Genomic DNA, 57000 nt, shown 5'->3' with positions numbered 1-57000 from the left:
CCCCGAGACCTCGTTCTGGCCCTACATCTGGGAACGGTGGGGTGCCTCGACAGGCGCGATCGAAGACCTCGAGCGCGAAGACCGGGAGCACCCGTTCTACGACGACTTCTGGGCGTCGAAGGCGGCCGACCTCGAGGCCATCACCGTGCCGGCGTTCGTCGTCGCCTCGTGGACTGACCAGGGCCTCCACACCCGCGGCACGCTCGAGGGCTTCCGTCGCATCTCGTCACCGCAGAAGTGGCTGTACGTGCACGGCGCGAAGAAGTGGGCCGAGTACTACCGTCCCGAGATGGTCGAGATGCAGGCGCAGTTCTTCGACCACTTCCTGCTCGCACAGCCCTCGGGCCTCGAGTCGTGGCCGCGCGTTCGCCTCGAGCTGCGCGAGCGCTACGGCGTCGGGTCGTTCGTCGACAGCGCCGACTGGCCTCTTCCCGAGGTCGAGTACCGTGCCCTGCACCTCGATGCCGCGACAGGCGCGATGAGTCACGACCCCGTGTCCGCGGAGGCGACCGCGTCGTACCACGGGCTCGGCGACCCGTTCCAGCCCGAGCGGGTCGTGTTCGAGCACCGCTTCGCCGACGCGGTCGACGTCGTGGGCCACGCCCGGGCGATCCTGCACGTGGAGGCACCCGAAGCATCCGACATGGACATCTTCGTCGGACTCTTCAAGCGAGACGTGCACGGTGAGATCGTGCCGTTCGCGTACTACGCCCAGTTCGAAGACGGACCCGCAGCGCTCGGCTGGTTGCGCGCCTCGCACCGGGAGGTCGACCCCGAACGCTCGACCGATTACCTGCCCGTGCTCGCGCACCGCCGAGCCCTCCCTCTCGAGGAGGCGCATCCCACGCGGGTGGAGATCGAGATCCTTCCGTCGGGCACCCGGTTCGCCGCGGGGGAGAGCCTCGTCTTCGTCGTGCAGGGGCACGACATCAAGCACTATCCGAAGCCGCTCGTCTACGCCCGGCACGAGACCGACATCAACCGCGGACCCCAGATCCTCCACACCGGCGGCCGGTACGACGCGCAGCTCGTGATCCCGATCAGAGGAGCCTGAGTCAGCGCCGCGGGCAGTCACCCAGCATCCGGATGCTGCGCCCGCCCGCGCGCCCCGGCTACGCTTCCTGCGTGCACCGGATCTTCACGACGAGCTTCGCCTCGGTCTACCCGCTCTACGTGGCGAAGGCCGAGCGCAAAGGACGCACGAAGGGCGAGGTCGACCAGCTCATCCTGTGGCTCACCGGCTTCGACGAGGGCGACCTCGAACGGCACCTCGCCGACGGCACGACCTTCGAGCAGTTCTTCGCCGAAGCCCCGCTCAATCCGAATGCGTCGCTCATCACGGGCGTCGTCTGCGGAGTGAAGGTGCAGGAGGTCGAAGACCCGCTGATGCAGAAGATCCGTTACCTCGACAAGATCATCGACGAACTGGCCAAGGGCAAGGCGATGGAGAAGATCCAACGCACCCCGTGAGCGCGACGGACGTGCGCGCTAGGTTCGGGGCATGACTCACCGCAGTCCGACCGAAGAGCCCGGCGGGGCCGACGAGATCGCCGCGGCGCACGACGTGCTCGCCGATGAAGAGCACGGCGGAGACGCCCGTCATCGTTCGATCGAGACGCACGGCCGGCCGCCGACGTCGGACGACGCGTCGTCGATCGACTGACCGTTTGCGTCAGAGCCTGTCGGCCTTCGCCTCGAGTACCGATCGCTGGGCCGCGTTGCGCACCAGCGACGCCGCGGTGCGCAGCTCGGCGCGCGCCTCGTCGAGGCGACCTGCTCGCGCCAGTAGCTCGCCGCGCACGCTCGGCAGCAGGTACGACCCGCGGAACGCCGCGTCGTCGATCGCATCGATGAGCGCGAGAGCTTCAGCCGGCCCGGTCGCCATCGACACGGCCACGGCGCGGTTGAGATCGACCACCGGATTAGGGGCGATGCGGCCCAGCGTCTCGTAGAGCAGCACGATCCGTGCCCAGTCCGTCGCCTCCACGCTGGGCGCGATCGCGTGGCACTCGGCGATCGCGGCCTGCAACGCGTAGGGTCCGCGACCCGTGCGTCGGGCGGCCGCCGCCGCATCCGCTCTCTGCAGCACGCTGACCGCTCGGGCGATCTGCCCGTGGTCCCACCTCCGGCGATCCTGATCGGCGAGCAGAATGGGTGTGCCGTCGGGTGTCTCCCGTGCGGCGAACCGCGACCGCTGGAACTCCATCAGCGCGACCAACGCGAGCGGTTCGGGCTCGCGGGGGAGAAGGCCCGCCACGACGCGGCCGAGCCGGATCGCCTCGTCGGCGAGATCGGGGCGCACCCACCGCTCGCCGCCGGTCGCGGCATACCCCTCGGTGAACACGAGATAGACCACTCCGAGCACCGTCGTCAGGCGCGAAGCCCACTCACCGGGCTCGGGTGTCTCGAAAGGCACCCGGGCGGCGGCGAGCGTCTTCTTCGCCCGAGTGATCCGAGCCTGCACCGTCGGCACGGTCGTTAGCAGCATCCGCGCGATCTCCTCGGTCGACAGTCCCGCGACGACCCGCAGCGTCAGCGCCACCTGCGACTCGTGGGAGAGGGCCGGATGGCAGGCCGTGAAGACGAGGCGCACGATGTCGTCGTCGATCGGCTGCCATTCGTCCTCGATCGCCTCGTCGAGGGTCCGCGCGATCGCGGCGTACCGATCATCGCGCCGCTCGCTGCGCCGCCACGCATCGATCGCCCGACGCTTCGCGACCGCCGTGAGCCATGCTCCGGGGTTCGCCGGTATCTCGCGGTCCCACGACGCCAGTGCCTCGACGACCGCTTCCTGCGCGACGTCTTCGGCGAGGCCGAGATCACCGGTCGTCTTGGCGACCGAGGCCACGATCCGCGCGCCCTCGATGCGCCAGACGGCCTCGATCGTGCGCCGCGCATCGGTCACGGATCACGCCGTACCGGAGGCAGGACGCCACTCCTTCTCCTTCTGGATGTACTCGTTGTCGGCGTAGTCGGCGAAGTCGCTCTCGTCGGTGACGCGGCGCACTTCGAGCTTGTTCCCGGCGGTGAGCGGGGCGCGCTTGGCCCACTCGAGCGCCTCCTCGGTCGTGGCGGTCTGAATGATCCAGAAGCCGTTGAAGAGCTCGTGGATCTCTCCGTAGGGGCCGTCGCTGACCACGGGCGACTCGCCGGCGAAGTCGACCACGTAGCCCGGCTCGGGAGCGAGGCCATCGCCTGACACCATGACCCCCGCCGTGATCATGGCTTCGTTGTAGGCGCCCATCGCGTTGATGACGGCCTCGAAATCCATCTCGGCGTAGGCGTCGGCCGCCTGCTGGGTGGCCCGCATGATCAGCATGTGCTTCATCGTTCTCTCCTCGCTCAGTGGGGATCCAGCATCCCTTTCACTATCGCGTCGAACGAGCATGAAGGGAATCGACATCGTTCCGGAATCTTTTCCGCACGGCCCCCTCCCGACCCTGAGCAACGTCTGAGGATCCGACCCGAAGGGTGCTGAGCGATATATCGTTGAGTATCGCTGAGTCCTCTCCGGGCCCGGCCCACACAGGAGGTTCATCATGAGCAATCCCTTTACCAGCGACGCCTTCGGCGGAGCCGGCCGCGGTCGCGGCGCCGGCCAGGGTTGGCCGTTGAACGGCATCTGGGAAGCGATGGAGCAGTTCGGCAAGCAGTTCGAGCAGAAGGTCGGCGGTGGCAGCACCCGCGTGGGTCGCGGCGATGTCCGCGCCGCCGTTCTTGCGCTCCTCGCCGAGAAGCCCATGCACGGCTACCAGATCATCCGCGAGATCGAAGACCGCAGCGGCGGCAGCTGGAAGCCGAGCCCCGGCTCGGTGTACCCCACGCTGCAGCTCCTCGCCGACGAGGGCCTGATCCTCGCCACCGAGTCGGACGGTCGGAAGACCTACTCGCTCACCGAAGAGGGCCGCGAGGTCGCCGGTGCCGAGACCGATCGCACCGCCCCCTGGGAAGCATCCGGACCGCGTGAGAACCTGCGCACCGGCGCCCTCCCGAAGGCCGGCGTCGACCTCGCGCAGGCAGTCGCTCAGGTCGGTCGTTCGGGAAGCCCCGAGCAGGTGAAGGAAGCGGTCGACGTGCTCGACGAAGCACGCCGTAAGATCTTCTCCATTCTCGCCCAGGGCTGACGCAGCATTCGATCGACCGGGTGCCTGGGGCACGCCGGCGTCAAGGAGATTCCATGGCCGACGCCGGCGACATGCGTGCCCGCTACCGGAGGATCACGCGGTTCGCTGCGCGCTACCTGGTGCAGGCGTGGTGGTTCGAACTGTTCCTGCCCCGACTCGGGCTCGCGCGGATCTCGGCTCGCAACCGCACCAAGCGCCTGCAGAACATCGCACGGCGCTTCCACGGGCTCGCGGTCGACCTGGGTGGCCTGATGATCAAGGTCGGGCAGTTCATGTCGTCGCGTCTCGACGTGCTGCCGCCCGAGATCACGAAGGAGCTCGAAGGGCTGCAGGACGAGGTCCCGGCTGTGCCCTTCGCCGAGATCCGCGCGCTGGCCGAGGCCGAGCTCGGGGTGTCGCTCGACCGGGCGTTCGCGTCGGTCGATCCGACGCCCCTGGCCGCAGCATCCCTCGGTCAGGCCCACCGCGCGACCCTCGCGCCGGGCGACGCGGAGGAGACCGGACTCACCGGCGTCGTCCTCAAGATCCAGCGCCCGGGCATCGACCAGGTCGTCGACGTCGATCTGCGGGCACTGCGACAGGTCGCCCGATGGCTGAGCCGCGTGCGCCTCGTGTCCGACCGGGTCGACATGCACGCCCTCGTCGAGGAGTTCGCGCACACGAGCCTCGAGGAGATCGACTACCTGCACGAGGCGGCCAACTCCGAACGGTTCGCGAACGACTTCGCCGGTGATGGGCGCGTCACGGTGCCCGAGATCGTCTGGGAGCGCACCACCCGTCGCGTGCTCACCCTCGAAGACGTCACCGCGATCAAGATCACCGACGTCGACGCACTGCGCGCCGCCGGCATCGACCCCGCCGAGGTCGCGATCGAGTTCGCCTCGGTCATGTTCGATCAGCTGTTCGCGGACGGGTTCTTCCACGCCGATCCGCACCCCGGCAACATCTTCGTCACCCCGAACGCGCCCGACCCGACGACGGGTCGCGCCTGGCACCTCACCTTCATCGACTTCGGCATGATGGGCGAGGTTCCCGAAGGGCTCCGCCGCGGACTCCGGCGCCTGCTCATCGCCGCCGCCTCCCGCGACGGCAAGGGCCTCGTCGACGGCATCCGCGACGTCGGCGTGCTGCTGCCTTCGGCCGACACCGCCGAACTCGAGCGCGCGATGACCCAGCTCTTCGCCCGGTTCGGGGGAATGGGCTTCGCCGAGCTGCAGGAGGTCGACCCGCGGGAGTTCCGCGCGTTCGCCGTCGAGTTCGGCGACGTGGTGAGGTCGCTGCCGTTCCAGCTGCCGGAGAACTTTCTCCTCATCATCCGCGCGATGTCTCTCGTCTCGGGCAACTGCAGCGCACTCGACCCCGCCTTCAACATCTGGGACGCCGTCGAACCCTACGCGAACCGCCTGATCCGCGAAGAGGGCGGCAACGTGGTGCAGGGCTTCGCGAAAGAGGCGGTGTCTCTCGCCGGACTCGCCGCCCGTCTTCCGCGGAGGTTCGACGATCTCGCGACCCGCATCGAAGACGGCCGCATCGCGGTCCAGACCCCGAAGCTCGATCGGCGCATCGGCTCGCTCGAACGCATGGGGCGGCGCATCGTCTCTGCCGTGCTCTTCGCGGCCCTCCTCATCGCCGGTGCCGTGCTGCGGGTCGACGACGCCGCATTCGGCACGGTACTGATGTCGATCTCGCTCGTCCCGCTCCTGCATGCCCTCTTCGCCGGATTCACGAACCGACGCGGCCCGAGCTGAGCGGATCGCTCAGCGGAACGCTCCCACCTGGTCCTCGATCGCCACGGTCCCGGCCGCCGCGACGTCTCCGGTGTGCGCGGTGGTGACCGGAGGACCCGTCTCACCCGGAACGCCGAAGGGGCGCCGACATGATGTCGGCGCCCCTTCGGCGTTCAGCGGTTCTGAAAGATCAGTACCAGCCCACGGACTGCGACTGGCCCCACGCGCCGCACGGGGTGCCGTAGCGGCCCGAGATGTAGCCGAGGCCCCACGAGATCTGTGTGGCGGCGTTGGTCTGCCAGTCGGCGCCGGCGCTCGACATCTTGCTGCCGGGAAGCGCCTGGGGGATGCCGTACGCACCGCTGGAGCGGTTCATGGCCTGGTAGTTCCAGCCCGACTCCTTGTTCCAGAGCGAGACGAGGCACGAGTACTGGTCGTCGCCCCAGCCGCGCGCCTGAACCATGACGTAGGCGGTCGCCTTCGCGCCCTCGGGGCTGTTGTCGCCGCCGGTGCCGCCCGACGGGATCGGAGCGGCGGGCGCCGATGCCGACGACGAGCCGGTCGATGCCGACGACGTGGACGACGAGGACGACGTCGAGACGGGGGCGGATGCTGCGGCCTCGGCCGCTTCCGCGGCGGCGGCCTCTGCCTCGAGGCGCGCCTGCTCGGCGGCGGCCTCTTCTTCGGCCTTCTTCGCCGCGGCGCCGTCGAGGCTTCCGCGGAGCTGGTTCACGCGGGAGTCGACCGAGGCGATGAGGGCGGTGACCTCTTCGGTGATCGAGGGGACGAGGGGTGCCGGCAGCGCGTCGGCGGCGTCGAGGCGCGCGGCGGCCTCTTCGAGGGCGGCGGTGTCGACCGACGTGTCGGGCTCGCCGATGTCGAGACCCGAGGCGGCGATGTCGGCCTGCACGCTCGCGGCGGCGGAGGTGACCGATGCGGCCGCCTCGACGGCTTCGTCGGCGGCCACGGTCTCTTCGGGGACGGCGGCGGCGACGGTCGCCGTGAGCGGCGCGGAGTAGGTGGAGTACGACACGAGCGAGAAGGTCGGCGTCGATGCGCCCGCCTCCGCCTGGGCCGGAGCCGACGGGGCGGTCGAGGCGAACGCTGCGGCGGCGACGATGCCGAACGCGAGTCCCGAAGCGACGACCGCGCGGCGGTTGTGCGAGCGGCGATCGGCGGCGCGGCGGGTGCGGCGGGTGGCGGTGGACGGCGTGTTCGAGTGCATAAAACCAGTTCCGTATGGGGGCTCCGCGCGCGTCGCGCGGCGTGCAGCATCCGTTCTCGCGGACACAAATCCGAGAGTCTGGCACGCCCTTCCTGGGCGGTTCCTGGACGTCGCGCGCAAGAAAGGCCAGATCAGGGGCCGCGCGACACCCTCATCGGCGTCGGGCGTACCCTGTGGACGTGCCCGAATCGTCCCCGCCGCAGACCGCGCGGGCACAGCTCGCCGCCCTCGCCGCGCACGCCGATCGCCCGCTCGTCGAGGGCCTTCCGAAGGTCATCGATCCGCGCCCCGCGGCGGTGCTCATGCTCTTCGGAGTGCTCGACGCGCTGCCCAGCGATCACGACGCGCAGGCCCGTGCCGTTTCGCGCGATCTCGACGTGCTGCTTCTCTCACGGGCCGCCACGCTGCGCGCGCACCCCGGTCAGGTCGCGTTTCCGGGCGGCCGGGTCGACCCCGGCGACGAGAGCGTCGTCGCGGCGGCGCTGCGCGAGGCGGAGGAGGAGACGGGCCTGGATCCGGCCGGCGTCGAGGTGCTCGGCACGCTCGGTCGCGTCCCTCTCGAGTTCTCGCGACACCTCGTAACCCCCGTGCTCGCGTGGTGGCGGCATCCGTCGCCCGTCCGAGTGGTGGACGTGGCCGAATCGGCCGACGTCTTCCGCGCGCCGGTCGCCGACCTCCTCGACCCCGCCCGTCGAGGATCGACGGTGATCCGCCGCGACGGTCACGAGTGGCGAGGGCCGGCGTTCCTCGTTCCGCATGACAGCGGCGATCACCTGGTGTGGGGCTTCACCGCCATGCTTCTCGACGGGTTGTTCGACCGTCTCGGCTGGACCGAACCGTGGGATGCGGCGAAGGAACTGCCGCTCGAGCTCCCGTCCTGAGGAACATCGCGGTCGACCGGGGCGTTCTGGTACCGTAGAACGTCACTCTCGTGACTCGTTTGGCATGTCTGCGATCGGGTCACGGTGACAGAACGACAATCCGCTTTGCTTCGGCACGTACTCGCGCGCGTCGGAGCCCGACACCCAACCCTCTAGGACAACCCACTACATGACTACCGCAACGACCGCCCCGGCCACCAAGCAGGTCGCGATCAACGACATCGGATCTGCTGAAGACTTCCTGGCCGCGGTCGAACTGACCCTGAAGTTCTTCAACGACGGCGACCTCATCGAAGGAACCGTCGTGAAGATCGACCGCGACGAGGTGCTCCTCGACGTCGGTTACAAGACCGAGGGTGTCATCCCCTCGCGCGAACTTTCCATCAAGCACGACGTCGACCCGAACGAGGTCGTCAACGTCGGCGACCACGTCGAGGCCCTCGTTCTCCAGAAGGAGGACAAGGAAGGCCGTCTGATCCTGTCGAAGAAGCGCGCTCAGTACGAGCGTGCCTGGGGCGACGTGGAGAAGATCAAGGAAACCGACGGTGTCGTCACCGGTTCGGTCATCGAGGTCGTCAAGGGTGGCCTCATCGTCGACATCGGCCTCCGCGGCTTCCTCCCGGCGTCGCTCATCGAGCTGCGTCGCGTCCGCGATCTGACGCCGTACCTCGGCCAGGAGATCGAGGCGAAGATCCTCGAGCTCGACAAGAACCGCAACAACGTCGTGCTCTCGCGCCGCGCCCTGCTCGAGCAGACGCAGTCCGAGTCGCGCACCACGTTCCTCAACAACCTCCACAAGGGCCAGGTCCGCAAGGGCACGGTCTCGTCGATCGTCAACTTCGGTGCGTTCGTCGACCTGGGCGGCGTCGACGGTCTGGTTCACGTCTCCGAGCTCTCGTGGAAGCACATCGAGCACGCGTCCGAGGTCGTCGAGGTTGGCCAGGAGGTCACCGTCGAGATCCTCGAGGTCGACCTCGACCGCGAGCGCGTGTCGCTCTCGCTCAAGGCGACGCAGGAAGACCCGTGGCAGGTGTTCGCCCGTACCCACGCGATCGGTCAGATCGCGCCGGGCAAGGTCACCAAGCTCGTTCCGTTCGGTGCGTTCGTCCGCGTCGCCGACGGCATCGAGGGCCTCGTGCACATCTCGGAGCTCTCCGGCAAGCACGTCGAGCTCGCGGAGCAGGTCGTCTCGGTCGGCGAAGAGGTCTTCGTCAAGGTCATCGACATCGACCTCGAGCGTCGCCGCATCTCGCTGTCGCTCAAGCAGGCCAACGAGTCGGTCGACCCCAACGGCACCGAGTTCGACCCGGCCCTGTACGGCATGGTCACCGAGTACGACGAGCTCGGCGAGTACAAGTACCCCGAGGGCTTCGACCCGACGTCGGGTGTCTGGCTCGAGGGCTTCGACGAGCAGCGCGAGAAGTGGGAGCAGGACTACGCGGCTGCCCAGGCTCGCTGGGAGTCGCACAAGGCTGCGGTCGCCAAGGCGATCGAGGCCGAGGCCAACGCCCCCGCGTCGACCGGCACCGACTTCGGCGCCGGCACCGGCTCGTCGTTCACGTCGGAGTCGTCCTCGGCCGGCACCCTGGCCGACGACGAGGCCCTCGCCGCACTGCGCGAGCGTCTCTCCAGCCGCTGAGCTGAATCATCACGCTGAAGCGGGTCGGAACCTCCGGGTTCCGGCCCGCTTTCGTGTTTCCGCACGTCGCCGAGCGGATGCTGCCGGCGCTGCGGAACCGGAGTGCGGGTGGTCGCCGGTCGCGTCGATGATGCCGAAGGCGTCGCACGTGGTGGTGCCCTCGGTGCCAACCGGGTGAGTTCGGCTAGCGTGGGATCATGAACGCCCGCATCCCCCTCGTGGTCACGACCGTCGCCTGCGCCATCCTGTTCTTCTCGATCGCGGCCGTCTTCGCGCTCGTGATCGCGAGCCTGGTCACGGGGGGTCCGATCGACTTCCTCGGCGGCCCCGAGATCGCGGACGCCTCGGGCGCCGTCGCGCTGGTGCTCGCCGCCTGACGCCTGACTGACCGGCTTGACCGGGGAGCGGCGGTCGCGATGTGCGGGTGCCGCGGTGGTGGCGGTCGGTGCGCTGCGGAGGCACTGACGGTCGTGTCGGCGGTCGCGCGTACGCTCTCGCCGTGCCCGAATGCCTCGTCGACGGATGCTGCGCGCCCACCGCGCACGATGCTCCGGTCGCTCTCTGCGACCGGCACCTCGCGGCGGCCGCCGACTGGTCGGCGCGCGAGCAGGGCATGACCGACTTGCTGCCCTCACCGTGCCGCATCTGCGGATCGCGACTCGGGGTGCGCTGGCCGAGCGGCTGGCTGTGCGCCGTGTGCGAGTGGCGACACGGCGACATCGTCGATGGTGAGCTTCCCCCTCCGCGGATCGACGTCGTGTACTACCTGCGCTACGACGACCGGGTGAAGATCGGCACGACGGCGAACCCCCGCCGGCGACTCGCGGCGATCCGGCACGACGAGCTCCTGGCGTTCGAAAGAGGCGACCGCGCCCTCGAGCGACGCCGCCACGCGCAGTTCGCTGCGGACCGGTGGCCTCGTACGGAGTGGTTCCGGTTGTCGCGCGACGTGCGGGCGCACGTCGACGCCGTCGCCGCGGGCATCGCCGATCCCTGGGCGCTCTACACCCGGTGGGCGAGCGAGGCACTCGCCCTCCGCGGGTGACCACGCTGCGCCCGGCGCGCTCGCTAGAGTGAGCGCGTGAGCGACACCCGAGCGGCCTCAGCGACCCGCCCCGAAGCCCCCGCACGCGCCGGGCTGGTGCTCACGGCACTGATCCTCGGTGCACTGGTGTGCAACATCAACCTCGCCGCGGCGAACATCGCGCTCCCTGACATCGGGCGCACGTTCGGCGCCGGCCAGGTCTCGCTCAACATCGTGGGCCTGGGGTGTTCGCTGGGGCTGGCCATGTCGGTGCTCTATTTCGGCGCCCTGGCCGACCGGTACGGACGCAAGCAGCTGCTCATGCTCGGCTTGGCCCTCACCGTCGTCGCCAGCCTGTGCTCAGCCTTCTCGCCCTCGGTCGAACTCCTCATCGCCTCCCGCGTGTTCACCGGTATCGCGGCGGGCCTGGCCTTCCCGACCACCCTCTCGCTCATCACAGCGCTCTGGTCCAACGGCCCGCGACGCACCCGCGCGATCGCGCTGTGGTCGGGCGTCAGCGCCATGGCATCGATCGTCGGCTCGGTGCTGGCGGGTCTGCTGCTCTCCGTCTTCTGGTGGGGGTCGGCGTTCCTCATCGCCGTGCCGATCGCGGCCGCGGCACTCGTTCTGGTCGCCGCGTTCGTGCCCGGCCATGTGGCGGAGTCGCGAGACCCCGTCGATCACCTCGGCGGCATCCTCGCGACCGTGGCGATCGCGGCGATCGTGCTCGGCGTCGGCACGGTCTTCGCGCCGGGTCAGCATCTGATCGGTGGAGTGACGCTCGGTGTCGGTGTGGTGCTGCTGGTCGTCTTCCTCGTGCGCCAGGCGCGGGAGAAGCATCCGCTCTACGATCTCCGCGTCGCGCGGCGCCGCATGTTCTGGGTCCCCGCGACCGCCGGCACGATCGTCTTCGGGTCGCTCATGGGGGCGATGTTCGTCGGACAGCAGTATCTGCAGAACATCCTCGGCTACTCGACCCTGCAGGCGGGTCTGGCCGTCGTGCCCGCCGCGGTCGGACTCCTCCTGTTCGCCCCGATGTCGGCCCGCCTGCTCACCCGGCGCGGATCGCGCACCACCATGCTGCTCGGCTACGCCCTCGTCTTCGTGGGGTTCCTCACGACCCTCCTGTGGAATCCGTCGACGGCGTACTGGCTGGTCGGCCTCGGCTTCTTCGCGATCGGCAGCGGCGCTGCCTTCGCCATGACGCCGGCGTCGCGGGCCCTCACCGAGAGCACCCCCGTGCACCGCGTCGGGATGGCGTCCGCGACATCCGACCTGCAACGCGACCTGGGCGGGTCGGTCATGCAGGCACTGCTCGGCGCGATCCTCGCGGCCGGGTTCGCCGCCTCGTTCGGGCGACAGATATCGGCGTCGGCCGAAGCATCCACGATCTCCGACACGGTCACCCAGGCGTTGCAGGCATCGTACGGCTCGGCGCTCCGCGTGGCCGATCAGTTCCCGCAGTACCGCGACGAGATCCTCTCCGGTGCCACCCAGAGCCTCGTCACCGGCGCCTGGGGCGCCTACCTGGTCGGAGCGGTGGCCGTGCTCGTCGGGGGAGTGATCGTGTGGTTCCGTCTCCCGTCGTTCGCGCGCGAGCAGGAGTTGATCGCGCAGTACGCGCGGGAGGACGCATCGTGACGCACGAGACGCGTGCCGAGCGGATGCGCCGGTCCGCGCACCGCGCGCGATAATCTCAGCGCATGGCCTGGTTGTCGGAGAGCGAGCGGCGTGCACGCAAGCGCGATGACACCAGCGACCGCTCGATCCTGCTGAACCAGACCCTGCTCAGCGGCGTCGGCCTGGTCGCCATGGGCGTGGCGATCCTCATCGGGCAGGTCGTCGACAGCACGACCTTCGTCCTCGGCGCCACCCTGCTGTTCAGCGCGACGGCGGCGGCGATTCTGGTCCCGTGGCACCGCCTGCCGTTCTGGGTCGTAGCCGTGCTCCCGGTCGCCGACATCGTCGCGCTCGCGCTCCTGCGGTACAGCGCGCCGAACGGGGGCATCGGTCTCCTCTGGGCCTTCCCCGCGATGTGGATCGGTGCGGCCTTCGGTGTCGTCGGTGTCGTCGGTGGCACTCTGCTCGTGTCGGCGCTGTTCTGGCTCACGATGGCGATCGACCCGACGCAGGAGTTCACCGTCACGACGGTGCTTCTCCCGCTCGTGGTGGGCGCGCTGGCGATCATCTCCTTCCTGGGTGCCCGTCGCGCCGATGCGCAGCGGCAGCTCCTCGAAAAGCAATCCCGGCATCTCGGGCGCTCGGTCGACCGCGCGCGCCGCCAGGAGGATCTCGTCACGGAGGTGCTCGATGCCGTCGACTTCGGCGTGATCCGCATCACCCCCGAGGGGGAGCTCGTCGTCACCAATGAGGCGCATGCCCAGCTCCAGGGCGGGGCGTCCGACGATGCCGCGGGGGCCGTGGCGTACGCAGCCGACGGGGTCACCCCGCTCGACGCGTCCGACGTTCCGTTCGCGCGCGCCCGCGACGGCGACACCTTCGAGAACCAGGTGGTGTGGTACGGCGAGCCCGGTTCGGGGCGACGCGCGCTCACGGTCACGGCTCGGCGTCTCACCGAGATCGACGGGACGAACGCGGGGGTGATCGTCGTCTCGCGCGACGTGACCGCCGAGGAACAGGCACTGCGCGCTCGTGAGGATCTCGTCGCCTCGGTGTCGCACGAGTTGCGCACCCCGCTCACGTCGATCATCGGGTACCTCGAGCTGGCGCTCGATCGCGACGACCTCTCCGGCGATTCGCGGCACGATCTCGAAGTCGCCGAGCGGAACGCGGCACGCCTGCTCGACCTCGTGGCCGACATCCTCTCGGTGTCGTCGCTCGCGCGCCCGGGCGGCGGTGTCACGCTCGATCCCGCCCCGGCCGATGTGGCGGCGATCGTGCACGCGTCGGTCGAGGCGGAGCTGCCGAAGGCGGCCGACCGTCGCATCTCGATCGACACGACCTTCGTCGCCTCGACCTTCGCCGTCGTCGACGCGCAGCGCATCCGCCAGGTCATCGACAACCTGATCGACAACGCGGTGAAGTACAACGTCGACGGAGGCAAGGTCTTCGTCGAGGTCTCAGGAGACGACGACCGGGTCCGGATCGCGGTCCGCGATGACGGCCCCGGCATCTCCGAGGGCGAGCGTTCCCGCCTGTTCGAACGGTTCTTCCGCTCCGACGCGGTGCGCAACTCCACGACGCACGGCAGCGGCTTGGGGCTGGCGATCAGCGAAGACATCGTCCAGCGTCACGGCGGCGAGATCTCCGTCGACACGCGCCTGGGCGAGGGGGCCACCTTCACGGTCTGGCTCCCCACGACGAGGGAGCCCGTCACGTGACACTGGACAACTTCACCGTCTCGCTCGCCGCCGCTGTCGTCATCATCGTCTCCGGGGTCATGTACCTCGTCGAGACGCTGATGCGAAAAGACGGCCTCTCGGGTCGGCTGTGGGCCGTCGCATTCCTCGCCGGCATCCTCACCGTCCTCGGCTACCTCGTCTGGGCGGCCGCACCCGACGCGTACCTCGCCGTGGCGGTGGGCAATGCCGGGTTCGTCGCCAGCGCGGGTTTCATCTGGCTCGGCTGCCGAGCCTTCAACGACCGCAGCCTGCGGTGGCCGGGCGGGGTGGTGGCGGTTCTGGTGCTGATCGCGGGTCTCGCGGTGGTGCTGGCCGGCCCCGACGGCGGGGACTGGGCGGGCGCGGTGCCGCTTTTCATCGGCACCGGTGCCATGGCTCTCCTGGGTGCGATCGAGTCGAGGAGAGGGGCGATCGGGCGACGGTGGAGCTCGCTGGGTCTGACCGTGGTCCTCGGGATCGAGGCCGTATGGTTCACCGCGCGCACGCTGGCCTTCGTCGTCTACGGACCCGACAGCGACGTGTTCGCCACCTTCTTCAACACGATCGTGTCGTCGTTCCTCACGATCGCGCTCACCATCGTGGCGGTGGTCGTGACCTCGGAGCTCCGCGCGAGCGAATCGAATCTGCGCGGTCAGCCCGACGTCTACACGCTGAGCCTCGGCATCGACGGAGTGCTTCTTCCCGCATCCTTCCGCTCGGCGACCACGACGCTGATCGACCGCGCCTCGAGCCAGAGCGAGACCATCTGCGTCGTGTCGGTGCGGATCGACGATCTGGGGCGCATCGCGACGGCCTTCGGCCCGGCGGAGGCCGAACAGGTGGCCGCGGCGTGGCGGGCGGGAGTGCGGCAGTACGCTCCCACCGCCGCGATGGTCGGCGAAGGCGAGAGCGGGAGCCTGCTGATCGCGTTCCTCACCGCGTCGTTCTCCGACGTCCGTCGCATGGCGAGCATCCTGCACCGTCGCCTCCTCGACGATTTCGGTGCGCTGGGCATCTCGGTGGTGCCCGTCGTGGGAGTCGGGATCGCCCTCACCGACCGGCTCGGCTACGACTTCGCGGCGCTGGTGAACGGCGCCGATCAGGCCGCCGCGCGCTCGGTCACGAGCCCCGACGCCTCGGTGATCATCGCCGAAGGGTGACGGCGGCGGGCGCGAGGTCAGTCTTCGAGGCGGTCGGCGAGCAGGGCGTCGACGCGAGCGCGCAGGTCGCGCGGGCGGAACGGTTTGGTGAGGTAGTCGTCGGCACCGGCTTCGCGACCGAGTCGCGCGTGCTCCTCGTCGGCCCGAGCCGTCACCATGACGATGCGTGTGTCGCTGAACGCGCGTATGCGGCGCGCCGTCTCGAATCCGTCGATGCCGGGCATGCTGACGTCGAGGGTCGTGAGCACCGGATGGTGCTCGCGCACCTTCTCGATCCCCTCGAGGCCGCCGGTGGCGGTATGCACGTCGAAGCCGGATCCTCGCAGGACAGCGGAGATGAGCGAGCGGATGTCGGCATCGTCTTCGATGATGACCGCGACGCGGGGGCTGGGCATCGGGTACCTCTGGTCTCCGCCCGTCCGGGCGGCGTGCAGTTTCTGACCGAGCGTAACGCACATCGCCTTTCTCGATCGCGGCGTCCGTCGTGGCATCCTCGGAGGATGCCCTTGATCGCGCTCACCGGCGGCATCGCCTCGGGAAAATCGACCGTCGCCTCTCGGCTCGCCGCACACGGCGCCGTCGTGGTCGACGCGGACGCCGTGGTCCGCGACGTGCAGTCGCCCGGATCCCCGGTGCTGCGCGAGATCGAGGACGCCTTCGGAGAGCGGATGCTGCGCTCCGACGGAACGCTTGACCGTGCGGCGCTCGGAGCGGTCGTCTTCGGCGACCCCGATCGACTCGCGCAGCTCAACGCGATCGTGCACCCGGCGGTGCGGGAGGAGTCGCAGCGCCGGTTCCGTGAGGCGGCCGCCGCCGACCCGCGGGCGGTCGTCGTGTACGACGTGCCGCTCCTGGCCGAGACGCGCGCCTCGGATCCGTGGGATCTCGTCGTGGTCGCCCACGCGCCGGTCGAGGTGCGCGTGTCGCGCCTGCGCGAGCACCGGGGGATGAGCGAGGCCGACGCGCGCGCCCGCATCGCCGCCCAGGCGTCGGACGCGGAGCGACTGCGTCTCGCGGATGTCGTCATCGACACCGACGGACCACTCGCGCAGACCGAGGCGCAGGCCGACGAACTCTGGAAGCGACTGACCGCCGAGGCCTAAGTCCGCCCCGGGTGTCGGTGGCCCGGCCTACGCTGGAATCATGCAGGCCACCCGTTCCGTCCGCCCCTTCGAGGTCGTCAGCGAATACGTCCCTTCCGGCGACCAGCCGCAGGCCATCGCCCAACTCGCCGCGCGCATCAACGCGGGCGAGACCGACGTCGTCCTCCTCGGTGCCACCGGTACCGGTAAGTCCGCGACCACGGCCTGGCTCGTCGAGGCCGTGCAGCGACCCACGCTCGTGCTCGCGCACAACAAGACGCTCGCCGCACAGCTCGCCAACGAGTTCCGCGAGCTCATGCCGAACAACGCGGTCGAGTACTTCGTCTCGTACTACGACTACTACCAGCCCGAGGCCTACGTGCCGCAGACCGATACCTTCATCGAGAAAGACTCCTCGGTCAACGCCGAGGTCGAGCGCCTGCGCCACTCGACGACGAACTCGCTGCTCTCGCGGCGCGACGTGATCGTGGTCTCGACGGTGTCGTGCATCTACGGCCTCGGTGCGCCCGAAGAGTACCTCCGCGCCATGGTCGCCCTGCAGGTGGGGGAGCGCTACGACCGCGACGCCCTCATCCGCAAGTTCATCTCGATGCAGTACAACCGCAACGACGTCGACTTCTCGCGAGGCAACTTCCGGGTGCGCGGCGACACGATCGAGATCATTCCGGTCTACGAGGAGTACGCGATCCGCATCGAGATGTTCGGTGACGAGATCGAAGCGCTCTACATGCTGCACCCGCTCACCGGCGATATCGCGCAGAAGATGGACTCCGTGCCGATCTTCCCGGCGTCGCACTACGTCGCCGGCACCGACAAGGTGCAGCGCGCGATCGGCACGATCGAAGACGAGCTCGCCGAGAGGCTGAAAGAGTTCGAGCGCCAGGGCAAGCTGCTCGAGGCGCAGCGGCTGCGCATGCGCACGACGTTCGACCTCGAGATGCTGCAGCAGCTCGGCTTCTGCTCCGGTATCGAGAACTACTCCCGTCACCTCGACGCGCGCCCGCCGGGTGCTCCGCCGCACACCCTGCTCGACTTCTTCCCCGACGACTTCCTGCTCGTGATCGACGAGTCGCACGTGACCGTGCCGCAGATCGGCGCCATGTACGAGGGCGACGCGTCACGGAAGCGCACGCTGGTCGAGCACGGCTTCCGCCTCCCCAGCGCCATGGACAACCGCCCGCTGCGGTGGGACGAATTCAAAGAGCGCATCGGCCAGGCGGTCTACCTCTCGGCGACCCCGGGCCGTTACGAGATGGGGATCGCCGACGGCGTTGTCGAGCAGATCATCCGACCGACGGGACTCGTCGATCCGCAGATCGTCCTGAAGCCATCGAAGGGTCAGATCGACGACCTGCTCGAGCAGATCCGCATCCGCGTCGAGCGCGACGAGCGCGTGCTCGTCACGACGCTGACGAAGAAGATGTCCGAGGAGCTCACCGACTTCCTCGGCGAGCACGGTGTGCGCGTGCGCTACCTGCACTCCGACGTCGACACGCTGCGTCGTGTCGAGCTGCTCACCGAGCTGCGCGCCGGTGTCTACGACGTGCTGGTGGGCATCAACCTGCTGCGCGAGGGCCTCGACCTCCCCGAGGTCTCTCTCGTGGCCATTCTCGACGCCGACAAGGAGGGGTTCCTCCGCAGCGGCACGTCGCTCATCCAGACGATCGGCCGTGCGGCGCGAAACGTCTCGGGCGAGGTGCATATGTACGCCGACCGCATGACCGACTCGATGACGAAGGCGATCGAAGAGACCGAGCGCCGTCGCGACATCCAGATCGCCTACAACCTCGAGCGCGGCATCGATCCGCAGCCGCTGCGCAAGAAGCTCGCTGACATCACCGATGTGCTCGCTCGAGAGGCGTCAGACACTCAGGAGCTCCTCTCGGGGCGGGCGTCGGCGCGCAACAAATCCGGTAAGGGCAAGTCGCCGACACCGCAGCTGCGGCGCACGGGGATCGCGGCGGAAGGCGCCAATCAGCTCGAGGCGACGATCGAAGACCTGTCGAACCAGATGCTGGCGGCAGCCGCCGAGCTCAAATTCGAGCTGGCCGGTCGACTCCGCGACGAGGTCCAAGACCTCAAGAAGGAGCTCCGGGCGATGGAGAGGGCCGGGCACGCCTGACGATCAGGGGCAGTGCATCAGCGGTTTCGGCCCGGAGCGGTCGAACGTGTGCTCGGTCATGGCGTGGCCGCAGAGCGGGCACGGGCGGCCCGTTCGCACGGGCTCCGGTGTCGTCTCGTAGGGCCCGACCGACGCGGGGCCGGCGACGCGGATGAGCTTCGCGTTGAGGTAGTTGTACCAGCCGCCCGCCGCGCGGACTCGGTCCTTCCGCGACGGACCCTCCGTATCACTGTGTGCCATGATGGTTAGTGTACTAACTAATCGGAGGAGCGAGGCGATGGATGCCGACGAGATGCTCAAACTCGACAACCAGCTGTGCTTCGCGATCGTCACGGCCGCCCGCAACGTCGTGTCGATCTACCGTCCCGTGCTCGAACCGCTCGGCCTGACGCACCCGCAGTACCTCGTGATGCTCGCGCTCTGGGAGGGGTCGCCCCGATCCCTGGGAGACCTCGCCGCCGAACTCGCGATGGAGCCCGCGACGCTCTCACCCCTGGTGAAACGGCTCGAGGCCCAGGGGCGGGTCGCGCGCACGCGTCGCGGCGACGACGAGCGCGTGCTCGACATCTCCCTCACCGCGGAGGGGCAGGCGCTGCGCGAGCAGGCGCTCGAGGTGCCCGGCCGCATCATGCGGAGCGTCGGGATGGATGCGCCGCAGCTCGCCGCGGTGCGCGACGGGCTCGTACCGTTCGCGGGTCGGCGCTGACCCGCGCGTCCCGCCGAGCGGAGCCGGTGTCGGAGGCCACGCCTAAGCTTGTCGGGTGCCCATCGTCCCCGTCGCCCTGCCCGGAAACAACAGCGGAAAGCTCAGCGTCCGCGGTGCCCGCGTCCATAACCTCAAGAACGTCGACCTCGACATCCCGCGCGATGCGCTGGTCGTCTTCACGGGTCTGTCGGGCTCGGGAAAATCGAGTCTCGCCTTCGACACGATCTTCGCGGAGGGTCAGCGTCGCTACGTCGAATCGCTGAGCTCCTACGCGCGTCAGTTCCTCGGTCAGGTCGACCGACCCGACGTCGACTTCATCGAGGGACTCAGCCCCGCGGTGTCGATCGACCAGAAGTCGACCAACCGCAACCCCCGCTCGACCGTCGGAACGATCACCGAGATCCACGACTACATGCGTCTGCTGTGGGCGCGCATCGGCGTCGCGCACTGCCCCGAGTGCGGGGCGGAGATCCAGCGACAGACGGTGCAGCAGATCGCCGACCAGCTGATGGAGCTTCCCGAGCGCACCCGGTACCAGATCGTGGCGCCGGTCGTCTCGCAGAAGAAGGGGGAGTTCGTCGACCTCTTCCAGGAGCTCAGCGCGAAGGGCTACGCCCGTGCCGTCGTCGACGGCGACCTGATCCAGCTCGCCGAGCCGCCGAAGCTCAAGAAGAGCTACAAGCACGACATCGCCGTGGTGGTCGATCGACTGGTCGCCAGCCCCGACATCCTCGGCCGCGTCACCGACTCGGTCGAGACCGCGCTGGGACTGGCCGGCGGCATCATGCAGGTCAACTTCGTCGACGGTGAGGGCGACGACGCGTGGCAGTCGTTCTCCGAGAAGCTCGCGTGCCCGAACGGGCACCCGGTGCAGCTGACCGAGATCGAACCGCGCACCTTCTCGTTCAACGCCCCCTTCGGTGCGTGCCCGGCGTGCTCCGGCCTGGGCACCCGCATGTCGGTCGACGTCGACCTCATGCTCGGCGACGAAGACCTCTCGATCAGCGAGGGAGTCATCATCCCGTGGACGACGCAGGGCAAGGGGCTCTTCCAGTACTACGAGCGCCTACTCGAGGGCCTCGCCCGCGACCTCGCGTTCTCGCTCGACACGCCATGGCGACAGCTTCCCGTCGACATCCGCGAGGCGGTGCTGCGCGGTGAGGACTACAAGGTCACCGTGAAGTGGAAGAACCGCTACGGACGCGAGGTGCGCTACGCCTCGGGGTTCGAGGGCGTCGTGCCCTACATCGAGCGTCAGTACCTGCAGGCCGAGTCCGACACGCAGCGCCAGCGCTGGTCGGAGTACCTCCGCGAAGTGCCGTGCCCGGTCTGCGAGGGCGCGCGTCTCAAGCCCGAGGTGCTCGCCGTCACGGTGCACGGCAAGTCGATCGCGGATGCGTCGTGGCTGAGCCTCGCCGACGCGCAGCGTTTCTTCGCCGAGCTCGAACTGACCCCGCGTGAGGCGCAGATCGCCGCCCAGGTGCTCCGCGAGATCCGCGCGCGGCTCGACTTCCTGCTGCAGGTCGGTCTCACCTATCTGAGCCTCAGCCGATCGGCGGGCTCGCTCTCGGGCGGCGAGGCGCAGCGCATCCGACTCGCGACCCAGATCGGGTCGGGACTGACCGGCGTGCTCTACGTGCTCGACGAGCCGTCGATCGGCCTCCACCAGCGCGACAACCGACGCCTCATCGAGACGCTGATCACCCTGCGCGATCTCGGCAACACCCTGATCGTCGTCGAGCACGACGAGGAGACCGTCCACGCGGCCGACTGGATCGTCGACATCGGCCCGCGCGCCGGCGTCGACGGTGGCAACGTCGTGCACTCCGGCCCGCTCGCGCAGCTGCTGGAGGAGAAGGACTCGCTGACGAGCGACTACCTCTCCGGTCGGCGCGAGATCGCGGTGCCGAAGAAGCGGCGCAAGATCGACAAGCAGCGCCAGGTCACGGTCGTCGGCGCGCGGGCGAACAACCTGCAGAACGTCACCGCGAGCTTCCCGCTGGGTGTGCTCACCGCCGTCACCGGGGTGAGCGGATCGGGCAAGTCGACCCTCGTGAACGGCATCCTGTACGAGGTGCTCGCCACCAAGCTCAACGGCGCACGGCGCGTGGCCGGCAAGCACACGCGGGTGACGGGGCTCGACAACCTCGACAAGGTCGTGCACGTCGACCAGGCGCCCATCGGGCGCACGCCGCGCTCGAACCCCGCCACGTACACCGGCGTGTTCGACCGCATCCGCAACCTCTTCGCCGAGACCCCCGAGGCCAAGGCGCGCGGTTACCTGACGGGTCGCTTCTCATTCAACGTCAAGGGAGGCCGCTGCGAGGCCTGCTCGGGCGACGGCACGATCAAGATCGAGATGAACTTCCTGCCCGACGTCTACGTCGACTGCGAGGTGTGCCACGGCAAGAGGTACAACCGCGACACGCTCGCCGTGCACTACAAGGGCAAGAACATCGCCGAGGTGCTCGAGATGCCGATCGCGGAGGCTGCGGAGTTCTTCGAGCCCATCCAGGCGATCCATCGCTACCTGAAGACGCTGGTCGACGTCGGCCTCGGCTACGTCCGCCTCGGACAATCGGCGACCACTCTCTCGGGCGGCGAGGCGCAGCGCGTGAAGCTCGCAACCGAGCTCCAGCGCCGCACCAACGGGCGCTCGATCTACGTGCTCGACGAGCCGACGACCGGTCTGCACTTCGAAGACGTGCGCAAGCTCCTCGAGGTGCTCAACAGCCTCGTGGACAAGGGCAACACCGTCATCGTCATCGAGCACAACCTCGACGTGATCAAGTCGTCCGACTGGATCGTCGACCTCGGACCCGAAGGCGGCTCCGGCGGCGGCACGATCGTCGCTACCGGCACCCCCGAGCAGGTCGCGAAGGTCGAGGCGAGCCACACCGGCCAGTTCCTCGCGGAGGTGCTCGGCGTCTCCGCGGTCGAGGCGCGTAAGGCGGGCTGATGGCGGCATCGCGAGAGCGGATGTCGCAGCTGCCCTACCGGCCGAACCCCGGCGAGATCCCCACGAACCCCGGCGTCTACCGCTTCCGCGATGCCGCAGGGCGGGTGCTCTACGTGGGCAAGGCCAAGAACCTGCGCGCCCGGCTGTCGAACTACTTCGCTCCGCTGCGGTCGCTGCACGAGCGCACGCGGCGCATGGTCACGACCGCAGCATCCGTGGAGTGGACCGTCGTCGCCAGCGACGTCGACTCGCTGCAGCTTGAGTACATGTGGATCAAGGAGTTCGACCCACCGTTCAACGTCCGCTACCGCGACGACAAGTCCTACCCGTTCATGGCGATCACGCTCGCCGACGAGGCGCCCCGTGTCATCGTCACCCGCAACCGCCGCATCCCCGGCGCGAAGTACTTCGGGCCCTACCCGAAGGTCTGGGCGGTGCACGAGACCATCGATCTGATGATCAAGGTCTTCCCGATCCGCACGTGCAGCGACTCGTCGTACAAGAAGGCGATGCAGAGCGGCCGTCCTTGCTTCCCGGGGCAGATCGGGCGCTGCGGCGGGCCGTGCTCGCACAAGGTGACCATCGAGGAGCACCGCGCGATCGTCGACGACTTCGTCGCTTTCATGGCCGGGGGAGACGAGCGGTTCGCCCGAGACCTCAACGCCAAGATGCGCGAGGCCGCCGCGGCGATGGACTACGAGTCGGCGGCGGTCTACCGTGACCGGCTGCAGGCGATCGAGGCGGTGCTGAAGAAGAGCGAGCTCGTGCTCACCGACGACGTCGACGTCGACCTGTTCGGCATCGCCGAAGACGAGCTCGCCGCCACGGTGCAGCACTTCGTGATCCGCGGCGGCCGCATCCGAGGCGTGCGCGCCTCGACGATCGAGAAGGAGATCGACATCTCGGGCGCCGACCTCGTCGACCAGGTGCTCCAGCGCACCTACGGCGACGCGGCGCCGGCCGACATCCCGCGCACGGTGCTCGTCCCGTCGCTGCCCGACGACGCCGCCGACATCGAGGCGTGGCTGCGCGAGCGGCGCGGCAAGCAGGTGGGCATCCAGGTCGCGCAGCGGGGCCAGAAGGCCGACCTCATGCGCACCGCGACGCTGAACGCGCAGCAGGCGCTGATGATCTTCAAGACCCGCCGCACGAGCGACTACGTCGCCCGCACCCAGGCGCTCACCGACCTCCAGCAGGCGCTCGACCTCACCGAGGCGCCACTGCGCATCGAGTGCTACGACGTGTCGCACCTGTCGGGCACCAACGTCGTCGCCTCGATGGTGGTTTTCGAGGACGGACTCCCGCGCAAAGACCAGTACCGCACGTTCGGCGTCCCCGAGACGACCGACGACACCGACTCGCTCTACCAGGTGCTCACGCGGCGGTTGGCCTACCTCGACAGGCCCGAGGAGATCGAGCCCCCCGCGCCCGAGCCGACCGCCGACGGCGAGGTCGTCACCGAACCGCCGAAGCGCAAGAGGTTCGCCTATCCGCCTCAGCTGCTCGTCGTCGACGGCGGCCAGCCGCAGGTCGCCGCCGCCGCGCGGGCCCTCAAGGACGCCGGTCACTCCGAGATCGCTCTGTGCGGAATCGCGAAGCGCCTCGAGGAGGTCTGGCTGCCGGGCGAGGACTACCCGGTGATCCTGCCGCGCACGAGCGAGGCGCTTTACCTGTTGCAGCGCCTCCGCGACGAGGCGCACCGCTTCGCCATCACCCACCAGCGCAAGCGACGCAAGCGCGACATCTCGAGCGTGCTGTCGGAGATCCCCGGCCTCGGCGACGCCCGCATCAAGGCCCTGCTGCGGCATTTCGGGTCGGTCACCGCGCTGCGCGCCGCCACGCCCGATGAGATCGCCGAGCTGCCGGGCATCGGCCCGAAGCTCGCCGACTCCATCCACAGCCACTTGGCTCGATAGGCTGGCTGTCTACGAGGAGTTGACATGACCGACCAGACGCGCCGCGAGACCGGCGAGGTGCTGATCGTCACGGGCATGTCGGGGGCCGGCCGTTCGACGGTGGCCAACGCGCTCGAAGACCTCGATTGGTACGTCGTCGACAATCTGCCGCCCATGATGCTGCGCCCCCTGCTCGAGCTCACCGAGCTCGCCGCGGGTGCTGTCCCGCGCGTCGCGGTCGTGGTCGATGTGCGCGGGCGCGAGCTTTTCGGCGACCTCCCCGAGGTCATGCGCACTCTCCGGGCGGGGCGTCAGGTTCGCGTGGTGTTCCTGGATGCTGCCGACGACGTGCTCGTGCGGAGGTTCGAGTCGGTGAGGCGCCCCCACCCTCTCCAGCGCGACGGCACGATCCTCGACGGGATCCGACGCGAACGGGAGCGACTGGCGCCCGTGCGAGAGGCCGCCGACGTTCTCATCGACACCTCGTCGAACAACATCCACCAGCTGACGACCCGGGTGGTCGAGCTCTTCGGGGAGCAGGCCGCGGCCCGTCACACGGTGAATCTCATGAGCTTCGGGTTCAAGTACGGGCTGCCGACCGACGTCGACATGGTCGCCGACATGCGGTTCCTGCCCAATCCCTACTGGAACGACGAGTTGCGCGGCCTGACGGGCGAAGACGAGAGGGTGCGCGACTACGTGCTCGGCCAGCCCGGCGCTCACGAGTTCCTCGACGCGTACGCCGCCGCACTCGCCCCCGTGCTCGAGGGCTACCAGCACGAGAACAAGCGCCAGTCGGTCGTTGCGATCGGGTGCACGGGCGGTAAGCACCGTTCGGTCGCCATGGCGCGGGAACTCGCCGAACGACTCCGCTCGGTGCCGGGTGTGGCGGTCCGCGTCACGCACCGCGACCTCGGCCGCGAGTAGGCTGTTCCCTCGTTCCCCCGCCCTTTCCCCCGAGGAGTACCGTGCCGCTGACCGCCGACGTGAAGGCCGAACTCATCGCCGTCCGCGACCCCCGGCCTACGGCGCGCGTCGCCGAGCTGACGGCGTTGTTGCGATTCTCGGGAGGCCTGCACTCGATCGCGAACCGCGTCGCCGTGGAGGCCCAGCTCGACTCCGACGTCCTCGCGCGGCGCGCGGCCCGCGACCTCGTGGAGATCTACGGCGTGCGTCCCGAGCTCGTCCACGTGCAGGGCTCGGGCGGGCGCACGGGCGGTCACTATGCCGTGCGCGTCATCGAGTCGGGGGAGACCCTCGCCCGTCAGACGGGGCTGCTCGACCAGCGTCGCCGCCCCGTGCGCGGGCTCCCGAACAAGCTCACCACCGGCTCGCGCGGCGATCTCGCCGCGATCTGGCGCGGCGCGTTCCTGGCCGCCGGCTCTCTGAGCGAGCCCGGCCGTTCGGCGTCGCTGGAGATCGCCTGCCCGTCGCCGGAGGCCGCCATGGCGCTCGTGGGCGCCGGTCACCGGATCGGCATTCCCGCGAAGGCCCGCGAAGTGCGCGGAGTGCCGCGTGTCGTCGTGCGCGACGGTGACGCCATCCGCACCGCTCTCGCCGAGATGGGTGCTCAGAAGACGGCCGCCGAGTGGGACCAGCTACGTCAGCGCCGCGAGGTGCGCGCCGGGGTCAACCGTCTCGTGAACTTCGACGATGCGAACCTGCGCCGCTCGGCGCAGGCCGCCGTCGCGGCGTGCGCGAGGGTCGAGCGTGCCCTGGAGATCCTGGGCGACACGGTGCCCGACCATCTGCGCGAAGCGGGAGACCTCCGTCTCGCGCACCGCGACGCCAGCCTCGACGAGCTCGGCCATCACGCCGACCCGCCTCTGACGAAAGACGCCGTGGCCGGCCGCATCCGTCGCCTGCTCGCGATGGCCGACAAGAAGGCCGAGGTCGACGGGGTCCCCGGCACCGAGTCGGCCGTCCCCGCCGGCGCCGAGTGATGTGACGACCAGGGAAGCAACCCCGGGTCACGGGCGTTGCCCCTCGATAGGATGAATCGATCATCCTTCGCTGCGCCGAGGAGTGTCGGTGCAGCGCCGATAGGAAGCAGAGAACATGGCGAAGTACACGTTGCCCGAACTCCCCTACGACTACGCAGCACTGGAGCCGCACATCAGTGCGTCGATCATGCAGCTGCACCACGACAAGCACCACCAGACGTACGTGACCGGTGCCAATACCGCTCTCGAGCAGCTCGCCGAGGCCCGTGAGACCGGGAACCTCGCGAACGTCAACAAGCTTCAGAAGGACCTCGCCTTCAACCTCGGCGGTCACACGAACCACTCGATCTTCTGGGAGAACCTCTCGCCGGACGGTGGCGACAAGCCCACCGGCGACCTCGAGTCGGCCATCGACGACCACTTCGGTTCGTTCGACAAGTTCCAGGCCCACTTCACCGCCGCCGCGCTCGGCGTGCAGGGCTCCGGCTGGGCGGGCCTGTTCTGGGACTCGATCGGCGAGAACCTGATCATCGACCAGTTCTTCGACCAGCAGGGTCAGATCGTCGCCGGCACCGTGCCGCTCCTTCTGCTCGACGTCTGGGAGCACGCGTACTACCTCGACTACAAGAACGTCCGCGCGGACTACGTGAAGGCGTTCTGGAACATCGCGAACTGGGCAGACGTCCAGAAGCGCTTCTCCGCCGCTCGCGAGAAGACCGCGGGCCTGCTGGTACTGTCGTAAACGGAGCGGGCGTCCCGGTGGACACCCGCCGGGACGCCGCTGTCCGTTCTCGCATTCGCAACACACTCGCGCATCGCGCACTACCCAAATCAGGAGTCAATCCGTGGCTGTCAAGATCGGGATCAACGGCTTCGGCCGGATCGGACGCAACTACCTTCGCGCGGCTCTCGCGCAGGGTGCAGACCTCGACATCGTCGCGGTCAACGACCTCACCGACAACAAGACCCTCGCTCACCTTCTCAAGTACGACTCGGTGAACGGACCGCTCGACCAGGACGTCACCTACGACGACGAGTCGATCACGGTCGGCGGCAACACCATCAAGGTGTTCGCCGAGCGCGACCCCGCCAACCTCCCCTGGGGCGAGCTGGGCGTCGACATCGTCATCGAGTCGACCGGCCGCTTCACGAAGGCCGAAGACGCCAAGAAGCACATCGCCGGCGGCGCCAAGAAGGTCCTCATCTCCGCCCCCGCGACCGGTGACGACGTCACCATCGTCATGGGTGTCAATGAGGCCGAGTACGACCCCGCCAACCACGTCATCATCTCGAACGCGTCGTGCACCACGAACTGCCTCGCGCCCCTCGCGAAGGTCTTCAACGACAACTTCGGCATCGAGCGCGGCTTCATGATGACCGCTCACGCCTACACGGCCGACCAGAACCTCCAGGACGGCCCGCACAGCGACCTGCGCCGCGCCCGTGCGGCAGCGATCAACATCGTGCCCGCCTCGACCGGTGCCGCCAAGGCGATCGGCCACGTGCTCCCCGAACTCCAGGGCAAGCTCAGCGGCTCGTCGTACCGCGTTCCGGTTCCCACCGGTTCGATCGTCGACCTCACGATCGTCACCCCGACCGAGGGCCTCAGCGTCGACCAGGTCAACGCCGCCTACAAGGCCGCGGCTGCCGAAGGTCGTCTCGCCGGATACCTCGAGTACACCGAGGACCCGATCGTCTCCAGCGACATCCAGGGCAACCCGCACTCGTCGATCTTCGACGCCGAGCTGACCAACGTCAGCGGCAACCTGGTCAAGGTGTCGGCCTGGTACGACAACGAGTGGGGCTACTCCAACCGTCTGGTCGACCTGACCGAGTACGTCGCAGAGCGCATCTAAGGCTCCGCCATGGCACTGCGCACCCTCGATTCGCTGGGTTCGCTCGCAGGCAAGCGTGTCATCGTCCGTTGTGATCTGAACGTCCCCCTGAAGGACGGCATCATCACGGACGATGGCCGCGTGCGCGCGTCGATCCCCACGCTGAACGCTCTCATCCACGCCGGCGCGCGCCTCGTCGTCGCCTCGCACCTCGGTCGGCCCGACGGTGCGCCCGACGCGAAGTACAGCCTGGAGCCCGTCGCACAGCGACTCTCCGAGCTGCTCGGCGCTCCCGTGGCGTTCGCGCGCGACACCGTCGACGAATCGGCGCAGGAAGCCGTGGCCGCCCTCGAGGACGGCCAGGTGGCCGTCCTCGAGAACCTTCGGTTCAACCCGGGCGAAACGGCGAAGGATGCGGGGGAGCGCCGCGCGTTCGCCGAGCAGCTCGCCCAGCTCGGCGACGCCCTCGTGTCGGACGGCTTCGGAGTCGTCCACCGCAAGCAGGCGAGCGTCTACGAGCTCGCAGAACTCCTCCCGTCGGCCGCCGGCCTGCTGGTGGAGAAGGAGCTCGAGGTACTCGACCGCCTGACCGAGAACCCCGAGCGCCCGTACACGGTCGTCCTCGGCGGGTCGAAGGTCAGCGACAAGCTCGGCGTCATCGAGCACCTCCTCCCGCGCGTCGACCGGCTCCTCGTCGGCGGCGGCATGATGTTCACCTTCCTCGTCGCGCAGGGCCACAAGGTCGGTGCGAGCCTCCTGGAGGAAGACCAGATCGATCGCGTCAAGGGCTACCTCGCCACGGCGAAGGAGAGCGGCGTGGAGATCATCCTCCCCGTCGACGCGGTGGTCGCAGCATCCTTCTCCGCCGACGCCGACCACGTGATCGCAGACGCCGATGCACTCGAGGACACCCCGTTCGGTGCCTCCGGTCTCGGACTCGACATCGGGCCGCGCACGTCGGAGGCCTTCGACGCGGCTATTCGTGGCAGCCGCACGGTCTTCTGGAACGGCCCCATGGGCGTGTTCGAGATGGCGGCGTTCGAGTCGGGCACCCGCGCGATCGCGCAGGCCCTCACCGAGGTCGACGGCCTCAGCGTCGTCGGCGGCGGAGATTCGGCTGCTGCAGTTCGCCAGCTCGGCTTCGCCGACGACGATTTCGGACACATCTCGACGGGCGGGGGCGCCAGCCTCGAGTTCCTCGAGGGCAAGAAACTCCCCGGACTGGAGGTCCTCGGATGGGCGTAACCACCCGCACCCCGTTCATCGCCGGCAACTGGAAGATGAACCTCGACCACCTGCAGGCGGTCGCGTTCGTCCAGAAGCTGCACTGGACCCTGAAAGAGGCCGGACACGAGCCCGAGAGTGTCGAGGTCGGCGTTTTCCCGCCGTTCACCGACATCCGCACCGTGCAGACCCTCATCGACGCCGACAAGATTCCTTTCGCCCTCGGAGCGCAGGACCTTTCGACGAACGATTCGGGTGCCTACACCGGCGAGATCTCCGGACAGTTCCTCTCGAAGCTCTCCTGCGGCTACGTGATCATCGGTCACTCCGAGCGTCGCCAGTACCACGCCGAGACCGATGAGGTCGTCGCCGCGAAGGTGCAGGCGGCGCTGCGTCACGGCATCGCCCCGGTGATCTGCGTGGGCGAGACGGCCGAAGACCTCGAGAAGTTCGGCGCGAGCGCCGTTCCCGTCGGCCAGCTCGAGGTCGCGCTCGAGGGTGTGTCGGCCGATGCCGACATCGTCGTGGCCTACGAACCGGTCTGGGCGATCGGTTCGGGCCAGGCGGCCACGCCCGACCAGGCGCAGGAGGTCTGCGCGAAGCTCCGCGCCGTCGTCGCGTCCAAGCTGGGCGAAGACGCAGCGGCACGCACGCGCGTGCTGTACGGCGGATCGGTCAAGTCGGGCAACATCGCGAGCTTCATGCGCGAGCCCGACGTCGACGGTGCGCTGGTCGGCGGAGCGAGCCTCGTGGTCGACGAGTTCGCGGCGATCATCCGGTTCCAGAAGCACGTCGGCGTCTGACCGTATACTTGACGTGGTGCGGTCTGCTTCGCACCGCTGCGAAAGGCTTTCAACAGTGCAGATCCTCGAGTTCGTCCTGCAGGTCCTGCTGGGTATCACCAGTCTTCTGCTGACCCTTCTCATCCTGCTCCACAAGGGGCGCGGTGGCGGCCTGTCCGACATGTTCGGTGGCGGCATGACGTCGGCCCTCGGATCCTCGGGTCTGGCTGAACGTAACCTCAACCGGTTCACGATCATCCTCGCGCTGGTCTGGTTCGTCGCGATCGTCGGCCTCGGCCTCATCACGAAGTTCCTCCCGGTCTGATGGCTACCGGGGGAAACGCCATCCGCGGCACCCGTGTGGGCGCGGGTCCGATGGGCGAGCAGGATCACGGTTACCACGCGGATCGCGTGTCGATCTCGTACTGGGACGCGCTCGGCAACGAGACCGTCCGCCACTTCGCAGCGGGCATCCCGGAAGACGAGATCCCCGAGACGATCGATTCGCCGCACTCCGGTCTTCCCGCGGGTCGCGACCAGAAGAACCCGCCGGCGATCGCCAAGAACGAGCCCTACAAGACGCACCTCGCCTACGTGAAGGAGCGCCGCACCGAAGAAGAGGCAGAGACCCTCCTCGACGACGCGCTGCAGCAGCTCCGCGACCGGCGCGGTCAGTAGCCACGGCAACGACGAAGGGCGGATGCTTCGCAGCATCCGCCCTTCGTCGTTCGTGTGAACGTGGTTCGCGTGCTCAGTACTCCTGGTCGATGAGCTGCGGGGGCACCTGGTCGGCGGCGGCCTCGTCGACGAACAGCACCGTGCGACGGCGGCCCTTCGCGCCGGCCGCCGGCACGCTCGCGTAGCTGGCGCCGGCCAGCGCGAGGCCGAGCGCCGACGCCTTGTCGGCACCCGCGAGCACCATCCACACGCGAGTCGAGCTGTTGATGACCGGGCGCGTGAGCGACACGCGCTCGGGTGGAGGCTTGGGCGAGTCGCGCACCGGCACGGCGGCGCGGTCGGTGATCTGGATCTCGGGGCGATCGGGGAACAGCGACGCGATATGGGCGTCAGGCCCGACGCCGAGGAAGCAGATGTCGAACGCGGGCCAGGCGCCAGCGTCCGTGCGATCGGCCGGCGCGTACTGCGCGAGCTCGTCGGCATAGGCCGTGGCGGCGCCGTCGAGGTCGAGGGTGCCATCGCTCGCGGCGACCGCGTGGATGTTCTCGGCCGGGATGTCGAGCGCGTCGAGCAGCGCGACACGCGCCTGCTTCTCGTTGCGGTCGTCCGAGTCGCGCGCCACGAACCTCTCGTCGCCCCACCAGAAGTGCACGTCCGACCAGTCGATGGTGGAGGTGCGCGGGTCGCGCGCGGCGGCCTCGAGAACCGCGCCGCCCATCGATCCGCCGGTCAGGCAGATGTGCACGGTGAGACCGTCGGCGACCTGCTTCTCGACGCGCGAGACGAAGCGCGCGGCCACCGACTCGGCGAGGTGCTGTTTGTCGGGGCTGATGACGACCCGCTTCTCGGTGATCGACTCAGCCATGCGTCTCCCTCGTCTCGGCGGAACCGAGGAGTTCGAGTCCCTCGGAGATCACGCGCCCGTAGAGCACGTCGGGGTCGAGGCGGCGAAGCTCCTCGGCCAGGCACTCCCGCAGCGTGCGGCGGGGGAATGCCAGCTCGTGGGAGGGCTGGTCGGGCTGAGTGAGCACCGCCACGCTCGGCTCCGGCCGTTCCAGCAGCGTGTCTCCGCCGGGACGGGTGAGGCGGACCGACTTGATGCCGCTCGTCCACTCGTCGGCGGGGAGATACGCGTAGTCGACCGGCACGTCGAGCTTCAGCCGCAGCCAAGCGGCGAGGAGCACCGTCGACGGCGAGTCCGCTCCGCCGCGGACGGTCACCGAGGTCACCGGCTCGAAGGGCGGCTGGTCGAGCACCGCGGCGAGCTGTTCGCGCCAGCGCGTGAGGCGCGTCCACGCGAAGTCGGTGTCGCCGGGGGAGTAGTGCGAGCCGAGGCTGTCGACCCACGCGGTCGGGTCGGGCTGGCTCGAAGCATCCGTGATGCGTCGCTGCGCGATCTTGCCGATCTCCGAGCGCGACGGCGTCTTCGGCGTCTCGGAGGGCCACCACGCCACGACGGGCGCGTCGGGGAGAAGCAGGCCCGTCACCAGGCTCTCGGCGTTCGAGCCCGCGGCGCCGTGTGCGCGAAGCACGACGACTTCGCTCGCCCCGGCGTCGCCGCCGACGCGGATCTGCGCATCGAGGCGGGGCTCGGCGTCACCACCGCCGACCATGACGACGAGGACGCGCATCGGGTGCTCGCGCGACGCATCGTTCGCGGCCTCGATCACTTCCTCCTCGGCCCCGTGACGGGTCACGATGACGAGGGTGAGGACGCGACCGAGAGCGACGGCGCCGCCCTCCTCGCGCACGTTGACGAGCGCCTTCGAGATCTTGCTGACGGTCGTGTCGGGCAGTTCGACGATCACGGGCGCCTCCAGGTGCGGCCGTCGCGAGACAGCAGTTCGTCTGCGGATGCCGGGCCCCACGACCCGGGGGAGTACTGCTCGAGGGGTCCGTCCTGCGACTCCCAGAACTTCTCGATCGGGTCGAGGATCTTCCAGCTGAGCTCGACCTCCTCGTGACGGGGGAAGAGGGGCGGGTCGCCGAGCAGCACGTCGAGGATGAGGCGCTCGTAGGCCTCGGGGCTCGCCTCGGTGAACGCGTGGCCGTAACCGAAGTCCATGGTCACGTCGCGCACCTGCGTGCCGTCGCCGGGTACCTTCGAGCCGAAGCGGATGGTGACACCCTCGTCGGGCTGCACCCGGATCACCAGAGCGTTCTGGCCGAGCTCCTCGGTCTGGCTGCGAGAGAACAGCTGCTGCGGCGCGCGCTTGAAGACGACGGCGACCTCGGTCACGCGGCGCCCGAGGCGCTTGCCGGTGCGCAGGTAGAACGGCACGCCCGACCAGCGACGCGTGTTCACCTCGAGCTTGATCGCGGCGTACGTCTCGGTCGTCGAGTCGGGGTTCATCCCGTCTTCCTCGAGGAAGCCGAGCACCTCCTCGCCACCCTGCCAGCCGCCGGCGTACTGCCCCCGTGCCGTCGCGTGCGCGAGGTCTTCGGGGAGGCGGACCGCTGCGAGCACCTTCTCCTTCTCGTCGCGGAGGTTCTTCGCGTCGAAACTGATGGGCTCCTCCATGGCGGTCAGCGCCATGAGCTGCAGGAGGTGGTTCTGGATGACGTCGCGCGCGGCTCCGATTCCGTCGTAGTAGCCGGCTCGTCCGCCCACACCGATGTCCTCGGCCATGGTGATCTGCACGTGGTCGACGTAGTTGCGGTTCCAGATCGGCTCGTACAGCTCGTTCGCGAAGCGCAGCGCGAGGATGTTCTGCACCGTCTCCTTGCCGAGGTAGTGGTCGATGCGGAAGATCGAGTCGGCGGGGAAGGCGCTCTCGAGCTCGTCGTTCAACTCACGGGCCGAGGCCAGGTCGTGACCGAACGGCTTCTCGACGACGACGCGGCGCCAGCCGTTGCCGTCGGCCGCGGTCTCGCCGACCAGCCCCGAGTCCTTCAACTGCTGGGTGACCAGCGGGAAGGCCTTCGGCGGGATCGAGAGGTAGTACGCGTGGTTGCCCATCGTGCCGCGTTCGACGTCGAGCTTGTCGACGGTATCGCGCAGGCGTGCGAAGGCTTCCGGGTCGTCGAACTCGCCCGAGACGAAGCGGATGCCCTGCAGCAGCTGCTGCCAGGTCTCTTCGCGGAACTCGGTGCGCGCGTACTGCTTGACCGCCTCGTAGACGACCTGCGCGAAGTCCTGGTCCTCCCAGTCGCGGCGGGCGAAGCCCACGAGGGCGAAGCCCGGGGGGAGCAGGCCGCGATTGGCGAGGTCGTAGACGGCCGGCATGAGCTTCTTGCGCGACAAGTCTCCGGTCACACCGAAGATGACGAGCGCGCTCGGGCCGGCGATGCGGCTCAGGCGGCGATCGTCGGGATCGCGAAGCGGGTTGTGCCCCCGGGAGATTTCGACACTCATGCGTACACGCTCACTGGGCTGCTTCGAACAGCTCGACGACGTCGAGCTGCGGGTCGGTCAGGGTCAAAGTCACGACGGGACGGCCGTGCGCGGCCAGCACCGACGCGTCGCCGACGGCCTGCGCCTCGATGAGCTGGCCGAAGGTGAACGGACGGCCGGGGATCTCGAGATCGGTGTCGGTGCGCTCGGTGATCTGCAGGAACACGCCGGTGGCGGGTCCGCCCTTGTGGAACTGCCCGGTGGAGTGCAGGAAACGAGGGCCCCAGCCGAAGGTGGCGGGGCGATCTGCATCCGCGGCGACGAGCTCCCGCAGTCCCTGCAGCTGCGGGATCGCGATGCGGTTCACGTAGGCCTGAATGGCGACGTAGCCGTTCGGCGGAAGCTGGGCCCACAGCGCGTCGAGCACGCCGGCGAGCGTGCCGGACGCCGCGAGGGCGGGATCCGAGACGCGGACCTCGACACCGTCGAGCGTGAACGCGGGCTGCGTCGGCTCGGGGCGTGCGTCCAGCAGGCCGCGGGTCGCGACCTTCGCCGACTCGACGTCGGGCTGATCGAAGGGATCGATCCCCAGCATCCGTCCGGCGATGGCCGTGGCGTACTCCCACACCACGAACTGCGCCCCGAGGGAGCCGCTGACGAGGATTTCGCCCTCGTGCCGCTCGAACAGGTGGAACTGCGCGGCGTTGTCGACCAGGCGCAGGATCTGCAGGTCGTCGGGCACCGCGTCGAGCTCGGGCGACACCGGCAGCAGCACGACGGGCAGGATCCCCGTGCCGTTCTTGCCGGTGGACTCCGCGATCAACTGCTCGATCCAGTCGGGCAGGCCCACGATGTGCGTGCCGTCGGTGACGAGCCCGAGCTTGTCGCGACGGGGCTCCCCGCCGGCGATTGCCGCGGCGAGCACCAGCGCGGGGTTCTCGGGACTGTCGATGGCCACTTCGAGCAGCGTGGCCTCGGCCTCGTCGAGGAGCTCGTTCAGATCGACGCCGGCGAGCCCCGACGGAACCAGGCCGAACGCGGTGAGTGCGGAGTACCGGCCGCCGACGGTCGGGTCGGCGGCGAACACGCGGTAGCCCTGCGCGCGCGAGGCCTCGTCGAGCGGAGAACCGGGGTCGGTGACCACGACGATGCGCTCGACCGGGTCGATCCCGAGGTCCCGGAACGCCGCCTCGAAAGCGCGCTTCGCGGAATCGGTCTCGACCGTGGAGCCTGACTTCGACGACACGACCAGGACGGTCTTGTCGAGACCGCCCGACTCGGCGTCGCCGTCGATGGCGGCGAGCACCTGCCCGGGAGAGGTCGAGTCGAGGATGACGAGCGGAACACCCGATGTCTGAGCGATGACCTCGGGAGCGAGCGACGAGCCGCCCATCCCCGCCAGGACGACACGCGTCACGCCCTTCGCGACCAGCTCGGCGCGCAGCGCCTCGATCTCGGGTACGAGCGGCCGTGAGACCGAGACCGCCTGCACCCATCCGAGCCGGCGGGATGCTTCGGCCTCGGCCGTCGCACCCCACAGGCTGCTGTCGCCCGCCGTGATCGACGAGGCGACGAGCGACGCCACGAGGCCCGGGAGCGTCGTCTCGACGAGCTCGCGCGGGTGACCCGTGACGTGGATGTCGAACGTCACTGAGCGGCCTCCGCGGTGCCGGCCTCGAGCGCCTTCGCAACGGTCCCCTGCAGTTCGTGCCACGAGGCGACGAACTTCTCGACGCCCTCGTCCTCGAGCACCTGAGTGACGTCGGCGAAGTCGACACCGACGGCCGCGAGGCGGTCGAACACGTCGTGCGCGTCTGCGTAGTTTCCCGTGATGGTGTCGCCGGTGATCACGCCGTGGTCGAAGGTCGCCTCGAGGGTCTTCTCGGGCATCGTGTTGACAGTGCCTCCGGCGACCAGCTCGGTGACGTAGAGCGTGTCGGGCAGCGCCGGGTCCTTGACTCCGGTCGAGGCCCAGAGCGGACGCTGAACGGTGGCGCCCGCATCGAGCAGGGCCTTCGCGCGGTCGGTGGCGAACTCGCGCTCGAAGAGCTCGTAGGCCAGACGCGCGTTCGCGATGCCCGCCTTGCTCTTGAGTGCGGTGGCCTCGTCGGTGCCGATGGCGCTCAGTCGCTTGTCGACCTCCGTGTCGACGCGCGACACGAAGAACGAGGCGACCGAGTGGAGGGTGTCGATCTTGTGGCCGGCGGCCTTCGCCTTCTCGACGCCCGAGAGGTAGGCGTCGATCACCTCGGCGTAGCGCTCGAGGCTGAAGATGAGGGTGACGTTCACCGAAATGCCCGCGCCGATGACCTCGGTGATGGCGGGCAGGCCCGCCTTGGTCGCCGGGATCTTGATGAGCACGTTCGGGCGGTCCACGCGGGCTGCGAGGTCCTTCGCCTGCGCGATGGTGGCCTCGGTGTCGTGGGCGAGGTCGGGGGAGACCTCGATCGACACTCGACCGTCGACGCCGCCGGTCTCCTCGAAGACGGGGAGGAAGACGTCGGAGGCGGCGCGCACGTCGTCGGTGGTGATCTCGAAGATCGCCTCGTCGGTCGTCGCACCCTTCGCGGCGAGCCCGGAGACCTGGGCCTCGTACGCCTCGCCCTTCGACAGGGCTCCGGCGAAGATCGTCGGGTTCGTGGTCACGCCCGTGACGTTGCGGGTCGCGATCAGGTCGGCGAGGTTGCCGGTCATGATGCGCTGGCGCGAGAGGTCGTCGAGCCAGATGCTCACGCCTGCGGCGGACAGCTGTGCGGTGGGGGTGCTCATGCGTTGTTCTCCTTGATCGTCTCGCGGGCCGCGGCGACGACGGCCTCGGCGGTCATACCGAACTCTTTGTACAGAGTCTTGTAGTCGGCGGAGGCGCCGAAGTGCTCGATCGAGACCGAGCGGCCCTTGTCTCCGACGATGCCCCGCCAGGTGAGGGCGATGCCGGCCTCGACCGAGACCCGGGCGGTGACGGCCGTCGGCAGCACCGACTCGCGGTAGGCCTCGTCCTGCTCGGCGAACCACTCCAGCGACGGGGCCGACACCACGCGGGCGTTGATGCCGTCCGCGGCGAGCGACTCGCGCGCGGCGACGGCGATCTGCACCTCGGAGCCGGTGGCGATCAGGATCACGTCGGGCGTGCCGTTCGGGGCCTCGGCCAGCACGTACGCACCCTTGGCCACACCCTGCGCCGACGCGAACACGTCACCGGATGCTTCGCCGTCACCGCGCTCGAACACGGGCAGGTTCTGACGCGACAGGGCGATACCTGCGGGGCCGGCGTGCCGACGGATCAGCTCGAGCCAGGCGACCGCGGTCTCGTTGGCATCGGCGGGCCGCACGACCGCGAAGTTCGGGATCGCGCGGAGCGTCGCGAGCTGCTCGATCGGCTGGTGCGTCGGGCCGTCCTCGCCGAGGGCGACCGAGTCGTGGGTCCAGACGAACAGCGACGGGATGTTCATCAGCGCGGCCAGACGCAGCGGCGGCCGCATGTAGTCGCTGAAGATGAGGAACGTGCCACCGAAGGCGCGCGTCGGGCCGTGCAGCACGATGCCGTTGAGGATCGAGCCCATGGCGTGCTCGCGGATGCCGAAGTGCAGCACCCGCCCGTAGGGCGAGCCGTCCCACTCGTGGGTCGACCACTCCGCGGGGATGAACGACTTGGCGTTCTTGATCGTCGTGAGGTTCGACTCGGCGAGGTCGGCCGAGCCGCCCCACAGCTCGGGGAGCTCGGCGGCCAGGGCGTTGATGACGGTGCCCGATGCGGCGCGCGTGGAGACCTCCTTGCCGGCTTCGAACACCGGCAGCGCGTCGGCGATGTCGGCGGGGAGCTCGCGAGCGTTCACGCGGTCCCAGAGCGCTTTGCGCTCGGGGTTGGCCGCGGCCCACGCGTCGAACTTCTCCTGCCACGCGGCCTTCTCGGCCTCGCCGCGGGCGACCAGCTCACGCGTGTGCTCCAGCACCGCAGCATCCACCTCGAAGGTCTGCTCGGGGTCGAAGCCCATGACCTCCTTCGTGGCGCGCAGCTCGTCGGCGCCGAGGGCCGAACCGTGGATCTTGCCGGAGTTCTGCTTGCCGGGCGACGGCCAGCCGATGATCGTCTTCAGGATGATGATCGACGGCTTCGCGGTCTCGCCCTTGGCGGCCTCGATGGCGTCGTACAGGTCGGCGGCGTCTTCGACGTACTGACCGGTCTTCTTCCAGTCGACCGTCTGCACGTGCCAGCCGTAGGACTCGTAGCGCTTCGCGACGTCCTCGGTGAAGGCGACGTTGGTGTCGTCCTCGATCGAGATCTGGTTGGCGTCGTAGATGACGACGAGGTTGCCGAGCTCCTGGTGGCCGGCGAGCGATGATGCTTCGCTCGTGACGCCCTCTTCGAGGTCGCCGTCGGACGCGATCACGTAGATGTGGTGGTCGAACGGGCTCTCGCCGGCGGCGGCCTCGGGATCGAACAGGCCGCGCTCGTAGCGCTGCGCGTAGGCGAAGCCGACGGACGAGGCGAGGCCCTGGCCGAGGGGGCCGGTGGTGATCTCGACGCCGTCGGTGTGGCGGTACTCGGGGTGGCCGGGAGTCAGCGAGCCCCAGGTGCGGAGGGCCTTGAGGTCGTCGAGCTCGAGCCCGAAGCCGCCCAGGTACAGCTGGATGTACTGCGTCAGCGAGGAGTGCCCCGCCGAGAGGATGAACCGGTCGCGCCCGGGCCAGTGGGTGTCGGCGGGATCGTGCCGCATCACCTTCTGATAGAGGAGGTAGGCGGCCGGGGCGAGGCTCATGGCCGTGCCCGGGTGGCCGTTGCCCACCTTCTCCACGGCGTCTGCCGCGAGTACGCGCACGGTGTCCACCGCGCGCCGATCGATCTCATCCCAGCTCAAGTCCGACACTCGGTCGCCTTTCCTCGATCTCGGCGCCCTCTGGTCGTGCCGCAGCTCCGTCGTCCATCAATGGAGAGGAGGGGGAGCCGGCACCAGGCGCGCGTTCGTTTTCAGCATAGCGAAGCGAGACGTCTCGACGGGTGACATGACGGGGCTCGCGCGCACCGGGGCCCCGTAACCGATGACGTAGACTCGGGGAGACCTGATGAGCACGGCAAACGGGGGAAGATGGACATCTCGACGACGTCGATTACGCCGGTCGCGACCCCTCGAAAGTCGTTCGGACGAACCTTCCGCGCCTACCTCGCGTTGACGAAGCCCCGGGTCCTCGAGCTGCTGCTGGTCACGACCGTGCCGGTCATGATCCTCGCGCAGAACGGCATGCCGAATCTCTGGCTGGTGCTCGCCACGGTCATCGGCGGGTCCCTCAGCGCCGGCTCGGCCGCAGCGTTCAACATGTACCTCGACCGCGACATCGACGCGCACATGCAGCGCACCGAGAAGCGTCCGCTCGTCACCGGCGAGGTGACGCCGCGCAACGCCCTGATCTTCGCGTGGACCCTTGCCGCGGCATCCACGGTCTGGCTCTTCTTCACCACGAACTGGCTCGCCGCCGCACTCTCGGCCGGCGCCATCTTCTTCTACGTCGTCATCTACACGATGATCCTCAAGCGCCGCACCGAGCAGAACATCGTGTGGGGCGGCATCGCCGGGTGCTTCCCCGTGCTCATCGGCTGGTCGGCCGTCACGGGATCGCTGAGCTGGACGCCGTTCATCCTCTTCGCGCTCGTGTTCCTGTGGACGCCCCCGCACTACTGGCCGCTGTCGATGAAGTACAAGGACCAGTACGAAGAGGTCGACGTGCCCATGCTCGGCGCCACGCGCAGCGGCTCGCAGGTCGGCCTTCAGGTGATCCTGTACGGCTGGGCGACGGTCGCGTGCTCGCTCTTGCTCATCCCCGTCGCATCGATGGGCCTCGTCTACACCGTGTCGGCCCTCGTCTTCGGCGGTTGGTTCCTCTACGAGTCGCACCGCCTCTACACGCGAGCCGTCCGGGGCACCGAGCCGCGCCCCATGCGCGTCTTCCACGCCTCCATCACCTACCTCACGCTCCTGTTCGTGGCCATCGCGGTCGACCCGCTCCTGCCCTTCTGACGCAGAGCGCACGAAGAAGGCCGGATCCCCTCGGGGACCCGGCCTTCTTCGTCGTCGCGGATGCGGCGTCAGGCGCGCTTGTCGTCGCCCTCGGTCGCCGCAGCCGGCGCCGGGGTCGTGCTGGGCACCTCGACGTCGGGGTCCTCGGCGATGACGGGCGCTGCCGTCGTGGCGGCGGGGACGGTGGACTCGGACGCGAACGGGGTCGGTTCGAGGTCGGTCTCGTCGGCGGTCCAGTCGATCGTCTCGACGACGGCCGCATCGCCCTGGGGGATGAGCGACTTCGCGGCGGCCAGCGCGAGCGCGAGCAAGAGTCCGACGACGCCGGCGCCGAGGAGCACGGCTCCGACGACCGACCACGACTGTCCGCCGTAGACCTGGGCGGTGGTGGCGGTGCCGTCGACGAGGCCGCGCTCGAGGGTGCCGAGGCGGTCCACGACGATCCACAGGCCCACGGCTCCGGCCACGACGGACCCGGCGACGAGGATCCAGAACGGGATGCTGGTGATCAGGCGGGCACGAGAGGTCATTTCGGGTCAACTCCTATTTTCTCCGGGCACGGTTCGGCCGCGGCATCGACCAGTCTGCACCGTAGGCCACCACGATGCTTCTGCGTCTCCGATGTGTTCCCTATGAAGGTGCCCGCGCGCAGAGCCCGCCCGCGGTCAGCGTGCGACGGCGGGGGTCTTCAGGTTCAGCACCACGGCGACCATGGCCGCGGCGGTCAGCGCGGCGAGCACCATATGGGTGCCGACGGCCCACTCCGGGAGACCGTTTCGCGCCTGGTAGAGCCCGACGGAGATCTGCACGAGCTCGATCGCGAGGAGTGCGGTGATCCAACGACGCACGGGAAGGCGGCGCGCCCAGGCGACGATCGTGAGCACCAGGGTCAGCACGAACAACGCGTAGCCGGGCCACGCGTGGACGTGCTCGAGCACCTGCGCGTCGAAGCCGCTGCGCACCGCCGCGTCGTCGCCGGAGTGGGGCCCGGCGCCCGTGGTCAGCACGCCGAACACGATGGTGAGGGCAAGGACGAGCGTGGTGACGTGGGTCGTGATCAGGTACCAGCGCGGGACGGCGAGCGAGCGCGGGCCGGGGGCGGCGTTCATCCGCACGAGGAAGGCCGCGCACACGCCGACCAGAACGACCGAGGCGACGTAGTGGAAGCCGACGATGAACGGGTTGAGGCCGGTGAGCACGGTCACGCCGCCGACGAGGGCCTGCGCGACGACACCGCCCAGCACGATCGCGGCGAGAACGAAGAGGTCGCGGCGTTCGCGACGGATCCGCCAGACGAGCACGACCACGGCCAGCGCCAGGATGCCGACGACGCCGGTGAGGGTGCGGTTGCCGAACTCGATGATGCCGTGGATGCCCATCTCCTGCGTGGCGACCAGCGAATCGGGCGTACAGGTCGGCCAGGTGGGGCAGCCGAGCCCCGAGCCGGTGAGGCGCACGGCGCCACCGGTGCCGATGATGAGCACCTCGGCGACGAACGAGAGCCAGGCGAAGACCCGGACGCGTCGATCCACCCGGTCGGGCAGCCACGCGACGAATCGCGACAGCGGGGTGGGGTCGGTGCTCCGGTGAGTGTCGGCGGTCGACTGCGCGGACATGGGGCTCGCCTCCAGGCGGGTTCCGCGAGCGCCGGGGTGGGCGCCGGGCACCCCGTACGGGGCTGGGAACCTGTAGAATCAAGGGGTTCGGGATGCACCGCTCACGCGGATGCCATCCCCGACAGTCTAGGCGCGGTAACTGCGCCTCATAGCGGGCCCACCGAGCCTCCTCCCTCCGCCGCACTCCACGCGGAACGGGAATGCTCGGGCGGATGACACCGTTCGGCCCGAAGAGGAGAGGATCGTCATGACTGATGTACTGATCGACCGGCCCGAGCTCGAGGGGCTGGGGGTGTACGAGTTCGGCTGGCACGACGCCGACGCCGCGGGTGCTGTTGCGCAGCGCGGTATCAACGAGAGCGTCGTGCGGGGCATCTCCGCCCTCAAGGATGAACCCGAGTGGATGCTGAAGACCCGTCTGAAGGGTTATCAGCTCTTCGGACGCAAGCCGATGCCGACCTGGGGCGCAGACCTCAGCGAGATCGACTTCGACAACATCAAATACTTCGTCCGCTCGACGGAGAAGCAGGCCGGAACCTGGGAGGAACTCCCGGAAGACATCCGGAACACGTACGAGCGGCTGGGCATCCCCGAGGCCGAGCGTCAGCGACTCGTCTCCGGCGTGGCCGCGCAGTACGAGTCCGAGGTGGTCTACCACCAGATCAACGAGCAGCTCGAAGCCCAGGGTGTCATCTTCATGGACACCGATACGGCGCTGCGCGAGCACCCCGAGTTCTTCGAGGAGTACTTCGGCACCGTGATCCCCGCGGGCGACAACAAGTTCGCCGCGCTGAACACGGCCGTCTGGTCGGGCGGATCGTTCGTCTACGTACCGCCGGGCGTCCACGTCGAGATCCCGCTCCAGGCCTACTTCCGTATCAACACCGAGAACATGGGCCAGTTCGAGCGCACGCTGATCATCGCCGACGAGGGGTCGTACGTCCACTACATCGAGGGTTGCACCGCTCCGATCTACAAGAGCGATTCGCTGCACTCGGCCGTGGTCGAGATCATCGTGAAGAAGAACGCCCGCGTGCGTTACACGACGATCCAGAACTGGTCGAACAACGTCTACAACCTCGTCACCAAGCGGGCCGTGGCCCACGAGGGCGCGACGATGGAGTGGATCGACGGCAACATCGGCTCGAAGGTCACGATGAAGTACCCGTCGATCTTCCTCATGGGCGAGCACGCCAAGGGCGAGACCCTTTCGGTCGCCTTCGCCGGCCCCGGTCAGCACCAGGACGCCGGCGCCAAGATGATCCACATGGCGCCCTACACGCAGTCGTCGATCGTGTCGAAATCGATCGCCCGGGGCGGTGGACGCGCCGGCTACCGCGGTGAGGTGCGCGTTGATGCGAATGCGCACCACTCCGCGAACACCGTCAGGTGCGATGCGCTGTTGGTGGATTCGATCTCGCGCTCCGACACGTACCCGGCGATCGACATCCGCGTCGACGACGTGCAGCTCGGTCACGAGGCGACGGTGTCGAAGGTCAGCGAGGAGCAGCTGTTCTACCTGCAGTCGCGCGGCCTTCCGGAAGACGAGGCCATGGCGATGATCGTGCGCGGCTTCATCGAGCCGATCGCCCGCGAGCTGCCGATGGAATACGCGCTCGAGCTCAACAAGCTCATCGAGATGGGCATGGAGGGCAGCGTCGGATGATCGCCGCCCCGCCCACGAAAGGATCGGTCGGCTAGATGACGACGACCACCACCGTCCCCCTCCCCGGGAGCACCGCACACACCGACGGAGGATGGGGCGACAAGACTGCGCCCGTCGTCCCGGTGCAGACGCGTTCCGAGCGCCCCACCTCCTTCGACGTCGCCGACTTCGGCACGCCGACCGGTCGTGAGGTCAACTGGAAGCACACGCCCGTCGACCGTCTGCGGGCACTGTTCGCCGACGACGTGACCGACGAGGATGCAGCGCTCCGCCGCGACCTCGGAACGGCGGCGTCGCACGTGATCGCCTCTTCGGGGCTCGACGCCCCGGTGCGCGGCGAGCACTTTCGCCCGGAAGACGTCGTCGCCGCCACCGCGTGGCAGCGTTCGACCGACGCCCTCCACGTGCGTCTGGCCGCCGACGAGGAGCTCACCGAGCCCCTGCGGATCGACGTCACGGGCCTCGGGGCCGGCCTCGTGGCAACCGACCACATCGTGATCGAGGCGATGCCGCACGCTCGGGGCACCGTCGTGCTCTACCATTCCGGATCGGCCGCCTACGCGCAGAACGTCGAGATCGTCGTCCGCGATGGCGCCGACCTCACCGTGATCACCGTCCAGCGCTGGGATGACGACGCCGTGCACGCGGCCTCGCATCAGGCGCGGGTCGACCGCGACGCGAAGCTCACCCACATCGTGGCCAGCCTCGGTGGCGGAGTTGTGCGCGTGAATCCCTCGGTCGAACTGTCGGGCTCCGGGTCGGAGGGCCGCCTGTTCGGTCTGTCGTTCTCCGACGCCGGTCAGCACCTCGAATCGCAGGTCTACCTGCACCACAAGGGCGACCACACCAAGGGCGACGTGCTCTACAAGGGCGCGCTGCAGGGCGAGAGCGCGCGCAGCGTCTGGATCGGTGACGTGCTCATCGGACCCGACGCCGTCGCAACCGACTCGTACGAGGCCAATCGCAACCTGCTCCTCACCGACGGTGCCCGCGCCGACTCGATCCCGAACCTCGAGATCCAGACCGGCGACATCCTGGGCGCGGGCCATGCCAGCGCGACGGGCCGGTTCGACGACGAGCAGCTGTTCTACCTGCAGGCTCGCGGAATCGACGAGGACGAGGCGCGCCGCCTGGTCGTCGTCGGGTTCCTCAGCGAGATCGTGCAGCGCATCGGCGTGGCCGACCTCCAGGTCGAGCTCACCGAGGCCATCGAACGCGAACTGCAAGAGGGAGTCACCGCGTGAGCGCGACCCGTATCTGCGCGCTGAGCGAGCTGGAGCAGGACACCGCTCTGCGTGTCGAGGTCGAGGGCGTGCCGATGGCCGTCGTCCTCGACGGCAACGGCGAGGTGCACGCCATCGGCGACACCTGCACGCACGGAGAGGTGTCGCTCGCCGAGGGTTTCGTCGACGGCGACACCCTCGAGTGCTGGGCGCACGGATCGGCGTTCTCGCTGACCACCGGGCACCCGCTGAATCTTCCGGCCTACGAGCCGGTCCCCGTTTACGTGGTGACGATCGAGGGAGACGACGTGCTCGTCGATCCCACCGTCACGCGTCCCACGAACTGAGTAAGGAAACCGACATGACTGTTCTCGAGATCCGAGACCTCCACGTCACCGTGGAGACGGATGCGGGCACCACCCCGATCCTCAACGGCGTCACACTGACCATCCGCACGGGCGAGACCCACGCGATCATGGGCCCCAACGGCTCGGGCAAGTCGACGCTCGCGTACACGATCGCCGGTCACCCCAAGTACACCGTCACGAGCGGTTCCATCACGCTCGACGGCGACGACGTCCTCGCGATGACCGTCGACGAGCGCGCCCGCGCGGGCCTGTTCCTCGCGATGCAGTACCCCGTCGAGATCCCCGGCGTCACCGTGACGAACTTCCTGCGCACGGCGAAGACCGCGATCGACGGCGAGGCGCCCAGCATCCGGTCGTGGACCAAAGACGTCAAGGCCTCGATGAAGGACCTTCGCATGGACGACAAGTTCGCCCAGCGCAACGTCAACGAGGGGTTCTCCGGCGGTGAGAAGAAGCGCCACGAGATCCTCCAGCTCGAACTCCTCCAGCCCAAGATCGCCGTCCTCGACGAGACCGACTCGGGACTCGATGTCGACGCGCTCAAGATCGTCTCGGAAGGCGTCAATCGCGCCAAGGGCAAGAGCGACCTCGGTGTGCTCCTGATCACCCACTACACCCGCATCCTCCGCTACATCCGCCCGGACTTCGTGCACGTGATCGTCGCCGGCCGGATCGTCGAGGAAGGCGGCCCCGAGCTCGCCGACCGGCTCGAGAACGAGGGTTACGACCGGTTCATCCCGGCCGACAGCCCTGTGGAAGCGTAGAATCGTTACATGACCGCAACGATCACGGCCGACAAGTACGACGAGGTCACCGAGGCGCTGAAGGATGTGATGGATCCCGAGCTCGGGATCAACGTCGTCGACCTCGGTCTCATCTACGACCTCGCGTGGGACGACGAGAACGATGCGTTGATCATCCACATGACGCTCACCTCCGCCGGTTGCCCGCTCACCGACGTCCTCGAAGAGCAGACCGCGCAGGCGCTCGACAACGTGGTGGACCGATTCCGGATCAATTGGGTCTGGATGCCGCCGTGGGGTCCCGAGCGCATCACCGATGACGGGCGCGACATGATGCGCGCGCTCGGTTTCGCCATCTGACGCACGACTCCATCCGACCCGGAGGGCGCGGGTAGGCTCGCGGGATGAGCGTCACGCCCCTTCGCGCCCTTCCCCTCGACGAACTCCGGCAGCGTTCCAGCTCCAAATGGCGGACCTATCCCGCCGACGTCCTCCCGCTCTTCGTGGCGGAGACCGACTTCCCGCTCGCGCCGGCCATCTCGGCTGCGCTCGAGCGGGCGGTCCGTCTCGGAGACACCGGTTACACGCCGCCGGATCCGGGCATCGCACGCGCCTTCGCGGGCTTCGCGGCGCGAAGGTTCGGATGGACCGTCGACCCGGCGCGGGTGCGCACCACCGGCGACGTGATGGTCGGGGTCGTCGAGCTCCTGCGGGCGGTGACGTCGCCCGGCGACCGGGTCGTGATCACCCCGCCGGTGTACCCGCCCTTCTTCGACACCGTGCGCGAGGCCGGCGCCGAGGTCGAGCGGGTGCCTCTCGTGGCTCCGTCGCCCGACGACGCGGACGGCCGCTGGCGTCTCGACCTGGCCGGGATCGAAGCGGCTCTCGCCGCCGGTGCCCGCGCGGTGCTGCTGTGCAACCCGCACAACCCCACCGGGACGGTCCACACCCGAGCGGACCTCGCCGAACTCGCGCGCATCGCCGCACGCCACGGCGCCGCCGTCGTCAGCGACGAGATCCACTCGCCGCTCGTCCACCCCGGGGTGCGGTTCACGCCGTTCCTCGACGCGTCCGACGACGCCGCGCGCATCGGCTACGCCGTCACCAGCGCCAGCAAGGCGTTCAACCTCGCCGGGTTGAAGTGTGCGCTCATGGTGACCGCGGATGAGCGCACCGCGGCGGTCGTGAAGGCGCTGCCGTGGGAGGTCGAGTGGCGCACGGGCCTGTTCGGCGCCCTCGCCGGAATCGCCGCCTTCGCACCCGAGAGCGATGAATGGCTCGACGGATTACACGCCGCGCTCGACCACAATCGGCGGCTGCTCGCCGACCTGCTGGCCGAGCATGTGCCCGCCGCTCGCTACCGCATCCCCGACGCGGGCTTCCTCGCCTGGGTCGACCTGACGGAGCTCGGGTGGGGGGAGAACCCGGCCGCGAAGATCCGCCGGGAGGCCAAGGTGGCGTTCCACGTCGGCCCGTACTTCGGAACCGAGGGGGCGGGGCACGTGCGCATCAACTTCGGATGCTCGCCGGACGTGCTGCGTGAGGCCGTCGAGCGCGTCGGCGCCCTCGTGAGCAGGTGAGCGGCCGCCTCCACGGACCGGGGATCTGGCAGTCGCCGTTCGGGTGGGTGAGTCTTGGCTCGGTCGCCCTGGTGTTCCTCGCTGCGCTCGAGAGCCTTGCCGTCACCACGGTCATGCCCGTGATCGCTGCGGACCTCGACGGGCAGGCGCTGTACGCGCTCGCGTTCGCCGGCACGCTGGCGACATCGGTCATCGGAATGGTGTGCGCCGGGTCGTGGGCCGATCGCTCGGGACCGGCGGTACCGCTCTCGGCGGCCGTCGTGCTGTTCGTCGCCGGTCTGTTGGTGGCGGGCCTCGCCCCCGACATGGTCGCGTTGATCGTGGGCCGACTGCTCCAGGGACTGGGCGCCGGGGGCATGACCGTGTCGCTGTACGTCGTCATCGCACGGGTCTACCCGTCCGCTCTGCACGGTCGTATCCTCGCCGCGTTCGCGGCGGCCTGGGTGCTGCCGGCGCTGGTCGGCCCGTTCCTCGCCGGGGCGGTGACCGAGCTTCTCCACTGGCGCTGGGTGTTCCTCGGGGTCGTGGTGCTGTCCGCCGCCGCCTACGCTCTGCTGCTGCCCCGCCTGTCCCGCCCCGAGCTGCGTTTCGCGGACGACACCGAACGCGTTCCGTTCGTCGGGCGCCTGTTGTGGGCCGTGGCCGTCGCCGCGGGCGTACTCGTCTTGAGCATCGCCGCCGAATCGGGGACGGGCGCGGCCCTCCTCGTCATCGTGGGCGCCGTCGTCGTGGTGGTGGCCATCCGACCGCTCCTTCCCCCGCGGACGCTACGAAGCGGCCGCGGTCTGCCGAGCGTCATCCTGCTGCGCGGGGCCGTGGCCGGCGCGTTCTTCAGCGCGGAGATCTACGTTCCCTACGTCTTCATCGACCTCTACGGGTTCTCGCCGATCTGGGCCGGGCTCGCCCTGACAGGGGCCGCCGTGATGTGGGCGGCCGGTTCGGAGGCGCAGGGGCGGGTGGGCGATCGCTGGGGTGACCGGCGCATTCTCGGGGGTGGACTGGCGGTCACGATCATCGCCATGGCCGTCGTGACCGCGGGTGTCGCCCTGCACCTGCCGCCGATCGTGCTCATCGTCGCGTGGACGCTCGGCGGCGGCGGGATGGGGCTCCTGTACCCGCGGATCACGATGCTGATGCTGGCCGCTTCGACGGAGGCTGACCAGGGGCGCAATTCCGCTGCCCTGTCGATCGCCGAGGCGACGGGCGCCGCGACCGCGATCGCCGCAGCGGGGATCGTCGTCGTGGCACTCGGCGGGGGAGTCCTGGGGTTCGTGGGAGCCTTCCTCCTGTCGACCCTGATCGCCCTCGCGGGCGGCATTCCCGCAACGCGCACCACGGCGCCGATCGAGAGTCGATTGGAACATCCGGGCAGGTAAGGCTACCCTTACGAGGTGTCCTCCGTCGTCGTCTCGAGCCGTCCGTCCTACCGGCCCTACTGCGCCGAGGTGCGCGCGGTGCGCCGCCTGTCGCCGTCGTTCGTGCGCGTGACCTTCGGTTGCGACGACTTCGCCGACTTCGGGACGGCCGGCCTCGACCAGCGCGTGAAGCTCCTCCTGCCGCTTGCCGACGGGACCATCACCGACGTGGGCCAGCGCGACGACGAGGCCATCGCGACGGGCGCGTGGTACGAGCGCTGGCGCGACGTACCGACCGGTGAGCGCAGCCCGCTGCGCACCTACACGGTCCGTCGTGTCGCGCCCGAGGCCCGCGAGATCGACGTCGACTTCGTGGTGCATCACGACGCGGGGCCGGCGGGGGAGTGGGCCGCGCACGCGCGCCCCGGCCAGGAGCTCGTCATCGTCGGGCCAGACGAGCGCAGCGATCACTCGCGGCTCGGCCTCGACTTCCACCCCGGTACGGCCCGGCGGCTGCTGCTCGCCGGTGACGAGACGGCCGTGCCCGCCATCAGCGCGATCCTGGAGTCGCTCCCGGCCGGAGTCGACGTCGACGCGTTCCTCGAGGTGCCGACGGGCCGCGACGCTTTGCCCCTGGAGGTGCCCCGCACTCACCGCGTCACCTGGATCGCGCGCGACGATGCCCCGCACGGCGCGCGGCTCATCGCAGCGCTCGAGGGATGGTGCGCAGCATCCGGTGACGTGCTGACGCGCGCTGCCGCGCCGCGACCGCAGGTGGTCGCCGACGTCGACGTCGACCGCGACCTGATCTGGGACAGTCCCGACGACGCCGAAGGCGAGTTCTACGCGTGGTTCGCGGGCGAGGCGGCGACGATCAAGACGCTGCGCCGGATGCTGGTGACCACGGGGGGAGTCGACCGCAAGCGCGTGGCCTTCATGGGCTACTGGCGGCTCGGGCAAGCAGAACGGCAGGCATGACGACCACGTCCCGGGCGAGGCGTCTGCGTCTCGTCGCCGTCAGTGCTGTCGTCGTCCTGGCGCTCACCGTCGCGGGCAGTCTTCTGATCGGTGCACGCTCGGTGTCGCCGACGATCGTGTGGCAGGCGCTGACGGCGTTCGACCCCACGGTGGCCGATCACGTGGTCATCGTCACCCAGCGCATCCCTCGCACCGCCATCGGACTCATCGCCGGTGCCGCCCTCGCTCTCGCCGGCACGCTGATGCAGGGGCTCACGCGCAACCCCCTCGCAGACCCCGGTCTGCTCGGTATCAACGCGGGCGCCTCGGTCGCCGTGCTCGTGGCGATCACCTTCTTCGGGATCTCGCAGCCGAGCGGATTCGTCTGGTTCGCCTTCGTCGGCGCCGCCGTCGCGGCTGTCGTCGTCGCCGTGATCGGCACACGCGGCCCGGACGGCGACAACCCGGCCAAGCTCGCGCTCACGGGCGCGGCGGTCACCGCGGGCCTCATCGCGATCACGACGTTCATGCTGACGACGTCGGCCGCGACCCTCGACGTCTACCGCTACTGGCAGGTGGGCGGTCTGACCACCCGCGGACTCGACACCGTGGCCGTCGCCGCCCTGCCCGTCGCCGTGGGCGCCGTCCTCGCGCTCTCCAGCGGGCGCGGACTCGACCTGCTGTCGCTCGGGAGCGACACGGCAGCCGGTCTCGGGCAGAACGTCGCCCGCACGCGCGGTCTCGGCATTCTGGCGGCTGTGCTCCTGTGCGGGGGAGCGACCGCTCTGGCCGGGCCGATCGTGTTCGTAGGATTGCTCGTTCCGCACCTCCTGCGCGCTCTCGTCGGCGTAGGCCACGGCCCGCTCCTCGCGCTGAGCATCCCGGTGGGCGCATCGCTCCTCCTCGCTGCCGACGTCATCGGCCGGGTGATCGCGCTGCCCGGTGAGGTGCAGGCCGGCATCGTGGTGGCGTTCGTCGGCGCACCCGCGCTGATCGCGCTCGTGCTCCGAGGCCGGAGGGTCGCGCTGTGACCGCCGTCGAGACTCCGTCGCCCCTCGCGCTCGTGCGCGGGCGCGTGCGCCGTCGCCGCGTCGTCGCGATCGCCGGAGTGTCGGCGGCGCTGCTCGTCGTCGTCGTGCTCGGACTCTCCCTCGGCGACTACCCCCTCTCGCCCGTGCAGCTGTGGCGCACCCTCTGGGGCGGCGGCGAGCGCGTGGAGGCATACGTGCTGTTCCAGGTGCGGGCGCCGCGTGTCGTGATGGGCGTCCTCGTCGGCGTCTGCCTCGGCACCGCGGGGGCGCTCCTGCAGACACTGCTGCGAAACCCGCTCGCGAGTCCCGATCTCCTCGGCATCAGCGGTGGTGCCAGCGTCGGTGCGCTGTTCGTGCTGATCGTGCTCGGGCTGACCGGGCCGCTGCTGGCCGCCGCGGCCTTCGTCGGCGGCCTGGCCGTGGCGATCTTCCTCCTCGCGGCCGGACGCCGGCTCTCGGACGGAGGATTCCGCCTCATCCTGGCCGGCATCGGTGTGGCCTTCCTCTGCGTCGCGATCACGAACTTCCTGATGGCCCGCGCGCAGCTCGAGCTCGCGCAGGCGGCGTTGGTGTGGATCACCGGATCGCTGTCGTCGAGCGCGTGGTGGCAGGTGCTCGTCGTCCTCGTCGTCGCCCTGGCGTGCGCGCCGTTCGTCGCTCTCGTCTCCCGATGGCTCCCCATCACCCAGCTCGGCCCGGCGACCTCCTCGGGTCTCGGAGTGAACGCGACGACCGTGCGCTGGGTGGCCGTCGTCTGCGCCGTGCTCCTCACCGCCGTCACCTGCGCGTTCGCAGGGCCGATCTCCTTCGTCGCGCTGTGCGCGCCCCCGATCGCGCGATCGCTCCTCGGCCACGGGGCGCTGGGGATCGGCACCAGCGCTGGCACGGGAGCAGCCCTCCTCGTCGCCGCCGACCTGATCGCGCAGTTCGCGCTCCCCGGCCTCTCGCTCCCGGTGGGCGTGGTCACCGGGGCACTCGGCGCCGTGTTCCTCCTGTGGCTTCTGGCCTCGACGAAAGGGCGTCAGGTATGAGCGCTTCCCCCACTCCGCCGCGCCTGAGCGCGCGGTCGTTGGACGCGGGCTACCCGGGCCGGCGGGTCATCGAGAACCTCGACCTCGACGTCACCCCCGGTCGCATCACGATGATCATCGGCGCGAACGCGTGCGGGAAGTCGACCCTCCTCGGCGTGCTCGCGCGTCTGCACGCCCCGCTCGGCGGCGAGGTGCTCCTCGACGAGGTCGACGTCGCGAGCATTCCCCGACGACGGTTCGCCCAGCGCGTCGGGCTGCTCCCGCAGCATCCGATCGCCCCCGACGGTCTCACCGTCGGGGAGCTCGTCTCACGCGGACGCCACCCGCACCGCGGCGTCTTCGAGCGATGGAGTGCCGCCGACACGGCGCAGGTCGACGACGCGATGCGGCTGACCGGGGTCGAGGCCCTCGCCGACAGGCCCGTCGGCGACCTCTCCGGAGGGCAGCGCCAGCGGGTCTGGATCGCGATGGCTCTCGCCCAGAATCCCGAGATCCTGCTGTTGGACGAGCCGACGACGTTCCTCGATCTGAGCCATCAGCTCGAGGTGCTCGACCTCCTCGTCGAGCTCAACCGCGCCCATGGAACGACGATCGTCGTGGTGCTGCACGAGCTGAACCTCGCCGCGCGGTACGCCGACGACCTCGTGGTCATGTGCGAGGGGCGGATCGTCGCCCAAGGCGACCCGCGCGAAGTGCTGACGGCGGAGGTCGTCTCGGACGCGTTCGCGCTCGATGCCCTGGTGATGCCCGACCCGCTCACCGGCACCCCTCTCGTCGTGCCGCGCCCGGGCGGCGCGCACCTGACGCCCGACCCCACCTGATCCCCGAAACCCCCACCCGGCGGAACCCGTTTCCGCGTTCGAAAGGAAAACCCCATGTCCCGCACCCCCCGTGCGATCGCCTTCGCCGCGGCTCTGGCCGCTGGCGCCATCGCCCTGTCGGCCTGCTCGACGGCCGCCACCGAGACCGGAGCCGGCTCGTCAGCGTCTGACTCCGCGGCATCCGAGGCCTTCCCGGTGACGATGACGAACATGTACGGCGAGACGGTGATCGAGTCGGCCCCCGAGCGTATCGCGACGTGGGGTTGGGGCTCCACCGACGCCGTGCTCGCCCTCGGTATCGTTCCGGTCGCCATCGCTTCGATGGACTACGGCGGGGGAGACGACCGCATCACCCCGTGGGTGAAGGACGCCCTCGATGAACTGGGCGGCGAGACACCCGTGATCCTCGATGCCTCCGGCGAGGTGCCGGTCGAGGAGCTGCTCGCGACCGACCCCGACGTGGTCATCGCCCCCTACTCGGGCCTGACCCAGGAGGAGTACGACGCGATCACCGGCGCCGGCGTGCCGGTCGTCGCACCCACGGACGGCGTGTGGACCACTCCGTGGCGCGACGTCATCACCGAGACGGGCACAGCGCTCGGTCGTGAAGCGGATGCTGCGCAGATCATCACCGACATGGACGACCAGGTCGCCGCAGCGGCGGCTGAGCACCCGGAGTTCGCCGGCACCACGATCGCGTACGCCTCCGACAGCGTCGACACGTTCTACCTGTACCTCCCCGCCGACCCGCGCGTGGAGATCCTCGAGGACCTCGGCTTCGTCACCTCCGATTCCGTCGCCGCGCTCGACGACGGCTCCGGGAGCTTCTACGCGACGGTCAGCGGCGAGAACCTCGACTCGATCGACGCTGACGTGATCTTCACGCAGGTGGACGACGAGGCCGCTCTCGAGACGTTCCTGACGTCCGACCGCACGCGGCTCATCCCCGCCGTCGCCACGGGCGCCGTCGCCGCGATCGTCGGCGAGGAGAACGTCGCCGCCGTCTCGCCGACCGCGCTGACGTTCCCCTTCATCCTGCCCACGATCGTCGAGCAGCTGGCCGAGGCCACCGCTGTCGCCAAGGGCTGACCGTGACGACGAAGGCGCCCATCCGGTATGCCGGGTGGGCGCCTTCGTCGTGCTCCAGGTCAGCGTCGCCGGTCGGCGGCGCGGACGAGGGCCCACGCGGCGGGGACGATCGCGGCCGCGAGCGCGGCCTTGACGATACCGCCCACGATGAAGGGCAGCACGCCGACGGCGAGGACGTCGCCGAGCCCGTAGCCGAGGCCCAGCACGCTGTTCAGGATGAACGCCATGTAGGGCACGCCGACGAGGAACGGCACGACGCTGGCCGCGGCGAACCCGGCGAATGCCAGGACGGGGCGTCGGTCCCACGACCGCTCGGCGAACCATCCGGCGACGAACGCGGCGAACACGAAACCGATGATAAAACCGAAGCTGGGCTTGGCGACGGAGGCCAGGCCCCCGGACAGCCCGGCGAAGACGGGGAGGCCGATGAGGCCCAGCCCGAGGTAGCTCAGCAGCGAGAGCGCGCCGCGGCGCGCGCCGAGCGCTGCGCCCACGACGATGACGCCCAGCGTCTGGCCGGTGATGGGGACGGGCCACAGCGGCACCTCCACCTGGGCGAGGACGGCGACGGTCAGGGCGCCCGTGAGGACGAGGGTCGCGTCGAGCGCGACAGCGCGGGCGCGGGTCGACGGGCGGGCGAGGAGGTCGGCCAGCACGCGGCGGCCGAGCGGGGAGGCGACGGACATGAGGCTCCTTCGTGAGCTGCTCGCGGAAGGTTCGGCGGGCATCGCGACTTATACTAGGGGGCTGGCCGTTGGCCGCTTGTGTACCTATTCCCACCAGAAGATCGGACGTTCGCTGTGCTCGCCGTGCATGACCTCGAGATCCGCGTCGGAGCGCGCGTGCTGATGTCGGGCGTCTCGTTCCGCGTGAGCGACGGCGACAAGATCGGTCTCGTCGGCCGTAACGGAGCCGGCAAGACCACGCTGACGAAGGTGCTCGCGGGCGATCTGATCTCGGCGGCCGGAAGCGTCGACAGCTCCGGCGAGCTCGGCTATCTGCCCCAGGACCCGCGCAGCGGCGACCCCGAGATGCTGGCGCGCACGCGCATCCTCGACGCGCGGGGTCTCGGCTCGCTCGCCATCGGCATGCAGGAGGCGTCGCTGCTCATGGGCGACCCCGACGAAGCCGTCGCGGCGAAGGCGATGAAGCGCTACAGCTCGCTCACCGAGCGATTCGAAGGGCTCGGTGGGTACGCTGCCGAGGCGGAGGCAGCATCGATCGCGAACAACCTGTCGCTGCCCGACCGCATTCTCGATCAGCCGCTCAAGACCCTCTCGGGCGGTCAGCGTCGCCGTATCGAGCTCGCACGCATCCTCTTCTCCGACGCCCAGACGATGATCCTCGACGAGCCGACGAACCACCTCGACGCCGACAGCGTCGTCTGGCTGCGCGAGTTCCTGAAGGGCTACAAGGGCGGGCTCATCGTCATCAGCCACGATGTCGAGCTCGTGGGCGAGACGGTGAACCGCGTGTTCTACCTCGACGCGAACCGTCAGGTCATCGACGTCTACAACATGAACTGGAAGAACTACCTGCGCCAGCGGGTGGCCGACGAGGAGCGCCGCAAGAAGGAGCGCACGAACGTCGAGAAGAAGGCGACGGTGCTCCAGCAGCAGGCCGCGCGGTTCGGTGCGAAGGCCTCCAAGGCGGCCGCCGCGCACCAGATGGTCGCGCGGGCCGAGAAGATGCTCGCGGGTCTGGACGAGGTGCGTCAGGAGGAGCGCGTGGCGAAGCTGCGCTTCCCGAAGCCGGCACCCTGCGGCAAGACCCCGCTCATGGCCTCGGGTCTGTCGAAGTCGTACGGATCGCTTGAGATCTTCACCGACGTCGACCTGGCGATCGATCGGGGCTCGAAAGTCGTGATCCTCGGATTGAACGGTGCGGGGAAGACGACTCTGCTGCGGATCCTCGCCGGCGTCGACAAGGCCGACACCGGGGTCATCGAGCCGGGGCACGGCCTGAAGGTCGGCTACTACGCCCAGGAGCACGAAAACCTCGACGTGAAGCGCTCGGTGCTCGAGAACATGATGTCGGCGGCTCCCCACATCACGGCGACGGATGCGCGCAAGGTGCTCGGGTCGTTCCTCTTCGTCGGCGATGACGTGCTGAAGCCTGCGGGCGTGCTCTCCGGTGGCGAGAAGACCCGTCTGTCGCTTGCGACGCTCGTCGTCTCCAGCGCGAACATGCTCCTCCTCGACGAGCCCACCAACAACCTCGATCCCGCGTCGCGGGAAGAGATCCTCGGCGCGCTCGCTCACTACGAGGGCGCCGTCGTCCTGGTGTCGCACGACGAGGGCGCGGTCGAGGCGCTCAACCCGGAGCGCGTGCTCATCCTCCCCGACGGGGTGGAAGACATCTGGGGTCGCGACTACGCCGACCTGATCACCCTCGCCTGACCCGAGCGGTCAGCGCGAGTCGACCAGGGCGTCCTCCACGTCGGCGTCGTTGTCTCGGCGCTTCTCACGTCGGGGCCTGGGGGTCTTACCCGCGGCTTCGTCGGCTTCCTCACGACGGATGCGCCGTTCGCTCACGATGATGTAGCCGATGAACGCGAAGCCCATGATGGCGAACAGGATCCACTGGATCGCGTACGACAGGTGCGGCCCGGGATCCTCCGTCGGCGACGGCAGCGCGCCGGGCACCACCGCGGGCGCCGGATCCTCCGAGACGAGCTGACCGTACGCGGAGGTCAGCACCGCGTCACCGGAGGAGACGACGTCGGCGATCGTCGGGAGATTGATGGTGGCCACCTGGCCTTCGTCGGCCGATCGACCGGAGGCGGGAACCATCTCTCCCGGCTTCAGCCGCACGACGACGGTGGTCTGCCCGGTCGGAGGAGCGGGGACCGCGTCGGGCTCGGGGTCAGGATCGCCCGGTGGCACCCAGCCGCGGTCGACGATCATGACACGACCGTCGTCGAGGCGGAAGGGAACCAGCACCTCGAACGCGGCCGTTCCGCCGTGAGGGCGGTTGCGGACGAGGAGCTCGTCGTCGGGCAGATAGGCGCCGGTCAGGATCACCGGCGTCCATTCGTCGGCGGGGTCGAGGTCGGCGCCGGCGGGGATCACGTCGCTGAGCGGTACGGGTTCGGCGTCATAGTTCGCGTCGACGAGAGCGAGCTGGCGGGCGCGCTCCTCATTGCGGGTGAACTGCCAGTGCGAAAGGAAACCGCAGGCGATCGCGAATACGATCGCGACGGCGACGTAGCCCGTCCACCGCAGCGCGGCGGGGCGTGCGCGATCGGTCATCGGGGTGAGCCCTCCTCGGAGACCGGGGCCAGGGGCGAGACCTCGACGGGGAAGTCGCGGGCAGCGAGGTAATCGCGCAGGAAGTCGACGTGGGCGTCGCACGCCGACCACAGCTTGCGGCGATCGGTGGTGTGGATACGGGGGTTGCGCCACGCCACGACCCAGGCGGATGCGTCGCGGCAGCCGGCCCGCGAGCACTCCGCCGTCACGGCTTCGGTTCCGATCCCGGCGTCAGACGAGGGGTCTCGGAGATGCGGAACACCGTGGGCCCGGCCGGCGCCGGCACGACCGGAGAGACCGTCGGCGGCGACTCCAGCATCCGCTCCGGGCTCTCCACGTTCGTGCGTCGTACGTCGGAGCCCACATTGGCGATCACGACGGCGATGTACGGCAGAACGACCGCGCCCAGCGCGAACAGCCAGGTGTACCAGCCGAAGGGCTGGACGAGGACCATCGCCACGATGCAGGCGAGACGGATACCCATCATCACCATGTACTTGGTGAGACGGGAGCCCGCGTCGTCCTTGGGGGCGACCGGGAGCGAAGTCGCGGAGGG

The 57000-nt window shown here is 69.3% G+C and carries 56 protein-coding genes (2 of these 56 only partly in view); 39 read left to right on the top strand and 17 right to left on the bottom strand.

Translation table 11 applies throughout. The annotated features are described in order from the left end of the window. The 3 genes from ABTU82_RS12735 to ABTU82_RS12725 form a co-directional block, all read left to right on the top strand. Positions 1 to 1054: the 3' portion of a CocE/NonD family hydrolase gene (locus ABTU82_RS12735; RefSeq protein WP_407173721.1), read on the top strand. 614 nt of this gene lie to the left of the window's left edge; 1054 of the gene's 1668 nt are visible here — the last part of the coding sequence; the start codon falls outside the window, past its left edge; it ends in the stop codon at positions 1052 to 1054. 71 nt (positions 1055 to 1125) lie between these two features. Continuing rightward, a complete protein-coding gene (locus ABTU82_RS12730) occupies positions 1126 to 1470 on the top strand; it encodes a DUF2200 domain-containing protein (RefSeq protein ID WP_407173720.1) in 345 nt (114 codons plus the stop codon). 31 nt (positions 1471 to 1501) lie between these two features. Beyond that, entirely contained in the window at positions 1502 to 1663 is a 162-nt protein-coding gene (locus tag ABTU82_RS12725) for a hypothetical protein (RefSeq protein WP_407173719.1), read from the top strand. Positions 1664 to 1672: 9 nt separating this feature from the next. Here the strand turns inward: ABTU82_RS12725 and ABTU82_RS12720 are convergent, their stop codons facing one another. Next, a complete protein-coding gene (locus ABTU82_RS12720; RefSeq protein ID WP_407173718.1) occupies positions 1673 to 2905 on the bottom strand; it encodes an RNA polymerase sigma factor in 1233 nt (410 codons plus the stop codon). Between the two features lie 3 nt (positions 2906 to 2908). Further along, the gene (locus ABTU82_RS12715) at positions 2909 to 3328 is read right to left on the bottom strand and encodes a YciI family protein (RefSeq protein ID WP_116646742.1); all 420 of its coding nucleotides are present in this window, start codon (positions 3326 to 3328) and stop codon (positions 2909 to 2911) included. A gap of 211 nt (positions 3329 to 3539) precedes the next feature. On the opposite strand from ABTU82_RS12715, the gene ABTU82_RS12710 reads away from it, so the two are divergent. Further along, entirely contained in the window at positions 3540 to 4124 is a 585-nt protein-coding gene (locus ABTU82_RS12710) for a PadR family transcriptional regulator (RefSeq protein WP_116646741.1), read from the top strand. Positions 4125 to 4177: 53 nt separating this feature from the next. Next, complete coding sequence (locus tag ABTU82_RS12705; protein ID WP_407173717.1) at positions 4178 to 5872, top strand: ABC1 kinase family protein; 1695 nt, start codon at positions 4178 to 4180, stop codon at positions 5870 to 5872. A 169-nt stretch (positions 5873 to 6041) separates the two neighbouring features. Here ABTU82_RS12705 and ABTU82_RS12700 read toward each other — a convergent pair whose 3' ends face one another. Beyond that, a complete protein-coding gene (locus tag ABTU82_RS12700; protein ID WP_407173716.1) occupies positions 6042 to 7076 on the bottom strand; it encodes an aggregation-promoting factor C-terminal-like domain-containing protein in 1035 nt (344 codons plus the stop codon). A 179-nt stretch (positions 7077 to 7255) separates the two neighbouring features. Here ABTU82_RS12700 and ABTU82_RS12695 point away from each other — a divergent pair, with 179 nt between their 5' ends. The 7 genes from ABTU82_RS12695 (at position 7256) to ABTU82_RS12665 (ending at position 15121) form a co-directional block, all read left to right on the top strand. After that, positions 7256 to 7957: an NUDIX hydrolase gene (locus ABTU82_RS12695; protein WP_116646841.1), complete on the top strand. Its 702-nt coding sequence runs from the start codon at positions 7256 to 7258 to the stop codon at positions 7955 to 7957. Positions 7958 to 8126: 169 nt separating this feature from the next. Then, on the top strand, positions 8127 to 9596 hold the full coding sequence (gene rpsA, locus ABTU82_RS12690) for a 30S ribosomal protein S1 (RefSeq protein WP_116646739.1): 1470 nt from the start codon (positions 8127 to 8129) through the stop codon (positions 9594 to 9596). A 197-nt stretch (positions 9597 to 9793) separates the two neighbouring features. Continuing rightward, positions 9794 to 9973, top strand: a complete 180-nt coding sequence (locus ABTU82_RS12685) for a hypothetical protein (protein ID WP_116646738.1) — start codon at positions 9794 to 9796, stop codon at positions 9971 to 9973. A 122-nt stretch (positions 9974 to 10095) separates the two neighbouring features. Beyond that, positions 10096 to 10641, top strand: coding sequence for a GIY-YIG nuclease family protein (locus ABTU82_RS12680; RefSeq protein ID WP_407173715.1), 546 nt, complete (start codon positions 10096 to 10098; stop codon positions 10639 to 10641). A 36-nt stretch (positions 10642 to 10677) separates the two neighbouring features. Next, positions 10678 to 12261 carry an MFS transporter gene (locus ABTU82_RS12675; protein ID WP_407173714.1) on the top strand — a complete coding sequence of 528 codons (1584 nt, stop codon included), beginning with the start codon at positions 10678 to 10680 and terminating at the stop codon, positions 12259 to 12261. A gap of 62 nt (positions 12262 to 12323) precedes the next feature. Beyond that, a complete protein-coding gene (locus ABTU82_RS12670) occupies positions 12324 to 13961 on the top strand; it encodes a sensor histidine kinase (protein WP_116646736.1) in 1638 nt (545 codons plus the stop codon). Further along, a complete protein-coding gene (locus tag ABTU82_RS12665) occupies positions 13958 to 15121 on the top strand; it encodes a nucleotidyl cyclase domain-containing protein (RefSeq protein WP_407173713.1) in 1164 nt (387 codons plus the stop codon). Before ABTU82_RS12670 ends, ABTU82_RS12665 begins: the two co-directional genes overlap by 4 nt. Before the next feature lie 17 nt (positions 15122 to 15138). On the opposite strand, the gene ABTU82_RS12660 is transcribed toward ABTU82_RS12665, so the two are convergent. Next, entirely contained in the window at positions 15139 to 15516 is a 378-nt protein-coding gene (locus tag ABTU82_RS12660; RefSeq protein WP_116646839.1) for a response regulator transcription factor, read from the bottom strand. Positions 15517 to 15621: 105 nt separating this feature from the next. On the opposite strand from ABTU82_RS12660, the gene coaE reads away from it, so the two are divergent. Beyond that, positions 15622 to 16224, top strand: coding sequence for a dephospho-CoA kinase (coaE, locus tag ABTU82_RS12655; protein WP_407173712.1), 603 nt, complete (start codon positions 15622 to 15624; stop codon positions 16222 to 16224). Between the two features lie 40 nt (positions 16225 to 16264). Beyond that, positions 16265 to 18346, top strand: coding sequence for an excinuclease ABC subunit UvrB (gene uvrB, locus ABTU82_RS12650; RefSeq protein ID WP_116646734.1), 2082 nt, complete (start codon positions 16265 to 16267; stop codon positions 18344 to 18346). 3 nt (positions 18347 to 18349) lie between these two features. Here uvrB and ABTU82_RS12645 read toward each other — a convergent pair whose 3' ends face one another. Further along, complete coding sequence (locus ABTU82_RS12645) at positions 18350 to 18586, bottom strand: hypothetical protein (protein WP_407173711.1); 237 nt, start codon at positions 18584 to 18586, stop codon at positions 18350 to 18352. Positions 18587 to 18623: 37 nt separating this feature from the next. On the opposite strand from ABTU82_RS12645, the gene ABTU82_RS12640 reads away from it, so the two are divergent. The 11 genes from ABTU82_RS12640 (at position 18624) to ABTU82_RS12590 (ending at position 30368) form a co-directional block, all read left to right on the top strand. Beyond that, a complete protein-coding gene (locus ABTU82_RS12640) occupies positions 18624 to 19052 on the top strand; it encodes a MarR family winged helix-turn-helix transcriptional regulator (RefSeq protein ID WP_407173710.1) in 429 nt (142 codons plus the stop codon). 55 nt (positions 19053 to 19107) lie between these two features. After that, a complete protein-coding gene (gene uvrA, locus ABTU82_RS12635) occupies positions 19108 to 22011 on the top strand; it encodes an excinuclease ABC subunit UvrA (protein ID WP_407173709.1) in 2904 nt (967 codons plus the stop codon). After that, positions 22011 to 23927 carry an excinuclease ABC subunit UvrC gene (gene uvrC / locus ABTU82_RS12630; RefSeq protein WP_240606798.1) on the top strand — a complete coding sequence of 639 codons (1917 nt, stop codon included), beginning with the start codon at positions 22011 to 22013 and terminating at the stop codon, positions 23925 to 23927. Before uvrA ends, uvrC begins: the two co-directional genes overlap by 1 nt. A gap of 24 nt (positions 23928 to 23951) precedes the next feature. Further along, a complete protein-coding gene (gene rapZ / locus ABTU82_RS12625; protein WP_116646730.1) occupies positions 23952 to 24833 on the top strand; it encodes an RNase adapter RapZ in 882 nt (293 codons plus the stop codon). Between the two features lie 41 nt (positions 24834 to 24874). Then, positions 24875 to 25849 (top strand): DNA-binding protein WhiA, encoded by a 975-nt coding sequence (gene whiA / locus ABTU82_RS12620; RefSeq protein ID WP_116646729.1) that lies wholly within the window; start codon positions 24875 to 24877, stop codon positions 25847 to 25849. 115 nt (positions 25850 to 25964) lie between these two features. After that, positions 25965 to 26591 carry a superoxide dismutase gene (locus ABTU82_RS12615; RefSeq protein WP_116646728.1) on the top strand — a complete coding sequence of 209 codons (627 nt, stop codon included), beginning with the start codon at positions 25965 to 25967 and terminating at the stop codon, positions 26589 to 26591. A 103-nt stretch (positions 26592 to 26694) separates the two neighbouring features. Then, entirely contained in the window at positions 26695 to 27705 is a 1011-nt protein-coding gene (gene gap / locus ABTU82_RS12610; RefSeq protein ID WP_116646727.1) for a type I glyceraldehyde-3-phosphate dehydrogenase, read from the top strand. Positions 27706 to 27714: 9 nt separating this feature from the next. Then, complete coding sequence (locus ABTU82_RS12605) at positions 27715 to 28929, top strand: phosphoglycerate kinase (protein WP_407173708.1); 1215 nt, start codon at positions 27715 to 27717, stop codon at positions 28927 to 28929. After that, entirely contained in the window at positions 28920 to 29711 is a 792-nt protein-coding gene (gene tpiA, locus ABTU82_RS12600) for a triose-phosphate isomerase (protein ID WP_407173707.1), read from the top strand. The genes ABTU82_RS12605 and tpiA overlap by 10 nt, the downstream gene beginning before the upstream one ends. Before the next feature lie 55 nt (positions 29712 to 29766). Continuing rightward, the gene (secG, locus tag ABTU82_RS12595; protein ID WP_116646724.1) at positions 29767 to 30015 is read left to right on the top strand and encodes a preprotein translocase subunit SecG; all 249 of its coding nucleotides are present in this window, start codon (positions 29767 to 29769) and stop codon (positions 30013 to 30015) included. Beyond that, positions 30015 to 30368, top strand: coding sequence for an RNA polymerase-binding protein RbpA (locus ABTU82_RS12590; RefSeq protein WP_116646723.1), 354 nt, complete (start codon positions 30015 to 30017; stop codon positions 30366 to 30368). Before secG ends, ABTU82_RS12590 begins: the two co-directional genes overlap by 1 nt. A gap of 73 nt (positions 30369 to 30441) precedes the next feature. On the opposite strand, the gene pgl is transcribed toward ABTU82_RS12590, so the two are convergent. The 6 genes from pgl to tkt are packed head-to-tail and all read right to left on the bottom strand — an operon-like array spanning position 30442 to position 38567. Then, on the bottom strand, positions 30442 to 31233 hold the full coding sequence (gene pgl, locus ABTU82_RS12585; RefSeq protein WP_116646722.1) for a 6-phosphogluconolactonase: 792 nt from the start codon (positions 31231 to 31233) through the stop codon (positions 30442 to 30444). Next, positions 31226 to 32176 (bottom strand): glucose-6-phosphate dehydrogenase assembly protein OpcA, encoded by a 951-nt coding sequence (locus tag ABTU82_RS12580; protein WP_116646721.1) that lies wholly within the window; start codon positions 32174 to 32176, stop codon positions 31226 to 31228. The genes pgl and ABTU82_RS12580 overlap by 8 nt, the downstream gene beginning before the upstream one ends. After that, positions 32173 to 33723, bottom strand: a complete 1551-nt coding sequence (gene zwf, locus ABTU82_RS12575; RefSeq protein ID WP_116646720.1) for a glucose-6-phosphate dehydrogenase — start codon at positions 33721 to 33723, stop codon at positions 32173 to 32175. The genes ABTU82_RS12580 and zwf overlap by 4 nt, the downstream gene beginning before the upstream one ends. Before the next feature lie 10 nt (positions 33724 to 33733). Continuing rightward, positions 33734 to 35353 carry a glucose-6-phosphate isomerase gene (locus tag ABTU82_RS12570; RefSeq protein WP_407173706.1) on the bottom strand — a complete coding sequence of 540 codons (1620 nt, stop codon included), beginning with the start codon at positions 35351 to 35353 and terminating at the stop codon, positions 33734 to 33736. Further along, a complete protein-coding gene (gene tal, locus ABTU82_RS12565) occupies positions 35350 to 36471 on the bottom strand; it encodes a transaldolase (RefSeq protein WP_116646718.1) in 1122 nt (373 codons plus the stop codon). The genes ABTU82_RS12570 and tal overlap by 4 nt, the downstream gene beginning before the upstream one ends. Beyond that, complete coding sequence (gene tkt / locus ABTU82_RS12560) at positions 36468 to 38567, bottom strand: transketolase (RefSeq protein WP_116646717.1); 2100 nt, start codon at positions 38565 to 38567, stop codon at positions 36468 to 36470. The genes tal and tkt overlap by 4 nt, the downstream gene beginning before the upstream one ends. 219 nt (positions 38568 to 38786) lie before the next feature. Between tkt and ABTU82_RS12555 the strand changes: the two genes are divergently transcribed. Continuing rightward, entirely contained in the window at positions 38787 to 39713 is a 927-nt protein-coding gene (locus ABTU82_RS12555; protein ID WP_116646716.1) for a heme o synthase, read from the top strand. A 68-nt stretch (positions 39714 to 39781) separates the two neighbouring features. Here the strand turns inward: ABTU82_RS12555 and ABTU82_RS12550 are convergent, their stop codons facing one another. Both ABTU82_RS12550 and ABTU82_RS12545 read right to left on the bottom strand, forming a co-directional pair. Next, positions 39782 to 40243 carry a hypothetical protein gene (locus ABTU82_RS12550; RefSeq protein ID WP_407173705.1) on the bottom strand — a complete coding sequence of 154 codons (462 nt, stop codon included), beginning with the start codon at positions 40241 to 40243 and terminating at the stop codon, positions 39782 to 39784. A gap of 135 nt (positions 40244 to 40378) precedes the next feature. After that, positions 40379 to 41329 carry a COX15/CtaA family protein gene (locus ABTU82_RS12545; RefSeq protein WP_116646714.1) on the bottom strand — a complete coding sequence of 317 codons (951 nt, stop codon included), beginning with the start codon at positions 41327 to 41329 and terminating at the stop codon, positions 40379 to 40381. Between the two features lie 247 nt (positions 41330 to 41576). On the opposite strand from ABTU82_RS12545, the gene sufB reads away from it, so the two are divergent. Genes sufB through ABTU82_RS12485 form a run of 12 tightly spaced genes read left to right on the top strand, consistent with a single transcriptional unit; the run spans position 41577 to position 53193 of the window. Then, a complete protein-coding gene (sufB, locus tag ABTU82_RS12540; protein ID WP_116646713.1) occupies positions 41577 to 42995 on the top strand; it encodes a Fe-S cluster assembly protein SufB in 1419 nt (472 codons plus the stop codon). Between the two features lie 35 nt (positions 42996 to 43030). Beyond that, entirely contained in the window at positions 43031 to 44239 is a 1209-nt protein-coding gene (sufD, locus tag ABTU82_RS12535) for a Fe-S cluster assembly protein SufD (RefSeq protein ID WP_407173704.1), read from the top strand. Continuing rightward, positions 44236 to 44565 (top strand): non-heme iron oxygenase ferredoxin subunit, encoded by a 330-nt coding sequence (locus ABTU82_RS12530; RefSeq protein WP_116646711.1) that lies wholly within the window; start codon positions 44236 to 44238, stop codon positions 44563 to 44565. Before sufD ends, ABTU82_RS12530 begins: the two co-directional genes overlap by 4 nt. Before the next feature lie 14 nt (positions 44566 to 44579). After that, positions 44580 to 45350 (top strand): Fe-S cluster assembly ATPase SufC, encoded by a 771-nt coding sequence (sufC, locus tag ABTU82_RS12525; protein ID WP_116646710.1) that lies wholly within the window; start codon positions 44580 to 44582, stop codon positions 45348 to 45350. A gap of 9 nt (positions 45351 to 45359) precedes the next feature. Beyond that, entirely contained in the window at positions 45360 to 45689 is a 330-nt protein-coding gene (locus ABTU82_RS12520; RefSeq protein WP_116646709.1) for a metal-sulfur cluster assembly factor, read from the top strand. A gap of 44 nt (positions 45690 to 45733) precedes the next feature. Next, positions 45734 to 46909, top strand: a complete 1176-nt coding sequence (locus tag ABTU82_RS12515) for a MalY/PatB family protein (RefSeq protein ID WP_116646708.1) — start codon at positions 45734 to 45736, stop codon at positions 46907 to 46909. After that, entirely contained in the window at positions 46906 to 48285 is a 1380-nt protein-coding gene (locus ABTU82_RS12510; RefSeq protein WP_407173703.1) for an MFS transporter, read from the top strand. The genes ABTU82_RS12515 and ABTU82_RS12510 overlap by 4 nt, the downstream gene beginning before the upstream one ends. 15 nt (positions 48286 to 48300) lie before the next feature. Continuing rightward, the gene (locus ABTU82_RS12505) at positions 48301 to 49242 is read left to right on the top strand and encodes a siderophore-interacting protein (protein WP_116646706.1); all 942 of its coding nucleotides are present in this window, start codon (positions 48301 to 48303) and stop codon (positions 49240 to 49242) included. Continuing rightward, a complete protein-coding gene (locus tag ABTU82_RS12500) occupies positions 49239 to 50252 on the top strand; it encodes a FecCD family ABC transporter permease (RefSeq protein WP_116646705.1) in 1014 nt (337 codons plus the stop codon). Before ABTU82_RS12505 ends, ABTU82_RS12500 begins: the two co-directional genes overlap by 4 nt. Beyond that, on the top strand, positions 50249 to 51283 hold the full coding sequence (locus ABTU82_RS12495) for a FecCD family ABC transporter permease (RefSeq protein ID WP_407173702.1): 1035 nt from the start codon (positions 50249 to 50251) through the stop codon (positions 51281 to 51283). The genes ABTU82_RS12500 and ABTU82_RS12495 overlap by 4 nt, the downstream gene beginning before the upstream one ends. Continuing rightward, positions 51280 to 52104, top strand: a complete 825-nt coding sequence (locus ABTU82_RS12490; RefSeq protein ID WP_116646703.1) for an ABC transporter ATP-binding protein — start codon at positions 51280 to 51282, stop codon at positions 52102 to 52104. The genes ABTU82_RS12495 and ABTU82_RS12490 overlap by 4 nt, the downstream gene beginning before the upstream one ends. A gap of 54 nt (positions 52105 to 52158) precedes the next feature. Continuing rightward, a complete protein-coding gene (locus tag ABTU82_RS12485; RefSeq protein WP_407173701.1) occupies positions 52159 to 53193 on the top strand; it encodes an ABC transporter substrate-binding protein in 1035 nt (344 codons plus the stop codon). 59 nt (positions 53194 to 53252) lie between these two features. On the opposite strand, the gene ABTU82_RS12480 is transcribed toward ABTU82_RS12485, so the two are convergent. Beyond that, positions 53253 to 53879: a biotin transporter BioY gene (locus tag ABTU82_RS12480; RefSeq protein ID WP_407173700.1), complete on the bottom strand. Its 627-nt coding sequence runs from the start codon at positions 53877 to 53879 to the stop codon at positions 53253 to 53255. Positions 53880 to 53993: 114 nt separating this feature from the next. Between ABTU82_RS12480 and ABTU82_RS12475 the strand changes: the two genes are divergently transcribed. After that, on the top strand, positions 53994 to 55592 hold the full coding sequence (locus ABTU82_RS12475; RefSeq protein WP_116646700.1) for an ABC-F family ATP-binding cassette domain-containing protein: 1599 nt from the start codon (positions 53994 to 53996) through the stop codon (positions 55590 to 55592). 9 nt (positions 55593 to 55601) lie between these two features. Here the strand turns inward: ABTU82_RS12475 and ABTU82_RS12470 are convergent, their stop codons facing one another. The 3 genes in view from ABTU82_RS12470 to ABTU82_RS12460 are tightly spaced (each overlapping or abutting the next) and all read right to left on the bottom strand, a layout consistent with a single transcriptional unit that may run on beyond the window. Next, on the bottom strand, positions 55602 to 56444 hold the full coding sequence (locus ABTU82_RS12470) for an SURF1 family cytochrome oxidase biogenesis protein (protein WP_407173699.1): 843 nt from the start codon (positions 56442 to 56444) through the stop codon (positions 55602 to 55604). Beyond that, positions 56441 to 56653 (bottom strand): hypothetical protein, encoded by a 213-nt coding sequence (locus tag ABTU82_RS12465; protein ID WP_407173698.1) that lies wholly within the window; start codon positions 56651 to 56653, stop codon positions 56441 to 56443. The genes ABTU82_RS12470 and ABTU82_RS12465 overlap by 4 nt, the downstream gene beginning before the upstream one ends. Further along, positions 56650 to 57000 carry the 3' portion of a DUF3099 domain-containing protein gene (locus ABTU82_RS12460; protein WP_116646697.1) on the bottom strand. 15 nt of this gene lie beyond the right edge of the window, so 351 of the gene's 366 nt are visible here — the last part of the coding sequence; its start codon lies off the right edge, out of view; it ends in the stop codon at positions 56650 to 56652. The genes ABTU82_RS12465 and ABTU82_RS12460 overlap by 4 nt, the downstream gene beginning before the upstream one ends.

Origin of the sequence: Microbacterium deferens, assembly GCF_045517775.1 — a bacterium.
Lineage (GTDB): Bacteria > Actinomycetota > Actinomycetes > Actinomycetales > Microbacteriaceae > Microbacterium.
The sequence above is the reverse complement of the archived record's forward strand: the minus strand, read 5'-3'. Positions and strand labels throughout refer to the sequence as shown.

Bases quoted from the DNA above. Each gene is read 5' to 3' on its own strand.
- tpiA (WP_407173707.1), top strand. From the start codon at position 28,920: ATGGGCGTAACCACCCGCACCCCGTTCATCGCCGGCAACTGGAAGATG.
- uvrC (WP_240606798.1), top strand. From the start codon at position 22,011: ATGGCGGCATCGCGAGAGCGGATGTCGCAGCTGCCCTACCGGCCGAAC.
- ABTU82_RS12470 (WP_407173699.1), bottom strand. From the start codon at position 56,444: ATGACCGATCGCGCACGCCCCGCCGCGCTGCGGTGGACGGGCTACGTC.
- ABTU82_RS12670 (WP_116646736.1), top strand. From the start codon at position 12,324: ATGGCCTGGTTGTCGGAGAGCGAGCGGCGTGCACGCAAGCGCGATGAC.
- ABTU82_RS12590 (WP_116646723.1), top strand. From the start codon at position 30,015: ATGGCTACCGGGGGAAACGCCATCCGCGGCACCCGTGTGGGCGCGGGT.
- ABTU82_RS12715 (WP_116646742.1), bottom strand. From the start codon at position 3,328: ATGAAGCACATGCTGATCATGCGGGCCACCCAGCAGGCGGCCGACGCC.
- ABTU82_RS12500 (WP_116646705.1), top strand. From the start codon at position 49,239: ATGACGACCACGTCCCGGGCGAGGCGTCTGCGTCTCGTCGCCGTCAGT.
- ABTU82_RS12705 (WP_407173717.1), top strand. From the start codon at position 4,178: ATGGCCGACGCCGGCGACATGCGTGCCCGCTACCGGAGGATCACGCGG.
- ABTU82_RS12640 (WP_407173710.1), top strand. From the start codon at position 18,624: ATGGATGCCGACGAGATGCTCAAACTCGACAACCAGCTGTGCTTCGCG.
- zwf (WP_116646720.1), bottom strand. From the start codon at position 33,723: ATGAGTGTCGAAATCTCCCGGGGGCACAACCCGCTTCGCGATCCCGAC.
- ABTU82_RS12480 (WP_407173700.1), bottom strand. From the start codon at position 53,879: ATGTCCGTCGCCTCCCCGCTCGGCCGCCGCGTGCTGGCCGACCTCCTC.
- ABTU82_RS12605 (WP_407173708.1), top strand. From the start codon at position 27,715: ATGGCACTGCGCACCCTCGATTCGCTGGGTTCGCTCGCAGGCAAGCGT.
- ABTU82_RS12490 (WP_116646703.1), top strand. From the start codon at position 51,280: ATGAGCGCTTCCCCCACTCCGCCGCGCCTGAGCGCGCGGTCGTTGGAC.
- uvrB (WP_116646734.1), top strand. From the start codon at position 16,265: ATGCAGGCCACCCGTTCCGTCCGCCCCTTCGAGGTCGTCAGCGAATAC.
- sufB (WP_116646713.1), top strand. From the start codon at position 41,577: ATGACTGATGTACTGATCGACCGGCCCGAGCTCGAGGGGCTGGGGGTG.
- pgl (WP_116646722.1), bottom strand. From the start codon at position 31,233: ATGGCTGAGTCGATCACCGAGAAGCGGGTCGTCATCAGCCCCGACAAA.
- coaE (WP_407173712.1), top strand. From the start codon at position 15,622: ATGCCCTTGATCGCGCTCACCGGCGGCATCGCCTCGGGAAAATCGACC.
- ABTU82_RS12545 (WP_116646714.1), bottom strand. From the start codon at position 41,329: ATGTCCGCGCAGTCGACCGCCGACACTCACCGGAGCACCGACCCCACC.
- ABTU82_RS12725 (WP_407173719.1), top strand. From the start codon at position 1,502: ATGACTCACCGCAGTCCGACCGAAGAGCCCGGCGGGGCCGACGAGATC.
- ABTU82_RS12515 (WP_116646708.1), top strand. From the start codon at position 45,734: ATGAGCGTCACGCCCCTTCGCGCCCTTCCCCTCGACGAACTCCGGCAG.
- ABTU82_RS12520 (WP_116646709.1), top strand. From the start codon at position 45,360: ATGACCGCAACGATCACGGCCGACAAGTACGACGAGGTCACCGAGGCG.
- tal (WP_116646718.1), bottom strand. From the start codon at position 36,471: ATGAGCACCCCCACCGCACAGCTGTCCGCCGCAGGCGTGAGCATCTGG.
- ABTU82_RS12550 (WP_407173705.1), bottom strand. From the start codon at position 40,243: ATGACCTCTCGTGCCCGCCTGATCACCAGCATCCCGTTCTGGATCCTC.
- sufD (WP_407173704.1), top strand. From the start codon at position 43,031: ATGACGACGACCACCACCGTCCCCCTCCCCGGGAGCACCGCACACACC.
- sufC (WP_116646710.1), top strand. From the start codon at position 44,580: ATGACTGTTCTCGAGATCCGAGACCTCCACGTCACCGTGGAGACGGAT.
- ABTU82_RS12555 (WP_116646716.1), top strand. From the start codon at position 38,787: ATGGACATCTCGACGACGTCGATTACGCCGGTCGCGACCCCTCGAAAG.
- ABTU82_RS12485 (WP_407173701.1), top strand. From the start codon at position 52,159: ATGTCCCGCACCCCCCGTGCGATCGCCTTCGCCGCGGCTCTGGCCGCT.
- ABTU82_RS12700 (WP_407173716.1), bottom strand. From the start codon at position 7,076: ATGCACTCGAACACGCCGTCCACCGCCACCCGCCGCACCCGCCGCGCC.
- rpsA (WP_116646739.1), top strand. From the start codon at position 8,127: ATGACTACCGCAACGACCGCCCCGGCCACCAAGCAGGTCGCGATCAAC.
- ABTU82_RS12615 (WP_116646728.1), top strand. From the start codon at position 25,965: ATGGCGAAGTACACGTTGCCCGAACTCCCCTACGACTACGCAGCACTG.
- ABTU82_RS12660 (WP_116646839.1), bottom strand. From the start codon at position 15,516: ATGCCCAGCCCCCGCGTCGCGGTCATCATCGAAGACGATGCCGACATC.
- ABTU82_RS12685 (WP_116646738.1), top strand. From the start codon at position 9,794: ATGAACGCCCGCATCCCCCTCGTGGTCACGACCGTCGCCTGCGCCATC.
- rapZ (WP_116646730.1), top strand. From the start codon at position 23,952: ATGACCGACCAGACGCGCCGCGAGACCGGCGAGGTGCTGATCGTCACG.
- ABTU82_RS12645 (WP_407173711.1), bottom strand. From the start codon at position 18,586: ATGGCACACAGTGATACGGAGGGTCCGTCGCGGAAGGACCGAGTCCGC.
- ABTU82_RS12710 (WP_116646741.1), top strand. From the start codon at position 3,540: ATGAGCAATCCCTTTACCAGCGACGCCTTCGGCGGAGCCGGCCGCGGT.